A 56534-nucleotide genomic window follows, 5' to 3' on the forward strand; every position below is an offset into this window, starting at 1 on the left:
GAAATCCTGGTACGTCAGCTCCAGCCCGTCTTTTAGCGAAATCCGGTGTTGCCAGCCCATCGCGTGCAGCCGCGAGACATCCATGAGTTTGCGGGGTGTTCCGTCCGGTTTTTCGGTATTCCAGCGCACCTCGCCTTCGTAGCCCACCACCTTCTGCACCTGATCGACCAGCTCGCGGATCGTTTCGTCGACGCCCGTTCCGATGTTGACAAATAGCTCCTCGTCGTAGTTTTCCATCAGGAAGAAACAGGCGTCGGCCAGGTCGTCGGCGTGCAGGAATTCCCGGCGTGGCGAACCCGTGCCCCAGACTTCGACTTCCGGTTGGTTGTTCACTTTGGCTTCGTGGAATTTCCGGATCAACGCGGGCAAGACGTGCGAGTTCTGCAAATCGTAGTTGTCGTTCGGGCCGTACAGGTTCGTCGGCATGGCCGAAATGAAGTTGCAGCCGTATTGCCGCCGGTACGATTCGCACAGCTTGATGCCGGTAATTTTGGCGATGGCGTAAGGCTCGTTGGTCTGTTCCAGAAAACCGCTCAAGAGGTATTCTTCCTTTAGGGGCTGCGGAGCCAGTTTCGGGTAAATGCATGACGATCCCAGAAACAGCAGCTTTTTGACGCCCGTCCGGTACGACTGGTGAATGATGTTCGCTTCGATCAGCAGGTTGTCGTACAGAAAATCGGCGCGGTAGGTGTTATTGGCCACAATCCCGCCCACTTTGGCGGCTGCCAGGAACACGTAATCCGGTTTTTCGGTGGCAAAGAAGTCTTCGACGGCGGCCTGGTTGCGTAAGTCGAGTTCGGACGACGTACGGAGCAAGAGGTTCTCGAAGCCTTCGGCCTGTAGTTTTCGGACAATCGCCGAGCCAACCATGCCCCGGTGACCGGCTACGTATAGTTTAGCGTCTTTTTCCACAATTCGTTATTTTTGAACGAAGTTATGCACGGTTTTTGAGAAAACCTTTCACGCATAATGTCCATGACAGGACAAAATATAAACGATTTGATTATCAACTTTATAGATCAGTCGATGCTCGTCGGTAATTCGCCTTGACCAATAGCCTGAATAATTTCCTTTTAAGGCTTCGGGTTTACCCTTTCCTTCAAAAGGAGTACGGCAACATTCCTCGATCAGCTCAATGATTTTTCGGGCGACCCGGGGTTGCGTCGCCACCCAGGTTGCATATTGGGTAAGGGAAATGGTAGAAAAGGTTGCTTCACGCGGCATGATCAACCATGGCACGGAGTTGGTCAATGGTCAGGGTGACGCCACGGCCTTCGCGAAAGTCTTTCTCGCCCTGCTCAATGACTTGATCAAGCGTTAACTCTTGCGTTGGCACGGATTCTGAAGAGATTGTTGCACCCACTGCTTTGGCAACTTCCTGAAAAATACCCAGAAAGCGTCTTTCAGTCTGAATATGAATAGTCGTGGTTTCCATAGCGCAATTGGTAGCGATACGCCGGATAAACCGGTCAAATGTCGTAGTGGTAAATGTAGTAAATTTATAGGGTTAACGTAGGGGTCGGCGAAAAAGTTACAAGGCAGACGGTATCAGCCGGAGTCTGACGAACGGCTTTTTCAACCAGCCAATACATGGTCCGATTCAGAAAATAAAACTCCGGAAAGTGCGTTCAATACTAGTACTATTTCGCCTGAACCGCGCAGGCTGATTTTTTACGGTTGCATGAAACGAATTGCTTTAATAAGCTTATTGGTAATGGGCTGGCAGCTCGGGATGGCCCAAACGACTACGTCGCCCGTCCAGAACTCCTTCACGACATCGCAGGCTCCGGTGACGGAAAAATCGAAGAAGGGTGACAAAACTGGTCCCTCGTTTATGCCCTCGGGCGTGGAAACACTAATGAGTGAGACCTTGCCGGACCTGGGTCTGAAAGTCAAACAGTTCAAGGAGGACCAGAAAGACAAAGCTGAGCGCCGGAAGAAAGCCCGGCTGCTGAAGACGGAATACGAAGGCATCCCGATTGTCGAGCAGTACACCAAATTTGGCAGTGGCGACCGGACGATTATTGAAAAATTTACGGTTCTGAAACAATACCGCCAGCCCAATCCGTACGTCCGCGAAACCTACTGGTTCGACCCGAAAGCCGGGCGGGTTTCGTCGGCGCTGATCAAGGACAAGGATAAAGTAATGATCCTGCACGGGCCGTACAAACGCTACCAGAACGGCGTTCTGCTCGAAGAAGGCTTCTATTACATCGGCGCGAAAGACGGCCGCTGGGAAAAGTACGACGCCAACTACCTGCTGCTCGACAAACAGAAGTGGTTCCGGGGTTTCCCGGCCGAATCCGAAATTACCTACTACGACTCGGCTCACACCAAAATTAAGGAAGTGTTACCGAAGGAGTTCGGGCAGGTACATGGCCAGTACATGGCGTTCTACGAGGGTGGGCAACTGGCGGCTGAAGGAAAGTACGACCACGGCGTCAAAGTCGGCCGTTGGGTGGAATACTACCAATACCGTCGGCAACGCAAGAAAATTACTCAATATGGCCGCGACCGCTGGACCGAAGAATTTGAGCCTTACGTCATCAGCGAGTGGGACGACAAAGGCAAAATTACCTACGAGCGGCCCAAGGAAAAGGAAGTCGCTGAGGACGATCAGTAGCTTACTCCAACAACGTCTTCACCACCGGCAGGGCTTGTTCGGCCCACAACCGGTATTGTTTCCCCGAAAAATGCAGGTCATCGTCGGCAATTTGCGACCGATCGCCAGCCGCTGCGCGCGAGGTGGGCGTAATGTCGATGTAGGCAATGCTGGCTTTCCGGCATTCGTCCTGGGCCACGGCGTTAAAGGCGTCGATTTCCCGAGCAATCTGCTGGCGATCGCGCCCGGAACCGGCCGCAAACGGTGTGACGCCCCAATCCGGAATCGACAGCACAAACACCCGGTTTGGGCTGTTTCCGGCAAAACGCCGGGCGGTTTGCAACAACGCCCGGACCTCGGTGCGATATCGATCTGTATCCTGTCCCCGGTATTGGTTGTTGACGCCGATCAGCAGCGACACCAGGCCGTAGGTCTTTTGATTCCCGCTTTTTTGAATGGCCTCGCTGAGTTCGGCAGTCGTCCAGCCGGTGCGGGCGATGATGTCCGGATCGGCCACATCGACGCCGTCTTTCCGGAGTAAACCGGCGAGCTGGACGCTCCAGCGGTCGGCATCCGGTACGCTTTCACCGATGGTATAGGAATCGCCGAGGGCAAGGTAGGGGTAGGCGTGTGCCGAAGCCGTGGGGTTCGTTATCATACCGTCGTCGTCTGCGCCGGGTTTGGTGCAGGCTACAAAGAGAACGAAAAAAAGCAGGTTTACCAACGGTTGCAAGGGAATCGCCGGAGCGGAGTTTAGTGAACGATGAAACGACTCACGTTAAACCGAGAAATGGGGTATTTGGTTAAAAATCAACGGAGTTAAGCGGACTGAGCACGTAGTAGCGCGGCCAGAACTGCGTTTATCGGGATTCCTCCAGGGGTTGAGACTCAAAAAGCTGAATGTACCGTTTTTTGCGGCCCGGTCCGGCGGCTTCGTCCCGAACGTCCGTCACGATCACCGTATGAAGCTGCTTTGGATCCATTGCTGCCACCTCGCTGGGGTTCATTTCCCGGCCGTTGATGATCACCGTCACGTTTTCGGGATGATACAGTTGCAGCCGGTTTTCGGCGTTGATGAACACGCCCAGCCCTTCGTTCCGGCGGCCCGGGTTGTCGCGGAGCCAATCGCCTTTTACCGTGGTGGTGCCTCCGGAAAAGACCTTCCGCTGTTTGGCAATAAAATAAGCCATCCGGTTTTCTGCGAACAAAGCCTCAACGGCTTTTTCGTCGTCTTTCGCAAGCTGTTCCAAAACGGCGGGCAAGTCGCCAGTCATTTTGCCAATGCTCAGCGAGCCGCGCTCGGTGGTAGATAGATAGCCGCCAATCGACTGGATCGGTTTATCGTTTTCATCGCCGTCCGACGCCGACCCCGAACCACCTTTTTCCTGATGAATTGTTACCCCGATGGCGTCGATGTACAATTGAAACGGGTCGAACTTGATTGTATTGAAGTCAAAGGTGTACAGACTGGCTTTCTCAATGGTCTGTTTTAGCTCAATCAACTCATTAAACGACATTTTTGGCGTAAGTACCCAATAAAGTACCTCCCCTTTTTGCACCACATACCGACTCTTTCTTTCAACTGCATCCGATTTTTCTTCGGCAACGGTTTTCGCTGAATCCAGCGCAATCAGTCCAATTTCTGCTTCTTTCCCGGAGGATTCCGCCAAAACCGCAGCCGCCGGTTCGGCCCGGAAGCTGGCCGGTTTGACCCTGCTGGAAACCTTGGCAACGGCACGCTCCGGCGTTTCTTTTTTAAGCACCAGCGGCTGCGTCGTTCGGTTCCGTTTTTCAACAGCGGCCATCGTTGTGACGAGGCCCGTTATGGCGAAGAGAAAGACATACACCGGCCACGACCACCGGTATTTAGTCTTCTGGTTCATCATCCGAATGCGGTTTTTCAAAAACCGTGACCCAAAACGATTTACAAACGCGAACCGCTCCGGGCGTTGTGAAAAGAGAGGAGATATTTTCATGGTCGAGTAGGGAACCTGTTACTTGGCCAGCAACTGATTTTTGGTTGTCATGACAACTAAGCCTTTGGTTGTGAACGCCGGGCGCACCGTTCCGGCCGTCCGCTGATCGAAAACCGCCACCGAAATTTTGTCTTCAGCGGATACCGCCCGAAATTCTTCGTACGAGCACACTTTTCCATCCTTCAGGAACGTAAACGTCCGAAGCTGGTCCGGCGGCAGCGTTCCCCGGTACAAAAGCTGACGGCCCAGCGCCATGATGTCGGGATTGGCTGAGAAAACCGCATCCAGAATTTTGCCGTCGATGATTGTGGCCCCGTACCGACCGTGGGTGCCAAATCGGGTGACCGCTTCCCAGGCGGTCAGGACAGTTCGTCGGTAATCCGATTGAGAGCCGAAGCCGAAGGGTTGGCCCGGGCGCAGGTTCAGGATTCGGCCGTTGAGTACCACAATCGGTTTTTCGCGTTCCCAGATCGAAAACAGGGTGTCGGGCAGTTGCATCACCCGGCGAGTGGTCTGCACCACGAAAGGTTTGGCCGGATTGGGTTGCATGGCCGTAATGACAAAGGGCGGAATCTGGCGGAGCGACCGGGCAACGACCTTGCTGCCGGTTTTTACCTCCACCGAAATATAATCGATCTGACCCGCCGGATTCAGGTCAGCCTGGTATTGCATGGTCATGCCTTTTTCGGCAAAAGCCCCCCGCATCACTTCCAGATCGGGCAGCGTCGTGACGGCCGTAATGAGTCCGAAAACCCCGCTACGGTTTTCGACGACGTACTTTGACACCGATTTGGGCACCGTAAACGCCGTGCTGGCCAGCAGAGTCGTTCCGCCAAAGAGCAGGTAAAACCAGGCCGAGCCCCGGGCGCTTTTTCGGTTCATCATCGAAATCCGGTTTTTCAGCAGCGACTGATTGAACGAGTTGGTGGTGGGGCGGACCGGAACCGGAATTTCGCCCGACAAACTGGCTTTCAGCAGGTAATACTGGTAGGTTTTTTTCTCGACGCCTTCTTCGAGCACCTCCCGGTCGACGAGGTATTCGAGGTTTTCCTGCACCAGTTGCTGGTGCCACCAGGCAAACGGGTTGAACCAGAAAACAATCCGGAGGAGTTCGGCCAGCAGCATATCCAGGCTATGCCACTGGCGACTATGAACCCGCTCATGGACTAAAACCTGCTCGAATTCATCCGGCTCGTACAAAGCCGGATTCAGAACGACCCAGTGAAAAAAAGAAAAAGGTGCCCGCACTTCGGGACTGACCACCAGCCAGATATCTTCCTCCCACGACCGCTCCGACCGTCCGATCAGCCGGGCCAGCGACAGCAACTGCATCAGGAGCCGCCCGGTCAGAAAAATAACGCCCGCCAGATAGACCCACAGCAACAGTTGCGGCCACGGAAACGGTTCTTCGATGGGTTGGGTCGCAGCCCGCTCGGCGGGTTGCTGAACCGACGGTTTTGGGGCGGTTGGGAAGGCGTGAGCCGGTTTTAACCGCGACCAGTCGAGCACGTTCAGGTTCGGAACGGTTTGCCGGACCAGATTCCGGACTGGTGCGGGCCGGAAGTCGGGCACTTCTACCAACGGCAGCAGGACCGCCAGCGCCACGTTCAGCGCGAGCAGATACCGGTTCAGGCCAAACCAGGTGGCCCGGCGGAGCAGCAACCGGTAGCAAAGCGTCAGCACCGCCAGCACCAGGCCCGCTTGCAGGAGGTAGATCAACAGGCTCATGGCTATTGCCCTTTCTCAATCATCGTAATGATTTCCTTCAATTCATCCACCGAAATTTTTTCCTTCTTGGCAAAATAGCTCACCAGGTTTTTGTAGGAATCGTCGAAGTAGTCAGACACCACTTTTTTCAGCACAAAGCGGTTTTGGTAGTCTTCTTTACTGATAATTGGGTAATACTCATGGGTGTTACCATAGGCCTGATGGCCCACATAGCCTTTTTCTTCCAGATTCCGGATGATGGTCGAAACCGTATTGTAGTGGAGCGGGGGATCGGTAAAGTAAGGCAGCATGTCTTTAACGAACGACTGTTCGACCTTCCATAACACCTGCATGATTTCTTCTTCTTTTGCGGTTAGCTTTTCCATTGTGCTTGTTTTAGGTTAATGTTATCCGACTAGCGGGAGCAAGTCCCTGACTCAGAGGAACGAATATAAAACGCTTCGGAAAGTTTCCAAACTATTTTCGTAGTTTTTTATCCTAAAGTTTGCGGTCACGGCGTTATTTGAATCTTACGGAGAGGCTCGTAGCTTTGCACAAAGACCGCATGAAGCGCATGAAAAAATTACTGATAGGATTACTGGCCGGATTAGGGTGGTTGCTTGCGGGTTGCGACGAGAAGGCGGTTTACAAAGGCATTGAAGACATTAAAGATGGCACCTGGTACATCAATAACGCACCGGAATTTACGTTCGAGATTGAAGATACCACGCTTACCTATTCTGTTTATTACAACATCCGCAACAGCGTCGCGTACCCGTATTACAACCTGTTTATCCGGCGGTATCTGCTTGACGCCAGCGGAAAAGTGCTGGAATCGAAGCAGGACGAACTGACGCTGCTCGACCCGAAAACCGGCAAACCGTACGGCGATGGCCTGGGCGATCTGTTTGATCACCGGATCAGTATGCTCAAAAACTACCGTTTCCCGCAGAGCGGCAAGTACACCATCCGGCTGCGGCAATACATGCGTCAGAACCCGCTGCCGGAGATTTACAGCGTGGGCGTAACGGTCGAAAAAGATATCTATACTCAGGCAAAAGAAGAAAGAGAATAGACGAGCGACTACTCGGTTGAAAAAGAGAACGTTAATCTCACTTCTTTTCTCTTGTGTCTAATCAGTCTACTACAGTATGGAAATTTACCTGCCCCTTTTCCCACTGAATTTAGTAGTATACCCTCACGAAGATCTGAATTTGCACATTTTTGAGGAGCGCTACCGGCAACTGATCGGTGAATGCCTGGAAACCGGCCAGCCGTTTGGCATTCCGGTTTTTCTGAATAACAAACTCCCCGGCTACGGTACCGAGATGCAGGTAACAACCCTGCACAAGCGCTACGACGACGGTCGGATGGACATCAAAACCAAAGGCCTACGCATCTTCCAGATTGTCGATTTTGAAAACCCCGGGTCGGGCAAGCTCTACGCGGCTGGGCGTGTAAACGTGCTCGAAACACTTCCCGACATGGGCAACCATCTGTACGAACTGGCGGGTAAACTGAGCCGGTTGTATGAACTGCTACAGATTAAGGCGGACATCGACACCATCGAGCCACTGCTGTCGTTCCGGGTAGCCCACAAAATTGGTCTCTCGGTCGACGAAGAGTACGAACTGCTGACGATTGAAACGGAAAACGACCGTCAACGCTTCCTGATTCGCCACCTCGACCGCGTGTTGCCCGTTGTGGCCGAAATGGAACGCACCAAAGACCGCATCAAGATGAACGGTCACTTCAAAAACCTCGACCCACTCAAATTCTAGCAAACCGCCAAGCCCGCAGGGCTTGGCGGTTTGCTGCGAAATGGTGGCTGCTAGTGGCGTGGGGGTCAATCCACCAGATCTTTTACTTTTTTGGGGAGTTTGTCGGTCAGTTCTTTGACGTTCAGCGGCCGGGTTTTCTGGCGTTCGGCCTCGCCGAGCAGGAAACCGTAGGGTTTGAGCGGTCCGACGGCATCGAAAATCACTTTGAGGATGGCCGTCATGGGCAGCGCCAGAATCAGGCCCGTTACGCCCCACAACTGGCCCCATAACAACAGGACGATGATGGCTGCCAGCGGGTTGATACTGACTTTAGAGCCGACGATATACGGCGTGATGAAGTTACCTTCCAGAATTTGCACAAACGAAAAAACGCCGATTACCCCCAGCGCAATCAGCGGATTGTCGTTGGTCAGGAGAGTAAATAAGGCTGGTAACAACGACCCGATCAGAATACCGATGTACGGAATCAGAATCATGAACGCACCCAGAAAACCGAAGAAAACCGCGTAATCGATGCCCAAAATTAACAGACCAACGGTGTTTAGGACGCCAACAATAAAAATCACCAGCACCAGCCCAACCAGATAGTCTTTTACAACGGTATAAATCCGGCCAAAGACAATGTCCAGTTTGGCCCGCTTCGTATTGCTGAATACCTTATAAAAAAACGACCGGAAAAAGTCCCGGTACAGCATCAGAAAGAAAATATACAGCGGGACAATCGAGATGGTCGAGAGCGTGTTGGTGGTTGCCAGCAAGGTGGAAGTCAGAAAAGAACCGCTTTCCCGAATCAGGTCGTTGAAATACCGCTTGGCTTCGGCCGCGATTCGGGCCCGCTCGATGTGAAACCGGTCTTCACCGAACGTTTGCAGCCGGTCCAGAATCTGATTGCCTCGCTCCACCAATTTCGGAGCCTCGGCGGTGAAACTCGTAATCTGAAGCGAAATCAGGTAGAACAGCAGATACAGAAAACCGATGACAATGACCAGACAGACCAGAATGGCTGGCACGCGCGGCACCCGCCAGCGTTCGAGCCGGTGGTTGATCGGGTAGAGAATCATGGCGAACAGGACCGAAAAAACCAGCGGGACCAGCAACTCCTGCATGGCCGACAACCAGTAGACCAGAATCGTGAGGATAATCAGAATACAGGCCAGCCGGACGTACGACGGTAAATTGACTTCGGGAAACTTGTTTTCCATACTTTTGGCTACGGTTTTCGCCCTGAACGTACCCACGGACTTTAGTCCGTGTGAATTATTCCAAATCCAGAAGTTAATATTAACTCACACGGACTAAAGTCCGTGGGTACGGAGCCGAAAACTATTCAATTAGCGACACAAATGACTTCTTTTTTTCTTTTTTTATTCTCGCTCAAAGTGGCTCTTTGTTCCTGCCATGCGGAAAAAAAACACAGCGGTTTTCGGAGCGGACGCTCATTATATACGGTAACGCGATCAGGACGGTTTACAAAACCGATCAATGAAAGTTCCGGATTAGCTTACAACCCTAACCGGAAAACCTTCTGGACGCACAACGACAGCGGGGGCCGACCCACGCTCTACGAAGTGGCCAGCGATGGTTCGCTGGTCGATTCGTTGCCCTTGCCTGCTCTGAAAAACCAGGATTGGGAAGCGCTGGCCCTGCCGGATACGACATCGTTCTTCATCGGAGATATTGGCAACAACGCCAATACCCGGCGCGACCTTCGGATTTATCGCGTGAATGCTACTCAACCAAGCGATTTTGAGCAAATAGCGTTTCACTACGCCCGGCAACAAACCTTTCCGGCTGCGAAAGATACACGGAATTTTGACAGTGAAGCTTTATTTGCCGCCCACGACAGCCTGTTTCTGGTTTCAAAAAACCGCTCAAAGCCCCGACGGTTTGTCAACTTGTACGGTTTGCCCGCCAAAGCCGGCGACTACGCCCTGCTGCCCATTGACAGTGTTTTCCTGAAAAGTATGGTGACGGATGCCGCCATCAGCCCCGATGGCCGGACGCTGGCGGTGTTGACGTACGGCAAAATTTTTCTGTTCGACCTGCGGAATAACCGGGTGAGCTTCCGGCATCCGACGCGTTGCCTACGGGTTCCGAGGGGGCAGACCGAGGGAATTACGTTTTTGAACAAGACCGATTTGGCCATGACCAATGAGCGGGGAAGGCTATTTTTCATTCGAAAAAAATGAGCCAGCTTCTATAGATCAGTCAACCGACTGTGGCTCAGCCCAGCGATAACAAAGGGTTGAAGATGGGAAAACGTTTTATGGGCTTGATAGCCTGAATTCGGATTACGGTGACAAACAGCCATACTACTGAAGATCCATCTGCTTTACCCAATACCTGACGGTTGCGAGTAATTAAATTCATTATCGGAAGTGCCAAAACCGGCTAAAGACGAGCGGTTTCCAGATGAAAAAGGTGGAAAAGAAAGCAGCGACTGTTTTATAACGGAAAACAGCTTTGGGCATCCACGAATTTGGCGTATCTTATCGATCCCACCGTATGCCAACGATGGCGTTTAGGGCGTGTTAAGTTTTTGTTAACAATAAAGTTAACTTCGTAAAATTGCTGACACAGCGCGTAACTTCGGGTCTGAATTACACCAACAAACCTGTCGAATGAGTGCCGCAAAGAATTCGCAGCAGCTTCACCGTGTGCTGGTCGTCGACGACGATCCGGATATCGTTGAGATGTTGCAATACAATTTGGAGAAAGAAGGATACGATGTTCGGACGGCTTCCGACGGGCGGAAAGCCCTCGACACGGCCCGTGCATTTGTGCCAGAATTGGTGCTGCTCGACATCATGATGCCCCAACTCGACGGGATCGAAACCGGTCGCCAGCTCCGCACCCTGCCCGATCTGCGTCAAACCTATATCCTGTATTTAACCGCCCGTTCTGAAGAATACTCCGAAGTAGCCGCTTTCGAAATCGGCGCCGACGACTACATTACGAAGCCCATCAAGCCGCGCGCGCTGATGAGCCGGATCAACGCCCTGTTCCGGCGCGAAGCCCAGAAAGCCGATCCGGGCGAAAAAATCGAAATCGGTGGGCTGGTCATCAACCGGCAGAATTACACCGTCACGACGGCCGACAAAACCGTCGTTTTGCCCAAAAAAGAGTTCGAACTGCTGTTTTTTCTGGCCTTGTCGCCCAACAAGGTGTTCGGTCGCGAGGAGCTGTTGCAAAAAATCTGGGGCGTCGATATTTACGTGCTCGAACGCACCGTCGACGTACACATCCGGAAACTGCGGGAAAAAATTGGCGAAAACTACATCAAAACCCTCAAAGGCGTCGGGTACATGTTCAATAATGAAGGGTAAGCATTTACCTTTACAACATGTCGTTTAGTCCCCGCGTTATCGCTTTTCTGCTGGCCGGTCTGATTTCGGGCCTGACCGTAGCGTTTCTGGCGTTTGTCGAAGGCGTCACAAAAAGCATGCTGTTCGTGGTGGCGATGTCGTCGCTGATCGTCTCGTTTTTCCTGATTCTGTATGCCATCGAAATTCTGGTTTACCGGGAAGTCAACAAGCTTTACAAAACGATCCACAAACTCCGCATCCGGGATTTTTCGATTTCCCGCAGCAATATCATCAAAAGCAACAATCCGTTCAAAAAACTCAACGACGAGATTTTCGTCTACGTGGCCCGCAAGCAGAAGGAAATCGAAGAACTCCGGCGGCTGGAGCAGTTTCGGCGCGAGTTTCTGGCCGACGTTTCGCACGAGCTGAAAACGCCCATTTTTGCCGCGCAGGGCTTTCTGCACACGCTCATCGACGGGGCCATCGACGACGAAAAAGTGCGCGACAAATTCCTGTCGAAAGCCGCCAAAAGCCTCGACGGGCTGGACGCGCTGGTAAAAGACCTCGTGGCGCTCTCACAACTGGAAACCGGCGAAGTCAAGATGAACTTCGAAACGGTCGACCTGTACCTGATGACGCTGGAGGTATTCGAACAGCTCGAAAATACGGCCTCCAAACGCCAGACGACGCTGAAAATCAAGGCCGACCCGCCCGGTGCGGTACTCGTCAAAGCCGATCCGCAGCGCATCAGCCAGGTCATGACCAACCTCATCGAAAACGCCATCAAATACGGCAACGAGGGCGGAAAGGTGATGGTCAGTTTTGAAGAGGAAAAAAAGCAGTACATCATTCAGGTGCGCGACAACGGGCCGGGCATCCCGCCCGATCACCTCAACCGGATTTTTGAACGGTTTTACCGCGTCGACAAAAGCCGCTCGAAGGAACGGGGCGGCACCGGCCTGGGCCTGGCTATCGTGAAGCACATTTTGAACGCCCACAAGTCGAAAATTACGGTCATGAGCAAACTCGACAAGGGGACGACCTTCAGTTTCAAGCTCGACAAAGCCGACTGACCGGTTTCGTTAACCGGCCTGTGCCCACAAGGGCCGGGATTCCAGTACTTTCGCGTAAATCGCGCACGTATCGGCGTGCGCGCCGGGCAGGTAACCGATGCTCATCAGGAATTCATTCACAATTTCACCGCCGGTAAAACGAAACGTCTTTTTAAACAGTCTCACCCATTGGTCTTTCGTTTTCGGGTGGTGAAATTCCAGCCACTTCCCGAATGAACCGTACGTTTCCCGCAATGTCAGAATGGTTTTCGCGTTTTCGATGGCGGCATTGATTTTGAGCCGGTTGCGGATGATGCCCGGGTCCGCCAGTAGCCGCGCGCGGTCGGCATCGGTATAGGCGGCAACGGTTTCAATCACGAAATTGTCGTACGCTTGCCGAAAACCGGCTTCTTTTCGCAAAATGGTTTCCCAGCTCAAACCGGCCTGGTTGATTTCCAGCACCAGCCGCGCAAACAGTTCGTTGTCGTCGTGAATCGGAAAACCGTAATGATGGTCGTGGTAGGCCTGGTGGAGCGCCTTTCGGTCGGCGGTCATGGTTTCAATGGCGGAGCAATACGACATGTTTCTGTCTTTTAGGTTTGCAAAATAGGGGATAATTGCCTTCTCAGATCCATTTACGGGCAATGACCAGTCGGTTTTTTAGCCGGGAATCTTTTTGGCTTGGATAGCATTCTGTTCTTCAGGAACTTTGCAGCATGAGACTAAATTTTGAAGACCTGATTATTTTCGAGAACGACGACTACATTCTGATCAATAAGCCGCCCGGTATTGCCTCGCTCGATGAACGCAGCGCCGATAAAAGCCTGAGTATCCTGCGGATGGCCAAAGCCTACCACGCCGATGCGCAGCTCGGTCACCGGCTCGACAAAGAAACGTCCGGGATTCTGGCGATTGCCAAAAATCCGGAAGCATACCGGCACCTGGCCATGCAGTTTGAGCACCGCGAAGTGACCAAACGCTATCATGCCGTGGCCGATGGCGTCCACGATTTTGAGGGCATTTCGGTGTATTTGCCCATTGCCGCTCTCAAAGACCGCACCGCCGTAAAAATCGACCGGCAGAAGGGCAAGGAGGCCGAGACGATTTTCAACACGCTGAAAGTGTTTCGGCTGCATACACTGGTTGAATGCATTCCGATTACGGGCCGGATGCACCAGATTCGCGTTCACCTGATGTGCCTGAAAGCGCCGATTGCCAACGACCCGACCTACGGCGGAAAACCGGTTTTTCTGTCGGAACTGAAGCGGAAATTTAATCTCAAGAAAGATACTGAGGAGCAATCGCTGATTCAACGCGTGGCCCTGCACGCCCGCTCCCTCACATTCGAATTGCTGAACGGTGAACGGACGGAGTTCGAAGCGCCCTATCCGAAAGATTTCGATGTATTGGTGAAGCAGTTGGAGAAAAATAGTTAGTTTTCCGGCTCAAAACCCGTTACCACGAAACCGTACCGGCGAACCGGTCGAGAAGACATCCATGTTTGTTCATACCGTTTATTTTTGGCTCAACAATCCCGAGAGCGACGCCGACCGTCAGGCCCTGCGCGACGGCCTGGAAACTCTCCGGGGCATCAAACACTTTGATGCTTTGTACATTGGCAAACCCGCCGAAACCCGCCGTCCGGTGATCGATCATTCCTACGACTGGTCGCTAACGTACGTGTTCCGCGACAAAGCCGCCCACGACGCTTATCAGGAAGATCCGATTCACCTAAAGTTCGTCGAAACCTGCGCGCGCTACTGGCAGCGGGTGGTGGTGTATGACGCGGTGGAATAAATCTATTAAAATGCCCCTAAATCCCCTAAAGGGGACTTGACGCATCTGGATAGACTGTGCCAAGTCCCCTTTAGGGGATTTAGGGGTGAAATTACGAAGCTTTTCCGTTGTCGGAACGTCCGTTCGACGCGGCTGGGCCAGCGGCTGGCCCCCCGCCCGAGGCCGGTTTTTTCTTCTTGCGTTTCTTTTTCCGGTCGCTGCGATCGCTGAATTTCTTGTCCAGTTTTTCCAGGTCGCTGTTCAGCGAGGTCAGGCCTTTGGCCCCTTCCTTCTTCTCGGCCACCGGTTCCAGCAAATCGAATGATTCGGGAATGATGCCTTTTTTGTTCAACTCCTGAATTTGCAGGACGCGCTCGACCGGCAGCGGGTACCACGTACTCTCGGTGCTATACCCAAACCACATGATTTTCCGGAAAATGTCGGTTTTCTGGAGCGAGGCCCGGCCTTTCTGGGTTTCGAGCGGTTTTTCAATCTGGGGAATGTCCTTCAAGGCATCCACATACGTTTCCAGTTCATAGTTCAGGCAGCATTTGAGCCGTCCGCATTGCCCCGACAGTTTGCTCGGATTTAGTGACAGGTTCTGATACCGGGCCGCCGAGGTGGTGATGTTTTTGAAATCCGTCAGCCAGGTCGAGCAGCAGAGTTCGCGGCCGCAGGAGCCAATCCCACCGAGCCGCCCGGCTTCCTGCCGCAGGCTGATCTGCCGCATTTCGACCCGGATTTTAAACTCGGCCGCCAGAATCTTGATCAACTCCCGGAAATCGACCCGCTCGTCGGACGAGTAATAAAACGTCGCCTTCGTGTTATCCGACTGATACTCAACGTCCGACAGCTTCATGTTGAGCTTCAGTTCTTTAACCACTTCGCGGGTGCGGTACATCGTGGTCAGGTCGCGGGCAATGGCCTGTTCGTGTTTCTCCAGGTCTTTTTGCGAAGCAACCCGGTGAATCACCTTCAGGTCGTCGGAGAACGGAATGTTTTTCTTCAACATCTGCAACCGGACCAGTTCGCCCTGTAATGACACGCAGCCGATGTGGTAGCCGGTTTGCATTTCGCAGACCACATAATCGCCGGTGGTCAGGTCGAGTTGGTGCGGATTCCGGTAATATTCCTTGCGCCCTCCCTTGAACTTTACTTCCACGGCTGCGTCGTACCGGCGAGTGGAGGGGGTCTCCATGTTGCTTAGCCAGTCGAACACGTTCATTTTATTGCAGCCTCCGGTGCCACAGGCTCCGTTGTTTTTACACCCTTTCACGGCTCCGGCTGCGTTTTTGGTGCCGCATCCGCCGGTCGTACATGATTTGCATCCCATAACCCTCTATATAGTTAAGAGTGAAGAGTGATGAGTTAAGAGTTTATAGACAGTGCCCGGCCCAGTTTGTTCAAAAGGCTTTTCTCGGGCTACTACTGTCTTTTTCTCTTCATTCCTCTCCGCTCTGGTTGAACCCAAAATCCGGCCACATTTCGTATAGGCCAGCCTTCGGGAATGAACGAAATAACTAGTCAGCGCGCCCTTTTTTTACAAGGCACACTTGAAATTGTACCCTAAATTAATAAAAAAAGGCATAGTTCGCGGAATGAATAAAAGGACATACGATGAATCAGCAGCAAAAAGCAATCAAAACTCTAAAACCGGGTGCCCGACAGCTCGTGCGTTGCCAACAAAAAATGCCAGACTAGCGATCTGGCATGTTGGGACAAACCTGTTGTCGATTGTTTACAGGGCTTTGCCTTTTAAGAGTATTTGCAATGTTTTCGCTTCGGGTTCCTTCGTAAAATCAATCGTGCCGCCATTGTCTTTATCAAGAGTCCCGAGCAACATGCCAGCTACAAAAGCAATACTCAGTTCTTCCTCTGTGGGATTGGTCTTTGTCATACTTACGCTGCTGGTCGCCAGTTCAATCGACGTAGCAGTCAGGGTGTTCACGGTCATCGTCGTGGTGATTTTATCAACATCGGTCAACATGAGCGTCTTATTCGACAATTGCCAGGTACCGACCTTTACGGACTTTCCATTTTCAACAGTAGAATAGGTATTATCCGCATTGAAAGTGACTGTATTGTCGTCGCTCTCGAAGAAAGTGGCATCGTCACCGGGTGGGATTACATACGTTTTAGCGTCGGTTTTGACACTGATTTCGTTGAAAGACCATTTACGGGCCAGCAACTCAGCCGTAGTTTCAGCGGGAACTTCATCGTCGGATTTGGAACAGCCAACCAGAGACAAGGCAAATAAAGTGATAACAAAGAGGTAAGATTTAACTTTCATAAAAATGGGATTGATACGATTAGGTGGACAAACAAACGCACGAATGTACAAACAAAAAACGATTTAAACCAATGAGGCTAGGTGATAGTCATTTTTTGCTGGCCTTACAGGCCGATAAGTCTACCCGGATCCGGAAGGATATTGCTTATAGGCTGCTAAAGGAACAAGAGCGGTTTTGGGTCTGATTTGTCGGTTAATAGCCAGACTGTCAGTGCCGTTGGGGGTTGGCAGATAGATGAAAAGCCCGGAACGACGCGTTGTGGTTCCGGGACGAAATAAGGCAGTGGCAAACGATTAATCGACTCTCCGAATCCGAAACGTTCCTGTAATGGGTTTACTGCGAAGTGGTGTGGGGCAATAACCGCCCAGGTTATAGAATGTGCCCGTCAACCGACCCCGGATGTATTCCACACCGTTAACCTCTTCGACCTGAAGAATTGTGACATCGCCGTTTGAAACCTTGGGTACCTTATCTCCGCATCCGACATTCGCCGATAACCAGCCGCCAAACCCCCCGTAACTTTCGGCAAACTCGGCCCAGGCACCGGTGGTGGCCAATTTACCATAGGCATATTTGCCATGCGGTTTGCTGGGGTTTACATCGTTTAGCAGGATATTCAGCGATTGGGAGGGCACGTCGTTCCAGCCACCGATGTGAATGATATTGTTTATCCGGGTGAAGGAGAGATTGCTCCAGGTAAACGGCACTCCTCCGAAAGTGCCGGTAAAATAATCTTTACCGATCAGGATGCGTTTTAGTAGATACAATTTGCCCTTTTTGTTTTTGAAGGTGACTTCCGCAACAATCGTCACCGGGTCGTTGGGCGGATACGTGCCTGGTGCTGTATAGGTTGCTTTATAAAAATCGATTTCCTGACCAAGCTCAGTCCCATTGGCACGAACCGTCCCGTTGGCATCTCCCCCCAGGACCGACCATTTAACCTCGTCTATTTTAAGCGATTCATTGTTGTCGTTATGCTGGTCAGCGGTTTCGGGTATGGGTACGATCGAAAAAGGGTTCGACACGGCTAGATCCGTCGAGGCATTTAGTTCGACATAGCCGTCTTTAGACGGACCGCCTTCCAGATCAATCCAGTCCAGCCGGGCGACTTCAAAAGGAGTCCAGTCGCTGAAGTGGGGCATGGGGACGGTAATTTGTCGCTTCACGGTGTCGACGCTGGAACCACCTGCCCGCCACCAGCGTCTGTCACTTCCCTGAAAAGCCACGGCCAGCCCATTAGGGTCGTTGGCCGATAGCACTATATTCTGATAGGTGATGGTCAGAATGGCCGGTTTGGCAAACTGTAAACCATCGGGCAAAAACCGGTAAGCCAGTCCCAGGCCGTTGGGGGCCTGGTTGCTAACAGGCTGAATTGTGATGATCGTAGCCTGACTGAGTGCTCCGGCGGGGAATGTTACCTGTACTTTTCCGTCGGCAGAAGCAAGACTACCGCCTTCCGGTCCGATGGCTTTACTACTGGCCTGACCCTGGGGCTGGCCAACGTCTGTGACGGGACCACCCTGAATCGGGTCAACGGTAGCGTCGGGATTGTGTTTACAGCCAGTCAGGGCCAATATAAGAGCCCAACCGGTCAGCAGAATCAAACGGGATTTCATGGCTTGACAGTTTTATTAGTTGCTGTTTACGCCCCAAAGGTGCGCTAAGCGCCTTGACCTGCCGTCGGTGACCTCATCCAACCGGCGAAACGCCACGGTCGAGCGTCAATTACCCGCAATCAAGTGCGTCGCCGAGAAATCCGCAAAGAATGGTTAGGTGATCAGCTCACCTTGATAAGAGTCCGAAATTTGACCTACTGAAATTACCTTACTTCAGCTACTCGTCGTTGCATTTATCGTATGAGCATAAAAAAACCGCCCTGAAAAGGCGGTTTTTAAAGTTTTTTTACGGTTTTCGCTGCTAATCCTGATAGCGGATCAAATCCAGCCCAATATCTTTCCGGTAATACTTGCCCTCAAACTGCACCGCCCTGGCGGCTTTCTGCGACTTCATGACGGCGTTTTCGAGTGAATTGGCCACCGCCGTCAGCGCCAGCACCCGGCCGCCGTCGGTCAGCACGGGGCCGTTCGAGCCGGATTTTGTTCCGGCGTGGAAAGCCGTTACGTCTTCGAGACCTTCCAGTTCGGTGATGGTTTTGCCTTTCTCATACGCGTCCGGATAACCGCCCGACACGACAACGGTTGTCACAGCCGTCTGGGGTGAGACTTGCAACTGAATTTTGTCCAGTTCACCCGTGGCCGTCGCCAGCATCAGTTCCGCAAAGTCGGTCTGAATCCGGGGTAACACCACCTCGGTTTCGGGGTCACCCATGCGGGCGTTGTATTCGATTACGTACGGTTCGTCTTTGACGTTGATCAGCCCCAGGAAAATAAAGCCCTGGTAGCGAATGCCTTCGCTTTGCAAACCGGCCAGCGTCGGTTTTACAATCTTTTCTTCAACCTTCTGCAAAAACCGGGCATTGGCAAACTTTACGGGCGAAACCGCCCCCATGCCACCGGTGTTTGGCCCAGTATCGCCTTCGCCGATCCGCTTGTAATCTTTCGCTTCGGGCAGAATTTTATAGTTCACGCCGTCGGTCAGCACAAAAACCGATAGCTCGATGCCGCGCAGAAACTGCTCCACTACCACCTTATGGCCCGCTTCGCCAAACCGCCCACCCGCCAGCATGTCGGTCAAAACCGCCTTGGCTTCCGCCAGGTTTTCGGAGATGATGACGCCCTTCCCGGCCGCCAGACCGTCCGCTTTCAACACAATCGGCAGCGAATGACTTTCCAGGTACGTAAGGCCTTCCTCCAGCGTTTCGGTCGTGAACGTCCGCGATGAAGCCGTCGGAATGCCGTACTGCTGCATGAATTGCTTCGAAAAATCCTTGCTGCCCTCCAACTGTGCCCCGCGCCGGTCGGGGCCGACAATCCGCAGATTCGCCAGTTCCTTTTTGGCACGAAGCGTATCGACCAGTCCTTTCACTAGCGGTTCTTCCGGCCCAATGACCAGCAAATCAATGGCGTGTTCCTGAATGGCCTGCGCAATCGCTTCCTGGTCGTTGACCGAAATCGGCAGGTTGGTGGCTACGAGCGAAGTCCCGGCATTTCCGGGGGCAACAAATAAAGAATGACAGAGGGGACTCTGGGCAATTTTCCAGGCAAATGCGTGTTCCCGACCGCCCGAACCAAGGATAAGTATATTCATTCTTTGAGTTAAGAGTTAAGAATTAAGAGTTAAGAATTAAAAAGTTATCCGCGTCCGTTAACTCTTAACTCTTAACTTTTAACTCTTAACTTAATTAGCTACTTCAGATAAAAACTTGATGCGCATCAACCGCAATTCTTCTTCGGAGAAATCGTCACCGGCAAACTCCCGCATGGCTACGCCGATGTTGTCGGTTTCGGCCTGCATGAAATAATCGTAGATGTCGGCTTGCCGGTCGCTGTCCATGATCTGGTTGATGTAATAATCGAGGTTCAGGCGGGTGCCCGAATAACAGATATGTTCGATTTCTTCGATCAAATCTTCCATCGACAGCCCTTTCGCTTCCGCGATTTCTTCCAGATCTACCTTCCGGTCGATTTGCTGAATGATGAAAATTTTGACCTTCGATTTATTGACCATCGACTTCACCACCACATCCTTGGCCGTTTCGATGTCGTTTTCTTCGACATACTTGGCAATCAGGTCGATGAACGGTTTGCCGAATTTAGCCACTTTACCCATCCCGACCCCGTTGATCTGCGCCATTTCTTCCCGGGTTGTTGGGTAGGTCGTGGCCATTTCTTCGATCGACGGGTCCTGGAAAATAACGTAGGGGGGCAGGTTTTTCTCCTTGGCGACTTTTTTCCGCAGGGCTTTCAGCAGACCCAACAGCGCTTCGTCGTAGGCATTGCCCGACGAGATGTTGGTCTCCTTGTCCTCATCCTCGGCTTTCTCCTCGTCAATTTCGTAGTTGTGATCTTTCGAGAGCGTAACGGGATAAGGATCTTCGATGTAATTCAGGCCTTTCTGCGACACTTTCAGGACGCCGTAGTTATCCACATCCTTGTCCAGGTAGCCATAAATGGTGACCTGCCGGATCAGCGAACACCAGAACTCAATGCTTTCGTTGAATTCTTTTCCTTTACCATAAACCGGCAAATTGTGGTGTTCGTAACTGGTGATGTACTGGTTTTCGGTCGCCGTCAGCACGTCGGCCAGGTGGGCGGTATCAAAACGCTGGTCGGTTTGCAACACAGTTTGCAGCGCCAGCACAATCTCATCCTGTGCCTTGAATCGATCGGTCGGCTTCATGCAGTTGTCGCAGAAACCGCAATCTTTCTCCTGGTATTCACCAAAATAACTCAACAATTGCCGACGGCGGCAAACGCCCAGGTTCGCGTACGAGACCATTTCCATGAGCAGGTGCTTGGCGTTGTCGCGTTCCGTGACGGATTTGTCCTTGTTGAATTTTTCCAGTTTAACGATGTCGTCGATGCTGTAAAACATCAGGCAGTTGCCTTCCAGACCGTCGCGGCCTGCTCGTCCGGTTTCCTGGTAGTAGCCTTCCAGTGACTTCGGCGCGTCGTAGTGAATCACAAACCGCACATCCGGTTTGTCGATGCCCATCCCGAACGCAATCGTGGCCACCACCACGTCCACATCTTCATTCAGAAACGCATCCTGGTTGCCCATCCTCGTCTGCGGGTCCAGCCCGGCGTGATAGGGCAGCGCCTTGATGTCATTCACATTCAGCAACTCCGAAATTTCCTCGACCGTCTTACGGCTTAGGCAGTACACAATCCCGGACTTGCCTTTGTTGTTCTTGATGTACCGAATCAGTTGCTTCTTGGCATCGGCTTTCGGCCGGATTTCGTAGTAAAGGTTTTTTCGATTGAACGAGGTTTTAAAAATGTGAGCATCTTCCATTTGCAGGTTTTTTTGAATATCCTGCTGCACTTTGGGGGTGGCGGTGGCCGTCAGCGCAATCACGGGCAGATTGCCGATGTTGTCGATAATGCCCCGAATTTTGCGGTATTCCGGCCGGAAATCGTGTCCCCATTCCGAAATACAGTGCGCTTCGTCGATGGCGACGAACGAAATGTTGGCTTTTTTCAGAAAATCCAGGTTCTCTTCCTTCGTGAGCGACTCGGGCGCAATGTACAGGAGCTTGAGCGTACCGTTCAGCGTGTCTTTCTTGACCTTGTTCATCTCGGCTTTGCTCAGTGTCGAGTTCAGAAACTGGGCGTTGATGCCGAACGCATTCATCTGATCGACCTGGTTTTTCATCAGGGCAATCAGGGGCGAAATCACAATGGCCGTTCCATTCGAAACAATCGCCGGAAGTTGGTAGCACAACGATTTCCCGGCACCGGTGGGCATAATCACGAAGGTATTGGTTCCCGCCAGAATATTATGGACAATAGCCTCCTGGTCGCCCCGGAACTGGCTATACCCAAATATTTCTTTCAGTCTCTCTTTCAGAGAAAGCTGCACCGATGGGTCTATCTGCGTCGTCGTCATCACAAATTGCGGAAGGTTACTACACTTTTTTTGGTTGTATCTTTGCCTTTATAAAATTAGTCAAAAACCGATTGACAAAAGCAACATTGAAATTAGTAAAAAAAAATATTCAGTCGACGGCCCGGAATGTGCTGCTGGCCGAGTCGGAAGCCATCCGTCAGGCCATTGACTGTATCGATGATCAATTTGAACAAATCGTTGAAACGATCCTACAAACTTCGGGCCGGGTTGTCGTTACAGGCATTGGAAAAAGCGCCATAATCGGACAAAAAATGGTGGCAACCCTCAACTCGACTGGCACACCTGCCCTGTTTATGCATGCCGCCGATGCCATTCACGGCGACCTGGGCATGATTCAATCCAACGATGTGGTGATCTGCATCTCCAAAAGCGGCAACACACCCGAAATCAAAGTGCTCGTTCCGCTGCTGAAGCGAACCGGCGTCAAATTGATTGCCATGGCTTCGCAAACCAGCTCGTACCTCTGCCTTCAGGCCGACTTTGTTCTGAAAGCCTACGCCGAAACCGAAGCCGACCCGCTCAACCTCGTCCCGACTACCAGTACCACCGTGGCCCTCGCGTTGGGCGATGCGCTGGCAGTCAGCCTACTTACCGCCCGGGGATTTACCAGTCAGGACTTCGCCCGGTTTCATCCCGGTGGCTCGCTGGGCAAGAAATTGTATTTAAAAGTTAGCGATATTTATCCACAACACGAAATTCCGACGGTTTCACTCGACGCCAGCGTCCATGAAGTGATTCTGGAAATGACGTCCAAACGGCTCGGAGCCACGGCAGTCGCCGACGAAAACGGTCGACTGGCTGGGATCATCACCGACGGCGACCTGCGCCGGATGCTCAACCGGTTCAACACCCTGCAACTCGAAGGGCTTTGTGCCGCCGACATCATGACGCCATCGCCCCTCTGCATTCACCCCGACGAATACGCCACCCAGGCCCTCAAAACCATGCAGGATCGCAGCATCACGCAATTGATCGTCGCCGTCGACAACCAGATCAAAGGCTTCATCCACCTGCACGATCTGCTGAAAGAAGGACTGGTTTGAAGAATTAAAAATTAAAAGTTAAAAGTTAAAAATAGTGTTGATGGGTCCGGAGTCACGCGGCAGCTACTTTTAATTTTTAACTTTTAATTTTTAACTCGCTTTAGCGCAGCCGGTTGGATTCCTGGACGAGTTTTTCGTCCCGGCGGATGAAGCGATTGGCTAACATGTTGAAGATCAGCGCTGCAACGATGGCGTAAAAACCGATGCCGAAGTTCCCCTGATCGTCCGGGTTGAAGTAATCCTTGCCTTTGTAAAGGGTCTGGTACAACACGACTCCCATCATCACCGTGAGCAGGATGGCGTTGATGGCGCATAGGCCCATTTGTAACAGACGGTTCCGGTATTTAAATATCGTAAACAGCGACACGCCAGCGATGGCAATCGCCAGAATGGCCAGGTAATACACCGGGGTGATGGTAGAGCTAATTCCTTTTGTGTAGACCAGTTGCAGGGCGGTCAGGCGGACTGTTTCGGTGGCACCGGCACCGGTTTTTTCCCAAATTGGAAAACCTAGCACTAGGCCCATCGAAACGGCAATCAGGAACAGAAATACGGTTTGAATGCGTTGAAGCATACTAGTAAATTTTTGAGCTTGCGAAGATACATGAGGAATACGGAAAAGAAAACAGAATCACGCATCGTTCTGACCGCCGACGGTTCTAGTTCGGTTTATAATTCGGAATTCGGCCAGCATTACCACTCTATTTTCGGCGCTTTACAGGAGTCGCAGCGGGTATTTATCGAACTGGGACTGGAAGCCGCTTTTGAACGATTCGGAGAAATCAGCGTTTTTGAAATGGGTTTTGGGACCGGTCTGAATGCGCTCCTGACGCTTCGGGAAGCCGAAAAAACACATCACGCCGTTCGCTATACGGCGGTCGAAGCCTACCCGTTACCGTTGGAAGAAGCGCGGCAACTCAACTTTGATTCGTTGCTGGAAACCGAACACCTGAACGCGTTGCACGAAGCGCCCTGGAATCAGACCGTTCCGATCACCCGGTTTTTCCAGCTTTTCAAATACGAAGGCCGTTTGCAGGATTTTCAAACCGATGAGCGGTTTCATCTGGTGTATTTCGATGCCTTCGCGCCGGAAGCCCAGCCCGAACTCTGGACACAGGCGGTTTTTGAACAAGTAGCCGACAAGATGCAACCCGGTGGGTTGTTGACGACCTATTGTTCGAAAGGCTACGTCCGGCGTAACCTGCAAGCGGCTGGTTTTACGGTTGAAAAACATCCCGGCCCGGCCCGAAAACGGGAAGTGTTGCGAGCCATCAAACCGCTTTGAGAAGATTATTCAGGTAAAAGCGTCGTGATCAGCGCGGCCAACTTCTCCAGTTCCTGCTGATCAACGTCGCTGAAATCGTTCAACTGATCGCTGTCCACATCCAGCACCATCGCCACCTCACCGTTCCGGTCAAAAACCGGCACCACAATTTCTGACTTAGAGAGCGAACTACAGGCAATATGGCCCGGAAACTCTTCCACATCTGGCACCAGAATAGTTTCTTTCCGGCTGTAACTACTGCCGCAAACGCCTTTGCCAAACTGAATCCGGGTACAGGCAATTGGCCCCTGAAACGGCCCCAGAACGAGTTGATTGTCTTTTTTGAGGTAAAAACCGACCCAGAAAAAACCGAAGGCTTCTTTCAGAGCCGCCGAGATATTGGCCAGATTGGCCGTCAAATCCGGCTCGCCTTCGGTCAGCGCCTGAATCTGGGGGAGCAGACTGGCATAAATCTCCCGGCGTTCGGCGGTTTTGGGAAGAATCAGCGTCTCAGCCATGCCTTACACCGTCGTCGTTTTAAAGTACCGCTTCAGCCACGAGTCGCCCGCCTTGATTTGCCAGTTGTTCTGCAATTCGGCTTTCGTCGCCACCAGGTTATTGAAAACCGTCGTTTCGGGCGTGATGCGCCCTTCGGCTACGGCGGTTTTGATGTGGGGCAAGGCCACGGTTTCGATGGTGCCGTCGGCCGTTACAAAAGCCGCCGAGCGGTCGAAGAAATCCGCATTCAGTGCCTGGCTAATCTGCTTGACCCAGCGCACCGACGAATCAATCGAACAACCACTCGGCAGGTGATGGCCTTCATCGACGGCCACCACCAGAAACCGGTTGTTGCGTAGCTGGGCCGAACCGAGCAAAGGCGTGCCGTGCGCAGCCCATTCATCGACCGCGGGTTGCAAATCGGTTTCAATCGCCGACACCTCAGCGTCGGTCAGTGGGCGGGCGGCCTGGTAAATCCAGACGCGCGCCGTATCGGGAAGTTTATCGAAAGGAATCCACATAACAATCGTACCCACGGACTTTAGTCCGTGTTTTGGGAGTTTATCCCATCTGTTTGGTAGAATCAACTCGCACGGACTAAAGTCCGTGGGTACTTTACAAACTCTGCGCTCGGGCAACGAGTTCCGCCAGGTCGTAGACTTTGACAGAATCTTCCCGGTTCTTGTTTTTGATGCCGTCGGTCATCATGGTCATGCAGAACGGGCAGGCCACGGCGATGGTATCGGCCCCGGTCGACAACGCTTCTTCTGTTCGTTCGACGTTCACGTCTTTCCGGCCCGGTTCGGGTTCTTTGAAATACTGAGCGCCCCCGGCTCCGCAGCACAGCCCCTTGCTCCGCGAACGCTTCATCTCGACCAGATCCGTGTCCAGCGCCTGTAAAACCTCGCGCGGGGCTTCGTAAATCTTGTTGGCGCGGCCCAGGTAGCAGGAGTCGTGGTAGGTAATCCGGCGCCCTTTAAACTCACCGCCCCCCTGTAATTTTACCTTGCCTTCGTTGATGAGCTGCTGCAAGAACTGCGAATGGTGGATCACTTCGTAATTTCCGCCCAGTTCGGGGTATTCGTTTTTCAGCGTGTTGAAGCAATGCGGACAAGCCGTCACAATCTTCTTGATTCTGTAGCCGTCCAGTGCCTGAATGTTGGCCATCGCCTGCATCTGGAACAGGAATTCGTTCCCGGCGCGTCGGGCGGGGTCACCGGTGCAGCTTTCTTCGGTTCCCAAAACCGCAAATTTGATCCCAACGTGGTTCAGGATTTTGACAAACGCAATCGTTACTTTTTTGTACCGGTCGTCGAATGAACCGGCGCAACCCACCCAGAAAAGCACCTCCGGAGTTTCGCCTTTGGCGGCCAGTTCGGCCATAGTCGGTACAGGGTATTTCGGTTCTGTGGTCATGGTTTCGTTCGTGGTCAAAGGTAACCGACGGGGACATCGGCTTGCCGGTACTGTCCGTGACTGATGATGCGGTAAATTATCACCAGGAAATACAGCAAACAACCCATCGTGGCCAGCTCCATCGTGTATTCAATCCAGTAAGCAGGGGCGTTTAGTGATTTCCAGTGGGTATAAACCGGCGTACCGAGTCGCCACCAAAAGGTCGGATGCACGACGACCAGCGCATTAAACAGAATCAACACCGCCACCTGCCGGACATTCTTCAGATCAATGACATTTATCAGCATGGGCAGCAAATAAATAAACGCATAATTGCCGAAAGAGCTTTTATGAATAAACATCATAAAACAAAACGTAAGGCTCCACAATACTGGCAGGGCTTTCGCATAGCTCATGCGCTGTTTCAGAATTATGGCTCCGAGCGACGAAATTATGATTGTGAGTCCCACGCCCACCCAACTCAGGATTCGCGCGTAAGGCCTCAGATCACCGAGGAGCGGGCTGAGGATCGTCCAGAGATTGGGTGCAAAGGGCAGATCGGCAAAGGCCAGCGGAGTCAGAAATTTATACCCGACCAGCGCCACCAGAATGCCCAAGGCTGGTAGGCCCGTCAGGGCCAGACCCAGGATATACCGAAGCGGTTTATCGATTAGAAACAGCATCGGAACCACAATCAGAACCGCCAGGGCTTTGGTGGTAATTAGGGCCAGCGCCATCACCACGCCAATCCAGAAACTGTCGCGGGTTCGTTGCCAGACCAGCACGGAGATAACGCCGAATAACCACATCCAGATATCTTCCTGACCACCCAGTACGCAGAGTACCATCGGACCGGGTAAGGTGAGGTAAGTGAGGAGCCGTAGAAAGCTATCGCGGGTTTCGGAGCGATAGGCCGTCCAGGTCAGCCAGAGCGTCAATCCTTCCATCAGCACCATCAGGAGCACGATGGCCTTCGCGCTATTCCAGAACCAGACTAGCAGCGTCGTCATATATGGAAACAGCGGGCTGTAAGGTGTCCAGAAGTCGCGATAAACCACCTTTCCCTGCATGGCATTGACGGCGGCTTCGTAAAAAACCGGTACATCCGACGCCGGTTCCTGCTTCAAGACCACATAGACCAACAGAAACGGCAGAATCCGGAAAGCCACGAAAAACGAGATAAGCACCGGTTTTTGCTGACCGACTACCACCCGGTCGGGTAAGCTCCGGAAACGCAGCAGAACCGCCGTGACGAGCGATCCCGCCAACGCAATAATGATCTTTAACAAAAGTACTGGCATACAACGAGCGGAACTCCCGGAAGGCGTTCATATCTCCCGAAAAACAAGTTTCAACTAAACCTAAACGGTAAATGTAGCCAGTTTTTCCGGATAGCGGCACCGGTTTTGGAAAAACCGACCGAGATAACCCGCACTGGCTTTTACGAGTTGACTTGCTCGGCCCAGTTGAACCGGTCGGTGGGCGAAAATTTCCAGGGTGCCATATTATTCTCGACATTGCTGAACATCGCGTTCCAGGAAGCCGGGGCCTGGGCGTCTTCCATGATCCGGTGTCGGCGAAGTTCCAGTATGATTTCCAGCGGGTTGATGTTCACCGGGCATTCCTGTACACAGGCCTGGCAGGTCGTGCAGGCGTTGATTTCTTCGTCGGTAATGTAGTCGCCGAGCAGTGTTTTACCATCGTCGAAATCCGGGCCGTGCTGCTGCCAGCCGCGCTGAATATCTTCCATCCGGTCGCGGGTATCCATCATTATTTTGCGCGGAGACAGCTTTTTACCGGTGATGTTGGCCGGGCAAGCCGCCGTACAGCGACCACATTCGGTGCAACTGTAGGCATCCATCAGGTTTTTCCAGCTCAGGTCGCGAATGTCTTTCGCGCCAAACCGCCCCGGTTCGGTCGGTGCTTCGTTCGGGTCAGCCTGGGCAATGCCTAGCGCGAGTTGAACTTCTTTCGTAATCACCGGCATGTTCTTGATCTCACCCTTCGGTTTCAGGTTCGAGAAATAGGTGTTCGGGAAAGCCAGAATGATGTGCAGGTGTTTGGAATACGTCAGGTAAACCGCAAAGAACAGAATGCCCAGAATGTGGAACCACCAGGTGGCCCGTTCGATCCCCACCAAAACCGTATCGCTCAGGCCCGTCAGCAAGGGCATCAAAAACTGGCTGCTCAGAAACGGCTCGATCTGGCCTTTCAATTCGGCGTAGTGACCAACGCCACGCTCGCGCAGCACGCTATCCGAGGCATTCCAGAACAGAAAAGCGGTCATCAGCAGAATTTCAAAAATCAGGATCAGAGCTGCATCCGTGCGGGGCCAGTGACCCATTTCGCGGTGCCGTTCGGGCTGAAACCGGGGCACTTTTGTCATAAATCGGCGCGCCAGAAAACCGACACAGACCAGCCAGACGCCCAGGGCCAGGACTTCGAAGGTGTCGATCAAAAATGAATACACTCCGCCGAGATAGGGCGCAAACAGCCGGTGTGTCCCGAAAATACCGTCGAGAATGATTTCCAGCACCTCAATATTGACGATGATGAAGCCCACGTAGATGACGAAGTGCATGAGCCCGACGGTGAGGTTGGTCATCATTTTTTTTTGCCCAAACGCCACGCGTAACATGATATTGAGCCGCTCGTTGGGGTGGTCGGTGCGGTTTTCGGGCCGCCCGAGTGCGATGGCGCGCCGGATCATTCCGACCCGCCGGGTCAGGAACCAGGCCGCAGCCGCCAGGGCTGCGACAAATAAAATCTGCTGAAGAATTGACATACTATTTTGTGTAATCGAAAAAATTACTACCTTTGCACCCACAAATTGCTACCCGAGCACTGTTGGTGATGTAGCTCAGTTGGTAGAGCAAAGGACTGAAAATCCTTGTGTCGGCGGTTCGATTCCGTCCATCACCACTTGAAAATCAGGCGATTACAACAAAAGGTTGTAATCGCCTTTTTCATTTTCCTATTTTTCTGATGCATCCGGATGATCATAGCCCCCCTTTCCTGATCCGGCGGCAAGTAAGGTGATGGGCGTTTGTCCTCCAAGATTCCGGCCTAAAAAGATTGCCGTCCGGCCCCAGGAGGCTGTTGTGAAGGTTAACCATAAAAATAACCTAAGACATTCGTTGCCGAACTTCTTAGGTTATTGAGGGTATTCCTATAGAAAAGTTCCTACTTACAAAACCGGATATCAGAACCGGAAGCCGAGGTTGAAGGCCCAAATCCGGCGCTTGGTGTCGGCATCGTCAAACACGTTCTGCAAACCGTGGTTATACACCGCATCCAGCGTCAGCGGACCCAGGTTGATCCCGGCTCCGATCAATCCGTTCAGAATGGCGCGGTTCAGATCGTCCTCGCCCAACTGGAAGTTGTTGTTACCCACCGCTACGAGCGACGCAAATTCGGCCCCTGCCTGAACCCGCAGGCCCAGAGCGTTCCCAATCCGAACCCCAACGTAGGCCGGAATGGCCAGAAAGTGCTGGTCAATGCGGCCACGTACCTGGTCGGAAACCGATCCGGGCGTCGTTCCCTGACCCGTCCGAATCAGGTTGGTCGTCGAGTTGCGATACTCCAGCCCAAGCTGACCAAAAACCGTCCCGCCCGTACGACCGTAGAGACCGGCCTGCCAGCCAGCCCGGAAAGCGTCGTCAGGGATCGGCTCATTCACAAACTTTGACAAGTTCACCCCGGCATAGATGCCAAACTTCCCGCTTTTTCCCCAGGGTTTGTCCATGTTGCTCCGGTTTTCCCGGTTCATCTGAGCGTCCGTCGAGCTGGTTGTGGTGGTGGTTGTCGTGGTGGTGTAGCCGTTGGTAGCTGCGGGAGTCGAATACGTCGTTTCGGTCGTCCGAGTAGCGTTTACCGCGTTGTCGGTCGATGGAGTGCCCGGACTCGTGGTGTACGTGGTGCCGGTTGTCTGCGTTGTATCGGTGACCGGGGTGCTGTAGGTCGATGTACTCGTCGTCGACGTGGTACTGGTGGTGTTCTGGCCATTGGCAAGCTGAACACCCAGCAGGCAGGTTGCCAGCAGTGTGAGTTGTGTTTTCATGGATGGTTTGGATAACGTTGAACAAAAAAATGCACAAGGGCATTTTCGCTGTAGTAAACGGGACAAGGGCAAATAATGTTTTTTTACTTAGTTATCCGGTACGCCAATAAGGTATAATTTTTGTATTATTTATTGATAGTCAGCTTGTTGTGATTCTTCTTTAAGGCGGTGGCAGAAAAACATAGCAATACAGTCTTAGTAATTTCAGCGTCTATAAAATGCCTGGCAGTTGGGCAGGTACTTGTTGACATTGGTAAAGAAGAACAGCTAATCTTTGCTACCAGTCGATACAACCGGTTGCACGAAACAAATGTGGCCTGGCAGCTCAATCAGGTATGTATCTGAAATTCGATTAGTAACAAAAAAAGCACCCAGCTTTTCAGCTAAGTGCTTCTATTACAGAGGGTACGAAAAGAGCGGGAGACGAGTCTCGAACTCGCGACCTGCAGCTTGGGAAGCTGCCGCTCTACCAACTGAGCTACTCCCGCTGATCGACTGCAAATGTTTAAAGAAAGAACGGAAAAGTCAAGGGCCGCGCGGACGAATGGTGTTCCAAAATGCGCAATCAGCCGGTTTTTGCGGGAAAAATAAAATATCGGCGTAAATTGGTCCGGACGGTGGCCGCTGCGTCGCCGGGCCAGGACTAACGCCTAAACCCCTTGATCGTTCGCATGGAAACGAAAGCGCCTGCCGAGTTCAAACCGTATATTGCCGACAACCAACCGACGGCCGAATTTACCCTCAAAGCCGTCGTCACCGGTGCCTTGTTCGGCGTCCTGTTCGGAGCCGCCACGGTCTACCTCTCCCTGAAAGCCGGGTTGTCGGTTTCGGCCTCCATCCCCATTGCCGTGCTGGCGATTTCGCTCGGTCGGCGGTTTCTGAAAACCACCATCCTCGAAAATAACATCATCCAAACCACCGGCTCGGCGGGAGAGTCCATTGCCTCGGGTGTGGTGTTTACGCTGCCCGGTTTTCTGTTCCTGACCGACGACATCGGGGCCGACTTCTTCTCGTACTGGACCATCCTGACGCTGGCAATTCTGGGCGGACTGCTCGGTACCTTGCTCATGATTCCGTTGCGCCGGGCGCTGATTGTGGAAGAACACGGGAATTTGCCTTATCCCGAAGGAACGGCCTGCGGTTCGGTGCTGATTGCGGGCGAGCGGGGGGGCGATTTCGCCAAAACCGCCTACCAGGGCCTGGGCGTGGCGCTGCTCTACGCCATTCTGCAAAAAGTGCTGCACGTCATCGCCGAAGCGCCCGTCTGGGCCACCAAACAGGCCAACCGGTATTTTCCGTCGGCGCAGGTGTCGGGCGAAATCACGCCGGAGTACCTCGGCGTCGGGTACATCATCGGCTTCCGGATTTCGGCCATCTTGGTTGGGGGCGGTATTCTGGCCTGGCTGGCACTGATCCCACTGCTGGCGTCGCTGGTACCGGGCGAAGTCATTGCGGCTCAACTGGTCAAGTTTGCCTACATCCCGAACCTGCAAACGGCGGGCGGACCGGGCGGCTGGAATCCCGATACGCGCACGTTCAACGATACGGCAGCCGCCATTTACCGGGCGTATATTCGCCAGATCGGGGCCGGGGCCGTCACAGCGGGCGGTTTTATGACGCTGATCAAAACCATCCCGACCATTGTAGCCTCGTTCAAACAGAGCTTTGGCTCGATTGGTGCGGGGACCGAAAAATCGGCGGTTCGGCGGACCGAGCAGGATTTGTCCATCAAAGTGGTCATTTTCGGGAGTCTGGCGCTGATTGCGCTCATGATCATTCTGCCGCAGATTCCGGGCGACACGCTGCTGACTAAACTGCTGATCGGCGTGCTGGTGATCATCTTCGGCTTTTTCTTCGTGACTGTCGCCAGCCGGATTGTCGGGCTGATTGGTACCAGTTCGTCGCCGGTTTCGGGCATGACCATCGCTACGATCATGGGCACCTCGCTAGTCTTCATCGGTTTTGGACTGACCGGAAAAGTCTACGAACCGACGGTTTTGGTGGTTGGTAGCATGATCTGCATCGCTGCCGCGACAGCCGGAGCTACCTCGCAGGATTTGAAAACCGGCTATCTGGTGGGCGCAACGCCCAAATACCAGCAAATGGCCTTGTTCGTGGGCGTCATTGTTTCCTCGCTCGCCATTGGAGCAACAGTCAAGGTGCTCGATACGCCCACCCCGGACCTCGTGGCTCAGGGGATCACGCACGCCATCGGCAGCGATCGCTTTCCGGCTCCGCAGGGCACGCTGATGGCGACGCTCATCAAAGGCCTGCTTTCCTTCAACCTCGACTGGCAGTTTGTGCTCGTCGGTGCTTTCATGTCGTTCGTGGTTGAAATCTGCGGGGTCAGTGCGCTGGCGTTTGCCGTCGGTTTGTACCTGCCGCTCTCGACCACGTTGCCGATTTTTGCCGGGGGCTGTGTCAAAGCGCTGGTCGACTGGAATTCGAAGCGGAAAGGCATTGTGGAAGAAGACGCCGACCTGGGCCGGGGCAGTCTGTTCTCGACGGGCCTGGTTGCCGGGGGGGCGCTGGCGGGCGTGGTCGTTGCGCTGTTGTCGGTCAACGAGTCGGTTTTTAATTTTCTGGGAAAACTGACGCTTGAACCGGCCCTGGAAGGCGCCTTGGGCGACGAAGGCTTCCAACTGCTCGGCGCGTTGGCGTTTTTGGGCCTGGCCGCTATTCTGTTCCGGGTCGCGACGAAGCGGGCGGGAGGAAACTAAAAATATCAAATGTAAAATGCTAAATGTAAAAGTGGTTTCCGACCCCGCACTTTTACATTTAGCATTTTACATTCGATATTTATCATTCAACTTTTCTGCCTGACCATGAAACGCTTTCTTGCCGGGTTTGGCCTGATCATACTGCTGTCTCTCGCGGGTTTTGCCCAAACCGAAACCGTGCCCTACGGCCCCGATTCGGAGCGGCACGAGGGCATTCCAAAAGGGCAGGTGACGAAACACGTCTGGAAAAGCCGGGTGTTTCCGAATACGATCCGGGAATACTACGTCTATGTTCCGGCCCAGTATAACCCAGCCAGTCCGGCGGCTCTCATGGTGTTTCAGGATGGCCATACGTATGTGAAGGAAGACGGTGATTTCCGGGTGCCGATTGTGTTCGACAACCTGATTCACCAGAAAGCCATGCCAGTGACGATCGGCCTGTTCATCAATCCCGGGCAGCACGGCGATGAACTGCCCAAAGACCCCTGGCGGGCCGACAACCGGAGTTTTGAGTACGACACGCTGACCAACCAATACGCCCGGCTGCTGATCGAAGAACTGATTCCCGAACTTAGTAAAAAATACAAGCTGGCCGACTCGCCGAAAATGCGGGCCATTGGCGGGATTTCGTCGGGCGGTATCTGCGCGTTTACGGTGGCCTGGCAGCGGCCCGATTATTTCCACAAAGTCCTGAGCCACGTGGGCAGTTTTACGAACATCAAAGGCGGCCACGTGTATCCGTCGCTGATCCGGAAAGCGCCCAAACGCGACATCAGGGTGTTTTTGCAGGACGGCAGCAACGACCTCGACAACGCCCACGGCAACTGGTGGCTGGGCAATCTGCAAATGGACGCAGCACTCAAGTTTAGCCAATACAACTACAAATTTGTCGGTGGCACCGGCGGACACAATGGCAAACACGGTGGGTCCATTCTGCCCGAATCGCTGCGATGGCTCTGGCAGGACTAAGCGCCCGGATATTAGGCCGGTAACTTAAATTTTTAGATGTAAAAGTTACCGAAAATACTTTCAATGTAAACAAGTATATTCACGTCGCACAAGGAAAAGAGAGCCGCTGCTTCCCACGTAGAACCGTACAAGGCGGGAAACGCCGGAAACGTGGCGGCATAGACGAATGTATACATACTCGGACAAGAAAGTCGGGATTATTGGCGCGGGGCCAGCCGGTCTAACGGCGGCTTATGAACTGGCCAAGGCCGGGGTCACCGTGGAAGTTTTCGAAGCTGGCCCAAAGGTTGGCGGTTTATCGCAGTCGTTTCTGTTATGGAACCAGACAGTCGATCTGGGGCCTCACCGGTTTTTCAGCCACGATTCCCGCATCAACCAGGTGTGGTTCGAAGTGGCCGGGTCGGATTACCGCCTGGTGAATCGGCTCACCCGAATTTACTACAATTCCCGGTTGTTTTACTACCCGCTCAAGCCTTTTGACGTATTCCGGAAGTTCGGTATGCGCCAGTCGATCCACAGCGTCGGGAGTTATGTGGTGGAAAAACTGAATCCGACACCCGATACGCAAACGTTTGAGTCCTGGGTGACCCGGCGGTTTGGCAAAAAACTTTACAATACCTTCTTCAAAACATACTCCGAAAAGCTCTGGGGCATTCCGTGTCGCGAACTCGACGAGGATTTTGCCGCACAACGCATCAAAAAACTGTCGCTGGGCGAAGCTATTCGGAACGCCGTTAAGGGAGGAAAGGGCAATACGCACAAAACCCTGATCGATCAGTTTGCGTATCCGACCGGCGGCAACGGCATGATTTACGACCGGATGGCCGACTATGTGAGTCGTTACGGTGGAAGTATTCACCTGAAAAGCCCGGTTTATTCCGTCGACACGGACAAAAAACCGTATGGGTTGACGCTGGAAGACGGAACGACCTACCAGTTTGACCACATCATCTCGACCATGCCGCTGACGTTGCTCGTCAATCGGTTGCCGAATGTTCCGGATTCGATCAAAGCGAACGCCAACAGCCTGACCTTTCGGAATACTATTCTGGTTTATCTGAAAGTGGAAGCCAGCGATTTGTTTCCGGACAACTGGCTCTACGTCCACTCGAAGGAGTTGCTGACGGGCCGGATTACAAACTTCAGAAACTGGGTGCCCGACATCACCAACGGCGAAACCGCCAGCATTCTGACGCTGGAATACTGGTGCTACGACCGGGACGAAATCTGGCGGAAAACCGACGACGAACTCATCCAACTGGCGTCGGGCGAATTGCGGAAAACCGGGCTGATTAGCCATGCACCCATTTCGGCCGGTTTTGTGAAACGGTTGTCGCGGAGTTACCCGGTTTATTCAAAAGGGTACAAAGACGTTCTGAAACCGGTTCAGGATTATCTTTCCGGTTTACCCGGCTTGAGCGTTATCGGCCGGTACGGTTCCTTCAAATACAACAACCAGGACCATTCCATTCTGATGGGGATTCTGGCCGCCGAAAACATTGTCTCGGGAGCCAACCACAACTTGTGGGAGATCAACACCGACTACGAAACCTACCAGGAAGCGGCCTCCATCGAAACGCTGCAATCGGAAGTGACGGCATAGTCGGCTCGTTCGCCAACTTCCTTCCGGCGGTTTTTGGATTTAAGCCAGAACTTAGTTTTGGTACAACTGCGTTACGGTTTTTGTGTAGTCGCGTGGATGAAGCATCCGCATGGCTGCTCGTCTATTTGATTTTGACAATCATCAAGTCCATGAAAATAGCCTCGTTTGAAGAACTCTCTGTCCGTCTGCTGACGGGCTCGCCAACGGATTTAAGCGCCCTGCTGCCGAGCAGCATTCAGCAGGAGGTAGGGCACTTTAATGTTTTTAACCTGACGGATTACCAACAGACGACGCGAGATAAGCCCACGGTGCCGTATCCTTGCCGGGCGTTTTACAAGATTAGCCTGCTGAAGGGGCCAAGCCGGGTTGAGTACATCGATGGCACCGTCGAAATTGAACAGCCTGCCCTGATTTTCTCAACGCCCAAAGTTCCGTTCTATTGGTTGCCAAAAGGACGGCAAACCGGGCAGTGCAGCGTATTTACGGCGGAGTTTCTTCAGCCCACCAACAGTGGCGTGATGTTGGACGAATTGCCGATTTTCAAGGCGCCGGGGCACCCGGTTTTTTTCCTGTCCGAAACGGATTTGAATCGGGCACAGGCCATTTTTGAACAGATGCAGGTCGAAATGGCTTCCGATTATGTCTATAAATACGATTTGCTCCGCACGTATACGCTTGAACTGATTCACCTGGGGCAGAAGTTGCAGTCGAACACCGCCCTGCACCCCACCCACACGGCATCCGCCCGGATGACTTCGTTGTTTGTTGAGCTGCTGGAGCGGCAGTTTCCGATCGAAACCCCGCGGCAACAGCTGCGCCTGCGCACGGCCAAAGACTACGCCGACCAACTGGCGGTGCATGTCAACCATCTCAATAAAGTCCTGAAGGAAACAACGGGCCTGACCACCACCGACCTCATCGCGGGGCGCATCGTCCGGGAGGCTAAAATCTTATTGCGTCAAACGGACTGGACCATTGCCGAAATTGCCGACAGCCTCGGTTTTGCGGATGTCGCGCACTTTGCCAAATTTTTTAAGCGCGAGACCTCGTTGGCTCCGGGAGCTTTCCGAATGCAAGCGTCTGGTTTGAATTATACATAAAATTGATTGCTCCGGACAAACAACCGCCACATCATCTGGCAGACTTTTGTGCTGTTTACTTGAAGACAAAAAAGTCAGATGAAAACTTCCAAAATTGCACTCGTGACCGGTGGAAGCCGGGGGATCGGTAAAAACATCGCGCTGAGTCTAGCCCAAAAAGGGATACAGGTCGTACTAACCTACCACAGCAACCAGGCCGAAGCGCAAGCCACCGTCGCCGAGATCGAAGCCCTGGGGCAGAAAGCGGTAGCCTTGCCCCTGAATGTGGCCGATAGCAGCAGCTTCGGCGCTTTTTCGCAACAAGTCATTGCAGCCCTGCAAACCGGGTTTGACATCGATCGTTTCGATTTTCTGATCAACAATGCTGGCACGAGCCTTTCTGCCCCAATCGCCGAGACGACCGAAGCCCAAACGGATACCCCGGCCATGCGGGAGTTTGTCGCGAGCATAACCGCTTTGGGACGCGTTGGCTTGCCGGATGATGTAGGGGGCGTGGTGGCGTTTCTGTGCAGCGAAGAAGCCAAATGGGTCAACGGCCAGCGCATTGAAGTTACGGGGGGCATGAACCTGTAATTTCGGGCCCGTTCCTTGCAAGGAGCGAAATACAGTTGGTCAGGTTGCGGAAAGCTCCGGCTTGCTGACGGCCCGCAAAACCGAATAGCCCAGCAAACCGGCGGTTATGGAACCGATCAGGATGGCAAACTTGGCCCCGGAGGATAGAATCGGCTCATCGGCAAAGGAAAGGAGCGCAATGAAAATCGACATCGTAAATCCGATTCCGCCCAGCATGCCAGCGCCGATAATCTGAAGCCAGCCTGTTCCTTCGGGCAGGTCACACAAGCCCAGTTTGACGGATAGCCAGGAAAGCAGGGAAATGCCGAGCGGTTTTCCGATGAGCAACCCGGCGATGATGCCCAGGCCCATCGTCGTCGTCAGGCTCTCCAGCATCGTCGATTCAAAGGTAATGTTGGTGTTAGCCAGCGCAAAAACCGGCATGATCAGAAAATTGACCGGTTTGATGAGCAGGTGTTCCAGTTTTTCCAGCGGAGATTCGACCTCATCTTCGGTCGTGGGCAGGGTGAAGGCGGTCAGCACCCCGGCAATGGTGGCATGAATGCCGGAATGGTGAATGAAATACCACATCACCAGGCCCGGAAGCAGGTAAAATACTAGCGACTTCACGCCGAACCGGTTGATCAGGATGAGGCCCAGAAAGACCGCTCCGGCATAAGCCAGGTAGATGAAGTGCAGATCGTGGGAATAAAAAACCGCAATGACGATGATGGCGGCCAGGTCGTCGACAATGGCCAGCGCCGTCAGAAAGATGCGCAGCGAAACCGGGATGCGGTCGCCCAAAAGACTCAGAATGGCCAGGGCAAACGCAATGTCGGTAGCCATCGGAATGGCCCAGCCGCCGGCCGTTGCGGTTCCGGCATTGAACAGCGCATAAATCAGGGCCGGGACCGCCAGCCCACCCAGGGCGGCAAAAATGGGTAGCGTGGCTTTTTGAATCGAGGATAACTCGCCTTCGACCAGCTCCCGTTTGATTTCCAGGCCAACCAGCAGGAAAAAGATGGCCATCAAGCCGTCGTTGATCCAGATCAAAACGGGATACCGCAAATCAAGCCCGGTTCCGTCAATGCCAATCGGTAGGGCCAGCAGGTTGTCAAACGCAGGGCCCAGAGGGGAGTTGGCAATGACCAGGGAAATCAGGACGCCGAAGAAAAGAAGAATCCCTCCAATGGAGCCGGAAGAAAAGAATTCCTGAAAGAGCTTGATGATTGCTTTCACCGGGTGGTTCGTTAAACAAGATGATTCCGTAAACCAAACGGTTCACGGTTTACCTACTTACCTTAACGAGCGTACCCGGTCCAGGGTTCTAACTTACGTACCGATTCCTGGCGTCTGGTCAGGCATTGACCGCTAGGTTGACCTCACTCCACGCATGGATTGGTTCCAGCCGGTGTTTCATTAACGCAATGATTTCCTGATCGTTGCGAAACGTTCCGTTTACGTTGACAACGTGCCGGGCCAGCCGGTCGTAGCGTTTCCGCATCAACAGGAAAAAGACCTGCCCGAAATCCAGCCCGTCGAAGATAATGGCTTTGTTGGCTGCGTATTTGTCGAGGGTTTTCAGAAAAAACTGCGGATGTTCGCTCCAGTGCATGGCCGGGCGGCAGTGGTGGCTGATGTGGTAGCCGTCGTTCCAGCACAGGCGGTTATACTTCACGTTGATGCAGGTAATGCTGTTTTTGTAGGCGTTGGCCGGGTCGTTGGCGTCCACAAAGGCGTGCTGCGTCCAGTTGCCGATCATGCTGATGATGCGCGTCAGCCAGAACGGAATGACAAACACCACAATCGTGGCCGGGGCATTCAGCCAGAGCAGCACCAGGCACGCACTGATGAAAATGATTTCGCCCGCCATCGCTTTGAAGGCCATTTTCTGACGGTTTTTTCGAAAAAGATACGAAATCATGGTCACAACGCCCGTAATCAGGAACGTCGTCAGGTAGTGCAGAAAGCCTTTTACGGAGTCGCGCCGGTAGGGCATCGTGGTGCTGAGGTCTTCGGGCAGGTTGTTTTCGGGGTGGTGCATGCCGATGTGATGCCCCACGTAGGTTTCGGGCGACATGCCGAAGAACAGCCCGATGGTCATGGGCATGTAATAATTGAGCCAGCGGTATTCGCGTTTGAACAGCGGGCGGTGGGCCGCACAATGGCCCATCAACCCAAACGGGCCTTTATGGATAAAATACGTCACCAGGTAGGCTCCGGCAATCGTCCACCACACCCAGCCGGAAACCGCCGGAATGAACAACAGAATGCCCAGCGGCAGGAGGGTAAGCGAAAGACGAAGCGTCAGGTACAGGAAGGGTAAATCGCGCGGATCGCGGATGAATCGAAGCAAAAAATGGTCGAACGGACTGGAAGGGGGTGCAACAGAACTAGGGTCCTGAAGGGCCGGAAGAATGCGCATTAGGAAACGGTTAAGGTGATTCGTGGAGTAAGATAGGAATTTTATGAACAGAACCCAATCGTACTCCACAAATCCGAGCGCCAATTAACCCCGTTTGCCGTCGTCGTTCGAAATCTTTTTCTTCTCCCGATCCTGGCCCGCGTTCATTTTGCCAAACCGCCAGTTGACCGACAGCCGGATGTTCCGGATCACGTTGAAGTTCGAGCCGTCGGAGATGAACGTCGCTGTCCGTAACTGGTTTACGATGGTGTTGTACCGCCGGAAGGGGTTCTCAAAGTTGGCCGTAACGGTCACTTTCTGCTTCTTGAACTCTTTGCGGCCCGAAAAACCGTAGTAGTAAAAACCCGACGACTGGCCCTGCAACTGAATCCGGCGCGAATTGTACGAACCGTTGGCCTGCACGCTGAAGTCGTTGGGTAATTTAAGCCAGGTATTCAGGTTGAAGCGGTAACTCCAGTTTTCGTTGCGAATTTGCAGGGCCTCGCTGTTCAGGAAATTCCGGTTTAGCCCGAACGAACCGCTGATGTTCCAGGCCTTGACGGGCCGGGCCGATCCGAACAGTTCCAGCCCATACGTCGCATTCCGGGCAATGTTGCGGAAGGTGCTGCTCGATACGCCACTGGTGTCGACCGTGGTGATCCGTTCGATGGCGTTGTTGGTTTGCCGCCCGAACACCATTGCGTTGATCGAGGTGCCGTTTTTGGAAAACGTACTGAACGACAGCTCGACCGAGTGCGCCAGTTCGGGGTCGAGGTACGGGTTGCCCGACTGAATGTTCTTCGGATCGGAATAATTTACGTAGGGGTTGAGGTAGAAAATGGAAGGCCGCTGAATCCGCTGGCTGTAGTTGAGCTTCAGCCGCCGGTCTTCGCCGGTGCCAAACCGCTTCGAAACCGTGATGTTCGGCAGGAAGTTCTGATACCGGTCGTTGAATTTCGTGCTGGTCGAAATGAAGTTGGCGTCGATGTTGGTCAATTCCAGCCGCCCGCCCAGGTTGAAGCCCCAGCGGTTGCTGGTTCGCATCCGGAACGACCCGTACGACGACCAGACCAGTTGCTGATAGTTGAACATGTTGGCCCGGTTGGGGTCTTCCTGAAAATCCAGCGAACCGTCGCGGGCATTTTCCAGGCGGTATTCGCTGCCGACATCCCGCAGAATGGCTTTCGTTCCGATTTCCAGAATGCGCCGTTTAACGGTTGAGAGCGGGTAGGTAAAGTCCGTCTGAATCGTAAATTCGTTCTGCTGATTGTCGTTGTTGTTGCGCTCCCGGTAGTCGATCACCTCGCTCTCGGGCAGCGGAAACTGGTTCAGCGCGTAGTTGCTATGGTTGAAATTGCGGTTATACTGCGCCAGAAACGTGTATTCCTGCTCCTTACTCCGTTTGAACGTCTTCGTGTAGTTGAAGTTCACGTCCATGTTCCGGTTGCGGTTTTGGGTCGTGTTGTACCGGCGGAAATGCTGCGGATCGTCGGAGGTGACGCGCGTATCCCGCGTGGAGTTGGTTTTCCGGCCCTCCCCGCCAAAACTGGCGTCGATCCCGATGCGGTTTAAGGTATCCAGGTCGTAATCGATGTTGAACGACCCAAAACCGGAGCGGCCTTTATTTTTGTACGCGCTGTTCTGCTCAATGGTACTGATGACCTGCCCATCGAGTAAATTCTGCCGAAACGACTCCGACCCGCCGAAGTAATCGCTGGTGTTGCCACCGCCGTAAGCCGTGATGCTCAGTTTGTTGCGCTTGTAATTAAAATTGCCGCCCAGGTTATCCCGCCGACTGCCCACCGAGGCATTCAAACCGCCCGTCAGGCCCTGCAACTGGTTTTTGGTGATGATGTTGATCACGCCCGCCGTGCCTTCCGCATCGTACTTGGCGGAGGGCGCCGTAATGACTTCCACCGATTTGATCAGTTCGGCCGGAATCATCTGCAGCGCTTCGCTGATGCTCCGGGCCATGATGCTCGACGGTTTGTTGTTGATCAACACCCGGATGCTCGTGCTGCCTTTCAGGGTCACGGTTCCGTCGGGATCGACGGTCAGCAGCGGCACTTTTTTCAACACGTCGACGGCTGTTCCGCCACTGTTCGTCAGGTCTTTGTCGGCATTGTAGACCAGCCGGTCGTCTTTGTCCTCCACCAGCGGTTTTTCGGCCGTCACGACCACCTCGTTCAGCGTCCGGGAGTCGGTCTGCATCTGCACGACGCCCAGCGCCAGTTCGCCCCCGTCCGGGCTCACGTTGATGTTGTTGATGGTTTTGTTTTCGTACCCGATAAAACTGACCATGAGTCGGTAACTGCCCGCGTCGACGCCCGCGATGGTAAACTTCCCGACTTCGTTGGTCGTGGTTCCACCGACAATCTTCTCGGTTTTCGGATTCAACAGCGCGACCGTCGCAAACTCGACCGGTTTGTTCTGGGCTGCATCCATCACCGTCCCGCTGATTTTAGCTTTCAAACTGGCTTTGATGTTGGCCTGAATGGCCGGTGTGGCAGGCATCGTGGCCGGGTTCTGCGCCCGGACGTAACCAGCCAGACAGACCAACAGCGGGAGTAGGATTTTTTTCATGTTTGGGGTAAAGCGTCGGGCGATAGGAATAAAGTCTTGATAAGGAGTTAAGCCAAATAAACGACTAAATTACTGCCTGTTCTAGAAATTTAGTCCTAAAGTTAGTTACTGGGACTGGTAGAAAACAGGCTATTGCCCCTCTTTTCTTTAAAAAGGACATTTCTTTGATTCTGTAAAGATTAAATTGTCAAAAAGAAAGATGGCCAATTTAGTCGGGTAGCATCCCGTTGGTAGCCAGCCATTGACGGACGCGGCCAAACCACTCCTCAAAAGCGGGCGTTTTCGCAAAGCCGTGTTCGCCTTTGGGGTACAGGTGCATAGCCGCCGGAACGCCGTGTTGCAGCAGGGCTTCGTAAAACACCAGGCTGTTCTTCACCGGCACGACGGTATCATCTCCGGCATGGGTCAGGAAAGTAGGTGGCGTGTTTTTCTCCACCTGAAATTCATTGGAGTAGAGCCTGACCTGCTCCGGTTTAGGCGAACTGCCCAGCAGGTTTTTCCGGGTTCCGGCGTGGCCAATTTCGGGCGTCAGGCTGATGACCGGGTAGACCAGAATCATAAAATCCGGCCGGACGTTTGTCTTTCCGGGATTTTGAAGCACGGCCTGGTTGAAATGCGTTCCGGCCGTAGCCGCCAGGTGACCACCCGCCGAAAAGCCCATGATCCCGACTTTCTGCGGATCGACGCCCCATTCCTTCGCCCGCTCCCGGACGGTTTTCAGCGCCTGCTGCGCGTCCTGCAACGGCCCGATGGACGGGTCGATCATGGTTTCGTCGCTCGGTAGCCGGTATTTCAGCACAAAAGCCGCCACGCCCAGTTTAGCGAACGCTTCGGCCACGTCGTAGCCTTCCCGCTTGATCACCAGCACGCCGTAGCCCCCGCCCGGACAGATGATGACGGCCGTGCCGGTGGCCTTTTCCTTCGCCGGCAGAAAAACCGTGAGCGTCGGCTGGACAACGTTGGCTACGAGCTGCTCATTCCGTTTGACTTCCTTCACGTCAGACGCTTTGGCGTTGGGCACGGGACCCGGGTACAGCGGGATTTCCTGCTGGGCGTGGCTGAGAAAAGCGATGAAGGCAAAAAAGAGGGTCAGGAGCGGGTTGCGGGGCATGGGGCGGTTTGCGTAAGGGTTAGGAGCCACAAAAGTAGAGACTATTACCTGGCGTTTTTCATCCGTTCGTGTTATTGTGTTTTTTTAAAGTTCTATTGTATGCGGTTTTACTTCCGGGTCGTGGTTAGCAATAACTTCAATGCAATTCGATTTTTCGCTCATTTCTTTGATCCACCGCAATGATGTCAGCGCTTTTTTCTTGTCGGTTGTCATTCCGGGTATAATCAATTTGTCCACCGCTTTTTTGGTATAACCGGTGTCCGCACACAACAACACAAATTTTCCATTGTTCTGAATAAGTGTTGAAGCCATTCCATTCGTGTGCCCTGGTGTATTTACCAAAATAACGGACTTGTCGTCAAACAAATCGTATTCCGAATTTTCAAAGTGGAACGTCTGCACGTTTACACCTTGCCACATAAATGGTTTGTAGAGCAACGGGTGTCTTTCGACATCTTTCAGTTCCAGGTCGCTTGTCAGAATCCGTTTGGCTTTACTAACTAATTTCAGTCCGCTAACGTGGTCGGGGTGCAAATGACTTAAAAACAAATAATCAAGGTCTTCTGGTTTATACCCTAACGTTTCAAGTTGCTCGTGTATGGCTTTTCCTTGCTGTAAATGAGCCGTAGAAGATATGGAATACAGCCACCCTAAATACTTTTTAGGATTGCTTCTTATCTCTGTGTGCCAACCTGTGTCAATCAAAATCAACCCTTTTGGGTGTTCAATCAGATACGCCGAAACAGGAACGATCATTTGATGTTTTTTGCTCCGAAAAATTCCTGTGTAGGGTGCAGGGTGTAATGTTTTTGTGTAATATGGCACAGCCTCATCGAGGTCAATGCTTCCGCAATGCAAAACGTGTATTTTAATCGAGTCCATTTTTGGTGTTTAAAAGATATGATGCATAATTAGTAGAAAGGAACTTTATCTTTGCTATTCGTTACCTTTTGGATAGTAACTATATATATGGCAGAAAAAGATTGTAAACAAGACGAGAAACGCTACAAAGAGCGTGTGATGGCAATAAAAGATGCGATTGAATTATTAGGCGGGAAATGGAAATTTTGTATTCTGTTCAATTTGTACGACTCTGGTACAATGCGGTTTAAGGATTTGCAGAAAAATTCCGTAGGAATAACGCCAAAAGTACTATCAAATGAATTGCAGGAATTGGAGGAAAATCTAATGATTACCCGAACCGTCAATAACACCAAACCTGTTACAGTTTCTTATAAACTCACCGAACACGCCAAAGAAGTTGAACCCGTAATAAATGCTTTAATTAACTTTGGTTTGAAGCATAGAGATAAGATACAAGGGAAGTGAGAAACGTTAATTGAATGATTGTCTAAATTCCAATGGTGATTGTTTTGTCTTTGACTTAAATAACTTGCTAAACGATTGTAGATGTTCAAATCCTAACTCATAAGCAATTTCGCTCACAGTTAAATCCGTAGTTGAAAGCTTTTCTTTGGCTTTTTCAATTAGTTTGTCGTGTATGTGCTGTTGGGTGGTTTGTCCTGTCAGTGTTTTGAGCAAGCTACGCAAATAGGTTGGTGAAACGTTTAGGTTGTCTGAAATGTATTGAACTTTCGGTAGGCCGTTTGCTATTACATTATCGTTACTAAAGTAGTCTGAGAGCAGTTTTTCTAATCGGTCAAGAATTTGATGATTGCTTACTTTTCGGGTGATAAATTGTCGTTGATAAAAGCGATCAGCATAGTTCAGTAATGTTTCTAAGTGAGATATAATAATATCCTGACTGAATTTGTCAATGTTTGATTGATATTCATTCTGAATGTTTTTTACGATGTCGTTTATAATAGTTTCTTCTTTGTCAGAAAGAAACAAGGCTTCATTGATGGAATAGTCAAAGTATTCGTATTTATTTATTTTACTGGCTAGTGATGTCCCCCACAGGAAATCAGGATGTATGAACAACATCCAACCTTCCAAATTTGCAGGCACACCATTTTCCTCACCCCGTAAAATTTGCCCAGGCGACAGAAACGCCATTAGCCCTTCATCAAAATCATATTTCTGTTGTCCGTAAAAGAGTTTGTCGCAACCCCTTTTTAGTGATATTACATATAGGTCGAATAGCACGGCATTTGTATCGGAATAATTTTTCAGCCCGGATAAATCAATCAAGCCAATAAGTGGGTGTTGAGGCTTTGGAAGCCCCATCACACGGTATATTTCCGTTACTGATTTTAGTCTATATGGTTTTGAAGTCGGCATATTGCAAATTATTTGATATTTACCCAAAGTTCTTCAACATCGAAACGGATATGCGACACCTTCGTTTTGTTAGGCATGTCAATAATTGTGAAGCTTCCTTCTTTAAGTACTTTCGTGTGTTTTATTAAGTTCTCAAGACTTGTCTTATCTTCTGTTGTCCATTTGCCATTGCCAAAATTGAACACCTTCTTTTTTTCTATTTTTACTCCATTCAAAGAGTCTTTAAAAGCCAGATTAGAGGTGTTGTAAGAGCTGTCAACCAATAAGGTGATGGGGCTGCCCGTTTTGTTACTGATGTAAATGGTTTTGGGCGCACCGCAGGACGAAAGTATACCGACAAGGAGTGAGATGGAACCTATAAGTTTCATTTCATTTTTAGTTTTTCAATACGATAGGAAGATCAACGATGACATTAAATTTCAGCCAGGTGCTAAAACCTAAGAAGCTGTTTGAGTTAGCTGGTTTTTAAACGAGAAAACCGTCAATCGGGGTTAAGTTGTGTGCAACAACCTTATACCTCCGACCTGACGGCCTCTCAATGGCAAGGTATTGAAAAACTTATCACCGTCAAACGAAAAAGTATCTGGCCCCTCCAACAGATCGTTGAAGCCATCTTTTACCTGACTAAAAACGGTATTATCTGGCGCGATTTGCCGGAGCGGTTTCCACCTTGGCAAACCGTTTACTGGTATTTTCGGAAGTGGGCTAAAGACGACACCTGGCTGTTGATCGCCAATGAGTTGACAATGCTTCATCGTCTTAAAGTCGATCGAAAACCCGGGCCCAAGGTGGCGATTATTGACTCCCAAAGTGTCAAAAATAGCGCAACGGCTACTGAACAGATTGGCTTTGATGGGGGTAAGCTCATCAAAGGACGTAAACGCTTTCTGATCGTTGATACGATGGGGCATGTACTTTGGACTGACGTGCGACCCGCAAATAGCGCCGACGGAAAAGCGGGAGTAGTGCTTTGGGAGCAAGCCCGGCTTCTTAATCCGTTGCTGGACGATTTGGTGTTGATCTATGCCGACAGTACGTTTGGTGGTCATTTTAAAAAGCAGTTAGAAACCTTTTACGACATGAATGTCACTATTTCTCGTTCACCCATCACGGAACAATCTACTGATAAAGAGTTAGTTATCCACAAATGGCGCTGGATAGTCGAGCGGACTCTTTCCTGGCTGGGGAATAATCGACGCCTGGCTAAAGATTACGAACGAACCATTTTATCAGCTCAAACCTTCATTTGGATTGCCCACATTAGGCGAACCATAAAAAAGGTTTGGCCTTAACTCAAACAGCTTCTTAAGCTTTAAAATTGTACGTTAGCAAGCTCTTGTGATATGTCCCATAGTTTTAACGAGACATTTACATCCTCTGCCTGTGCAGGTATTTTTGCGATAGTGGGATATCCTCGGGTTTCACTCATTCTGTTTGGCCCATAATACAAACCTCCCTTAGCCTCTGGAGAAGTGGCTGCATACAAGGTTGGCAATGCCCCCTGTGCAGGCGGTTGGAACAAAAACGGAAGAAACGTTCTCGCTATACCCGGACCACTCCAACGCCCTGCACCGGTAAGGAGTAAATTTGTTCGGGAAACACCCGGATGGGCAGCCATACTCGTTATGCCCCAACCCTGCTTCTCACTTTGTCGTTGAAGCTCCAAGGCAAACATCAAATTAGCGAGTTTTGATTGACCATAAGCTTGCATCGGACTGTAGGTAGATGTAGACTGAAGGTCACCGAAATTAATTTTTCCTTCACGGTTAGCCACACTTGATACCGTAACAACACGAGCATCTTTTGCTTTGCGTAATAATGGCATCAGTTGAGCCGTCAAGGCAAAATGACCAAGATGGTTTGTGCCAAACTGTAACTCAAAGCCATCAATGGTTTCAAGGCGTTTAGGTGGCGTCATTACTCCTGCATTATTGATTAAAAGATTGATGGCCTGTCCTTTAGAAAGCATTCTCGAGGCAAAGGATTTGATGGAAGATAGATCCGCAAGGTCTATTTTTTCAAAACTTACCTTTGCCTTGGGGTTAATCCGATGAATCTTAGCAATTGCCTCCGCTCCTTTTTGAGCGTTGCGACCCATCATCACCACATTCCATCCGGCGGATGACAAGGCCAGTGCATCTTCATAGCCCACACCCTCTGTACTTCCGGTAATTATAGCTAAACCATCTCTTCTGGAAGGAATACTAGCTACTGTCCAATTTTTCATTTTGTTATCTGTTTTTTGTTGATACAAAGTTGCAGCAATGTCAAAAAACAGATTTAGCCTAAAAGCCTTTTGTTGTAGTCAAAAGTGCTTGCCAGGAAAAATAGCCAGCTTGTTTCGGGAGTGGCCAGGCTTTGGATGATCAGGTCGTTGTGTCCGAGCGATTCCTGAATAACCTTGATGTCAGTACCCGCTTCGTGTAAATGGGTTGCATCGCTATGCCGCAGTTCGTCGTGAATACCACTATCGGTTGCAAGGCTGATAAAAATACAAGCTGTACGCTTCTGCATTTTATCACCAGCACGCCGTAGCACCGCCCGGGCAGATGATGATGGTGTTCCGGTAGATTTTTCTTCAGCGGCACGAAAACCGAAAATCTGCATCCTGCTCTCAACGGTATTTTACCGGCTTTATCAGGACCGCCAACGAAGTGTTGCATTTTTTGCAACACTTCACCAATCACCCTCCAATCTACCAAACTCCGCACCAACTCCGTGAATTATTTCGTAATTTCGGTGTTTATCAGATACATCATTTTACAGACTCATGATTGAAAGGCCCCTAACCGACTGGTTGCCGCTGACGAAACAGGAAGTTGAGAAACGCGGCTGGGATGAAGTGGATATTGTGCTGGTATCAGGCGACGCGTACGTGGATCACCCGGCGTTTGGCACCGCCGTGATCGGTCGGATCATGGAAAGTGAAGGGTTTCGGGTGGCCATTATCGCCCAGCCCAACTGGAAAGATGATCTGCGGGATTTCAAGAAATTTGGCAAACCGAAATACTTTTTTGGCGTCACAGCGGGCTGCATGGATTCGATGGTGAACCACTACACGGCCAACAAACGCCTGCGTTCCAACGACTCGTACACGCCCGGCGGAGAAGCCGGTTTCCGGCCCGATTACGCCACCATCGTCTACACCAACATCCTCAAAAAGCTCTATCCCGACGTGCCGGTTTTGCTCGGCGGCATTGAAGCGTCGCTGCGCCGGGTGACGCACTACGACTACTGGCAGGACAAGCTGATGCCGTCGATTCTGGTCGACGCCGGAGCCGATATGCTCGTGTACGGCATGGGCGAACAACCCCTGCGCGAAATCCTGCGACTGACGCGGATGGGTGTGCCGCTGGCGTCGATGCGGAACATCAACCAGGTGGCGTTTCTGCACGACGCAAACACCGAACTACGCGAGTATAACAACTGGAATACCGTCGCGCTGGCGAGCCACGAGGAATGCCTGGAAGACAAGATCAAATACGCGGCCAACTTCAAGATTGTGGAAGTCGAGTCGAATAAATGGCAGGCCAACCGGATTACGCAGCAAGTCGGCGATCAGGTGCTGGTGATCAACCCGCCGTTCAAGACGATGGACGAAGCCGAGGTTGACAAATCGTTCGATCTGCCGTATACCCGAATGCCGCATCCGAAATACAAAAAGCGCGGGCCGATTCCGGCCTACGAAATGATCAAGTTTTCGGTGAACATGCACCGGGGCTGTTTCGGCGGTTGTAGTTTCTGCACCATTTCGGCCCACCAGGGCAAGTTTATTGCCTCGCGGAGCGAAACGTCGGTGCTGAAGGAAGTCGAGGAAATCACGAAACACCCCGAATTCAAGGGTTATATTTCGGATTTGGGCGGGCCGTCGGCCAATATGTACAAGATGAAAGGCAAAGACGAGTCGATCTGCGCCCGCTGCCAGAGCCCAAGCTGCATTCACCCGGTGATCTGCTCGAACCTCGACACCTCGCACAAACCGCTGACGGAACTGTACCGCAAGGTCGACGCCAACCCGAAGATCAAGAAAGCGTTCGTGGGGTCGGGCGTTCGATACGATTTGCTGGTCGACGATTTCAACAAGAACAACGAAGACGGCAACCACGACGAGTACATGGAGCAATTGGTGACACGCCACGTGTCGGGCCGGTTGAAAGTGGCCCCGGAGCACACCGCCGACGACACACTGCGGGTGATGCGAAAACCGTCATTCAAGTACTTCAAGCTGTTCAAGAAAAAGTACGACCTCATTCAGCAGAAGCACAACCTGAATCAGCCGCTGATTCCGTACTTCATCTCCTCGCACCCCGGCTGCGAAGAAGCCGATATGGCAAACCTGGCCGCCGAAACCAAGGACATGGGCTTCCAACTGGAACAGGTGCAGGACTTTACGCCCACGCCGATGACGGTGGCCGAAGTGATTTACTACACGGGCGTCCATCCGTACACGCTGAAACCGGTCAAAACCGCCAAAACCCGCGACGAAAAACAGGCGCAAAACCGCTATTTCTTCTGGTACAAACCCGAATACAAAGACTGGATTCGGCAGCGACTCACAAAGCTCAACCGCCCGGATTTGCTCGAACGGTTGTTGGGTAGCCCGAAAAGCGAAAAAACCGGCAAACCCGGTTTTTCGAGAAATTTTTCGAAGAAGAAAAAGCGGTAACCGATCATCCCGACGGTAGGAGGGATCTTCGAGCGCCCGAAGAATGTCAGTCTCACCCGTAGATCCCTCCTGCCGTCGGGATGACAAAACGCGCTTATGATAGCGCCAAAAATAGTCACTCCCAAACTTCCGTCGGGAACGGTTTTTCCAGCAAATACCGGTAGATAAACCGGGCGGTTTCGGCCTGGGCGTGTTTGCCTTTGGTGCCAAAACCGTGTCGCGCCCCCGGATAGACCATGAACTCGAAGTGCTTGCCGAGGGTTTCGAGCTTATCGACCAACTGAATGGAATTCTGCATATGCACGTTGTCGTCCATCGTGCCGTGCACAATCCGGAGTGTGCCTTTCAACCGGTCGGCGTAGGTCAGCACGGAGCTTTCCTGGTAGCCTTTGGGGTTTTCGGCGGGCGTATCCATGAAGCGTTCGGTGTATTCGGTGTCGTAAAGTTGCCAGTCCATGACACCGAAGTTGGCAATGCCGTGCGTAAACACGTCGGCGCCCCGCGTCAGGGCCAGGGCCGTCACGTAACCGCCGTAACTGCCGCCCGTAATGGCTACTTTGCTGGGGTCGACCAAGCCTTTGTCGATCAGCCACTTGACCACGGTGCCGTAATCTTCCAGTTCCCATTTGCCTAGATTCCGGTGCATAAAATTCTGACCGGTTTTCCCAAAATGCCCCGACGCCCGGTGGTCGATGGCGACTTGCAGCAAACCTTCCTGTGCGTACCATTGCGAAGCCGGTAGGTACGCCCAGCGGTCGTAGACCGAACCGGCGTTGGGTCCACCGTAGATGCTGATCAACACCGGGTAGCGTTTGCCAGGATCGAAATTTGTGGGGTATTTGATTGTCACCGGCAATTGAAAACCGTCCGCCGTCGGCACGCGCACCAGTTCGGTCCGGGCCACGGCAAGCTTGTCGAAATCAGCACCTTTCGCATCGCCCAGCTCGCGAATCAGCTTGCCGGTTTTATCGAGCAACGCCATCTTCGGCGGAGTTTGCAGGTTGGAGTAGGTGGTGATGAAATAACTGCCGCCGGGTGACACCTGTACCTGGTGGCTGAAGTCGCCGAATGTGAGCCGTTGCAGCCCCTTGCCGTCGAGTTTTACTTTGTAGAGATCGATCCGGGCCGAATTTTCTTTGCGGGCCGTGAAGTACACCAGCCCGTTTTTTGCGTCGATTTCCGAAATACCCGTGACGGTGTAGTTTCCGCTCGTCACCGGGTTTTTTAGCTTGCCGTCCATCGTGTGCAGGTACAGGTGCATCCAGCCCGATTCGTCGCTCATCCGGATAAAGTGCTTGCCGTCGCTCAGGAAATGCACGTTCGTCAGCCAGTCGACCCAGGTTTTCTGGCTCTCGCTGACGAGTTCGGTTTTACGGCCCGAAGCCGGGTCGATGGCAAACAGCTTCAGGTTGTCCTGCCCCCGGTTTTTCCACTGCATCCAGAGCGATTTCGAATCCGGCGTCCAGAACGGCGTTCCGAAGTAGTGATCGTCGTTCGGGGCAAAATCGGCCCAAACCGTCTGGCCGGTCGCGACTTCCACGATGCCCATTTTGACCAGCGGGTTCGGGTCGCCCGATTTCGGATACCGCTGACTTTCCAGATAACCGTGCTGCCCGACGGCCCCGGCAATCGGAAAAACCGGCACCTTCGCTTCGTCGAACCGCATGAAAGCCAGGTACTTGCTATCCGGCGACCACCAGAACGCTTTGTGCTGCGTACTCCGGCCTAACACTTCCTCCCAATACAACCAGGCCGCGTAGCCGTTGTAAACCGTCTCGGAGCCGTCGCTGGTCAGGCGTTTTTCCTGGTTATCCGTCAGATTTTTGAGGTAGAGATCTTTGCTTTCGCGGGTGAACGCCAGCCATTTACCGTCGGGCGAAAACGTAGGATTTTGCCCTCCTTCTCCCGTGAGGGCCGATGTAGGCGGGTAGATCTTCCAGTCGCCTTTGGGTTGATAGTCACTTTCCTGGCCGGTTTTTACATCGACCGCGTACTCTTTCTGGTTTTTAACCAACAAATAATGCGAATCGTCGGCCCAGCCCCGGACGGTCGGTAACAGTTTCAACAAGCCGGTTTTTTCCGATCCGAATACCTGGGCTGCGGAAAAAGGCTGTTTTTGAGCGATTAAAGGGGAGGCAAGCAGGAAAAACGACAAAAAAATCGAAAAGCGCATGAAAAGCCGAATCGTTTAGGTTGATGAAAAGCCCGGTTTTGTTCGGGCCGACAAAAATTAATGATTTTTGCCATAAAACCAATACCGATTCGACACACCAACTCGGCCCGGCGCAGGATAGCCCGGACAAAGACGGGGTGTGTTCAGTCGTCGGGAATAAAGAGCGCCCTTATTGTTTGACCGCGATCTGCGAACTGGTCAGGGCTTTGATTTCGTCGTCCAGCACGGTTTTCAGAATCGTCAGCACATCAGCCGCCAGCAGTTTTTCGCCATCGTCGACGAAGCGGGTGTACGATTCATACAAAATCTGGCAACGGCGCTCGAAGCGCGTCGAAGGCGTTAGGGAAATGGTCGTAGCCTGGCCTTTGAATTGTCCAGCAATAATTGTTTCTCGGGTTTTGGTAAAGAGGTTCATCATCTAGGTAGAATTAGGAAAGCATCTCGCTTCGGGGGCGTTTAGGGGATCAATCAAACTATTGCTTGTGCAAGTTATATTTTTTTAGCAAAAACTATTCATGCGACGTCCTAATTATCGTTCAGAGCAAGTCTTATGCCAGTTTCGGAGCAATTTTGCCGGGATTGCACAGTGGCTGATCGAAACTTTTCTGTGAAATTGGCCGGGAATCATGTTGTTTATCAGCAGACTGTGTATCTTCAGTCTGTTGTCCCTGTCGATACGAGGGACGTGTTGATTCCTTTTTACCAAAACCTTACATCCATGAAAAAGCTCACCTGCCTGGCGGTTTCGCTGCTTCTTTCGGCCGCTTCTTTCGCCCAAACCTGGACGGTCGACAAAGCCCACGCCAAAGTCGGTTTTACGGTCACGCACCTGCTGGTGTCGGATGTCGACGGAAATTTCAAGACGTTCGACGCTAAAATAACATCCTCAAAACCCGATTTCACCGACGCCGTGGTGGAATTGACCGCCGATGTCAACAGCATCGATACCGACAACGACCGGCGCGATGCGGATTTAAAGAGCGAAAAGTATTTCGATGCCGCCAAGTTTCCGACGCTGACCTTCAAAAGTACCTCATTTCAGAAAGTGGAAGGCAAAAAGTACAAAGTGACCGGCAACCTGACGATGCACGGCGTGACGAAACCGGTGACGCTGGACGTTACGCTCAACGGCCCGATTACGCACCCAATGAACAAGAAGGAAATCGCCGGTTTCAAAATCGCCGGGGAACTCAAACGCTCCGATTTCGGCATCGGAACCGGCACGCCCGTGGCCGTCGTCAGCGAAGAAGTGACCATTCGGGCCAATGCCGAGTTTATCAAGAATTGAGTAAATACCAGCCCAAACGCTAAAGAACCCGGACAAGCCCATCACAGGCTTGTCCTTTTTATTAGTTTTGCGATCATATTCCTCCTTAACGCATGAAAAAACTAGTCACGTTAACCACCCTGCTCCTGAGCTCTATGGTCCATGCCCAATCCCCCAAAGAAATTATGTATGTCGGTACGTACTCGACACGCGGCAGCGAAGGTATTTATGTACTGGAATTCGATCGCGCGAAGGGGACATTGACGCAGATTCAGACGATTTCCAACGCCAAAAGTCCGTCGTTTCTGGCGATTCACCCCACCGGGCAGTACCTGTATTCGGTCAACGAAGCAGCCGCCAATTCGGGCGGTGTCAGTTCCTACGCCATTGAACCCAAAACCGGCAAGCTGACGATGCTGAACAAGGAATCCTCGCACGGACGCGGTCCCTGCCACATCGCCGTCGACCAGACCGGCAAGCTGGCGTTCGTTTCCAATTACGGCGGAGGGACGTTTACCGTGCTGCCGATTAAAGCCGATGGCTCGTTCGGCCCCGCCACCGACACGCTTAAGTATGAAGGCAAAGGCCCGAATGCCCAGCGGCAGGAAAAACCGCACATTCACTCGGCTACGGTTTCGCCCAACAACCGCTTCGTGTACGTCTGTGACCTCGGCACCGACAAGATTTACATTTACGAATTCGATCTGGCGACCGGTAAAGTAAAACCGGCCGCGACGCCCTTCGCCAGCGTGTCGCCCGGTTCGGGGCCGCGCCATCTTGCCATCCATCCGAACGGAAAATACCTGTACGCAGTCGAAGAACTGACCTCCACTGTGGCCGTGTTCGCGCTCAACAGCAAAACCGGCGCGCTGACGCTGCTGCAGGACAATGTCAAAACGCTCCCGGACGATTTTACGGATAAAAACACCAGCGCCGACATTCATACCGACCCGAACGGTAAATTCCTGTACCAGTCGAACCGGGGGTACAACGCGCTGGCCATGCTGTCGATTGCCAACGACGGCAAGGTGACGCTGCTCGGCCAGCAGCCGACCGAGGGCAAAACGCCCCGCAACTTCCTGATCGACCCGAAAGGCGAATACGTTTTTGCGGCCAACCAGGACACTGACAATATCGTCGTGTACAAACTCGACAACAAAACCGGCAAACTGACGCCGACCGGTACGCAGGTGAACGTTCCGTCGCCGGTTTGTCTCAAACTGTTTACGGTGAAATGACGTCGTTTGAAAAACCGCACTGGCAAAAGCGTTGAAGGAATAGGAGTCAAACCGGCGAATTCCTGGGTATCAAAAATTCGCTGACGGCGGCTCCAATGACATAACTATTGACCGAGTTCAGCACCTGGTCGTGGTTGGCGTCGAGCACGTGCTCCTCAAACTGGGCGTTCGTGTACGGTTTCCAGCCAAAATCGGGGCGGATCTCGTACTGAAACGCCGACGAATCGCTCGCCCGGAACAACAGAATCGGGCAGGAAACCGGTGTCTCGACCCGAATGGCCCGGACATACTGCCCGACCGCCGAAAAACAAGCCTCCTGCCAGTTCGCGGAGGACGTGGTTCCAACGGGGATGTCGGGTTTTGCGACGAACCGCTTCTGATACCGGTTCACGGCCCGCTGCCAGCTTGCCCGCCAGTGGACGGACGGATCAGCTTGCAGCCCCGCCAGGACCTTTCGCCCGATGCGCCCGGCATCCTTCCGCAGCGATTCCCCGAATGTGACGCGCCGGTACAGGGGCGTGTCGAGCAACACCAGCCGACGCAAAGCCGGTTTTCCTGCTTGCTCCAGCGCCAGCGCAACCCGGTAAGCCACCAGCCCGCCAAACGAAAAACCGATCAGCACACGGTCGGCAGATTCGGCAACGACCTGTGCGATTTCCTGAATCAACGTCAGAAACGGAATCAGCTCGCCCTCGGCCGTATACGGCTCGTAATGAACGAAATACAGATTACTCAGCCGGTTCAGTGAGCTTTCGATCCAGCGATACATGCGCCGGTCGCCGGGCAGGGGCGGAATGAAATACACCGATGGGCGATGCGGCTCGGGCTCGTTCAACGGGATGCACTGAACCGGCTGCTGCCCGTGGCCCGCTACGTACTGCGCCAGCGCTTTGGGGCTGGTGTACGAGAAAGCGACCTGCACAGGGAACGTTTTGCAAAGCCGGTTTTCCAGGTGTGCCAGGCAACTTTCGGCGGTCAGCGAATCGCCACCCAGGTCCTGGAAAAAGTCGTCGTAGGCCGACACCTCCTGCTTTAGGCCCAGTTCCTGCCGCCAGATGGATTGAATGAGGAATACCAAATCCGGTCTTTCGTTTTCCACAATCCGGACCGGCTGCCGGGCCTCAATTTCGGGCCAGGTTGCCAGCCGCGTCCGGTCTACTTTCCCGGTTTTGGTCAGCGGCAGGGCGTCGAGCAGCACATAGCGGTCGGGGCACATGAGGGCGGGCAACCGTTGCGCCAGCGAGCGCCGGAGCCGCGATTCGTCAAAACCGGGTTCGACACACAAAAAGGCTTTCAGCAAAGGACGGTCGGCGGAACGGGTGTCGTACACGACGGCGGCATTCAGCACGCCCGGTTCGCCTTTGAGTTCCTGTTCCACCTGAATCAGACTTACTTTCTGTCCGTTAATCTTAACCACAAAATCGGTCCGGCCGCACCAGAACAGATAACCATTATCATCCAGAAAACCCAGGTCGCCGGTGGCGTACTGCACCCAGCCGTCGGCATCAACCCAGTAAGCACGTTGGGTCGCATCCGGCCGGTTCGGATAGGCCGACGGAATGTGCCGGGCCGTTACCACGATCTCGCCCATGTGCTTCGGTGGTAGCTGTTCCCCGGTTTCGGAA

At 52.5% G+C, this 56534-nt stretch carries 53 protein-coding genes and 2 tRNA genes (2 of these 55 only partly in view); 21 read left to right on the forward strand and 34 right to left on the reverse strand.

Going from position 1 to position 56534, the window contains the following annotated elements; translation table 11 throughout:
- The 3 genes in view from fcl to ACO2Q8_RS10935 are tightly spaced (at most 48 nt apart) and all read right to left on the reverse strand, a layout consistent with a single transcriptional unit that may run on beyond the window.
- On the reverse strand, positions 1–912 hold the 5' portion of the coding sequence (fcl, locus tag ACO2Q8_RS10925) for a GDP-L-fucose synthase (RefSeq protein WP_423344840.1). It extends 30 nt beyond the left edge of the window; only the first 912 of its 942 coding nucleotides appear in the window; the start codon lies at positions 910–912; its stop codon lies off the left edge, out of view.
- Between the two features lie 48 nt (positions 913–960).
- The gene (locus ACO2Q8_RS10930) at positions 961–1239 is read right to left on the reverse strand and encodes a Txe/YoeB family addiction module toxin (RefSeq protein WP_423344841.1); all 279 of its coding nucleotides are present in this window, start codon (positions 1237–1239) and stop codon (positions 961–963) included.
- Positions 1214–1435 carry a hypothetical protein gene (locus ACO2Q8_RS10935; protein ID WP_423344842.1) on the reverse strand — a complete coding sequence of 74 codons (222 nt, stop codon included), beginning with the start codon at positions 1433–1435 and terminating at the stop codon, positions 1214–1216. Before ACO2Q8_RS10935 ends, ACO2Q8_RS10930 begins: the two co-directional genes overlap by 26 nt.
- 246 nt (positions 1436–1681) lie before the next feature.
- On the opposite strand from ACO2Q8_RS10935, the gene ACO2Q8_RS10940 reads away from it, so the two are divergent.
- Entirely contained in the window at positions 1682–2623 is a 942-nt protein-coding gene (locus tag ACO2Q8_RS10940; protein ID WP_423344843.1) for a toxin-antitoxin system YwqK family antitoxin, read from the forward strand.
- Between the two features lies 1 nt (position 2624).
- On the opposite strand, the gene ACO2Q8_RS10945 is transcribed toward ACO2Q8_RS10940, so the two are convergent.
- From ACO2Q8_RS10945 to ACO2Q8_RS10960, 4 genes are all read right to left on the reverse strand, one after another.
- Complete coding sequence (locus ACO2Q8_RS10945) at positions 2625–3260, reverse strand: SGNH/GDSL hydrolase family protein (protein WP_423344844.1); 636 nt, start codon at positions 3258–3260, stop codon at positions 2625–2627.
- Between the two features lie 202 nt (positions 3261–3462).
- Entirely contained in the window at positions 3463–4578 is a 1116-nt protein-coding gene (locus ACO2Q8_RS10950; protein WP_423344845.1) for a hypothetical protein, read from the reverse strand.
- An 18-nt stretch (positions 4579–4596) separates the two neighbouring features.
- A complete protein-coding gene (locus ACO2Q8_RS10955; protein WP_423344846.1) occupies positions 4597–6306 on the reverse strand; it encodes a M56 family metallopeptidase in 1710 nt (569 codons plus the stop codon).
- Between the two features lie 2 nt (positions 6307–6308).
- Positions 6309–6671 (reverse strand): BlaI/MecI/CopY family transcriptional regulator, encoded by a 363-nt coding sequence (locus ACO2Q8_RS10960; RefSeq protein WP_423344847.1) that lies wholly within the window; start codon positions 6669–6671, stop codon positions 6309–6311.
- A gap of 188 nt (positions 6672–6859) precedes the next feature.
- Between ACO2Q8_RS10960 and ACO2Q8_RS10965 the strand changes: the two genes are divergently transcribed.
- A complete protein-coding gene (locus ACO2Q8_RS10965) occupies positions 6860–7360 on the forward strand; it encodes a gliding motility lipoprotein GldH (protein ID WP_423344848.1) in 501 nt (166 codons plus the stop codon).
- Positions 7361–7436: 76 nt separating this feature from the next.
- On the forward strand, positions 7437–8066 hold the full coding sequence (locus tag ACO2Q8_RS10970) for an LON peptidase substrate-binding domain-containing protein (RefSeq protein ID WP_423344849.1): 630 nt from the start codon (positions 7437–7439) through the stop codon (positions 8064–8066).
- Between the two features lie 65 nt (positions 8067–8131).
- Here ACO2Q8_RS10970 and ACO2Q8_RS10975 read toward each other — a convergent pair whose 3' ends face one another.
- Entirely contained in the window at positions 8132–9268 is a 1137-nt protein-coding gene (locus ACO2Q8_RS10975) for an AI-2E family transporter (protein WP_423344850.1), read from the reverse strand.
- 141 nt (positions 9269–9409) lie between these two features.
- Here ACO2Q8_RS10975 and ACO2Q8_RS10980 point away from each other — a divergent pair, with 141 nt between their 5' ends.
- The 3 genes from ACO2Q8_RS10980 to ACO2Q8_RS10990 all read left to right on the forward strand — a co-directional run bounded on the left by ACO2Q8_RS10980 (position 9410) and on the right by ACO2Q8_RS10990 (position 12444).
- Positions 9410–10255, forward strand: coding sequence for an SdiA-regulated domain-containing protein (locus ACO2Q8_RS10980; RefSeq protein WP_423344851.1), 846 nt, complete (start codon positions 9410–9412; stop codon positions 10253–10255).
- A 432-nt stretch (positions 10256–10687) separates the two neighbouring features.
- Complete coding sequence (locus ACO2Q8_RS10985) at positions 10688–11392, forward strand: response regulator transcription factor (RefSeq protein ID WP_423344852.1); 705 nt, start codon at positions 10688–10690, stop codon at positions 11390–11392.
- A gap of 17 nt (positions 11393–11409) precedes the next feature.
- Positions 11410–12444, forward strand: a complete 1035-nt coding sequence (locus ACO2Q8_RS10990; protein ID WP_423344853.1) for a sensor histidine kinase — start codon at positions 11410–11412, stop codon at positions 12442–12444.
- A 9-nt stretch (positions 12445–12453) separates the two neighbouring features.
- On the opposite strand, the gene ACO2Q8_RS10995 is transcribed toward ACO2Q8_RS10990, so the two are convergent.
- On the reverse strand, positions 12454–13005 hold the full coding sequence (locus ACO2Q8_RS10995; protein ID WP_423344854.1) for a DNA-3-methyladenine glycosylase I: 552 nt from the start codon (positions 13003–13005) through the stop codon (positions 12454–12456).
- Between the two features lie 134 nt (positions 13006–13139).
- Here ACO2Q8_RS10995 and ACO2Q8_RS11000 point away from each other — a divergent pair, with 134 nt between their 5' ends.
- Both ACO2Q8_RS11000 and ACO2Q8_RS11005 read left to right on the forward strand, forming a co-directional pair.
- Positions 13140–13859, forward strand: coding sequence for an RluA family pseudouridine synthase (locus tag ACO2Q8_RS11000; protein ID WP_423344855.1), 720 nt, complete (start codon positions 13140–13142; stop codon positions 13857–13859).
- 61 nt (positions 13860–13920) lie between these two features.
- On the forward strand, positions 13921–14220 hold the full coding sequence (locus ACO2Q8_RS11005) for a Dabb family protein (RefSeq protein WP_423344856.1): 300 nt from the start codon (positions 13921–13923) through the stop codon (positions 14218–14220).
- A 91-nt stretch (positions 14221–14311) separates the two neighbouring features.
- On the opposite strand, the gene ACO2Q8_RS11010 is transcribed toward ACO2Q8_RS11005, so the two are convergent.
- From ACO2Q8_RS11010 to recQ, 5 genes are all read right to left on the reverse strand, one after another.
- The gene (locus ACO2Q8_RS11010) at positions 14312–15532 is read right to left on the reverse strand and encodes a PSP1 domain-containing protein (RefSeq protein ID WP_423344857.1); all 1221 of its coding nucleotides are present in this window, start codon (positions 15530–15532) and stop codon (positions 14312–14314) included.
- A 405-nt stretch (positions 15533–15937) separates the two neighbouring features.
- Positions 15938–16489: a lipocalin family protein gene (locus ACO2Q8_RS11015; protein ID WP_423344858.1), complete on the reverse strand. Its 552-nt coding sequence runs from the start codon at positions 16487–16489 to the stop codon at positions 15938–15940.
- Positions 16490–16783: 294 nt separating this feature from the next.
- Positions 16784–18106, reverse strand: a complete 1323-nt coding sequence (locus ACO2Q8_RS11020) for a hypothetical protein (protein WP_423344859.1) — start codon at positions 18104–18106, stop codon at positions 16784–16786.
- A gap of 301 nt (positions 18107–18407) precedes the next feature.
- The gene (purD, locus tag ACO2Q8_RS11025; RefSeq protein ID WP_423344860.1) at positions 18408–19697 is read right to left on the reverse strand and encodes a phosphoribosylamine--glycine ligase; all 1290 of its coding nucleotides are present in this window, start codon (positions 19695–19697) and stop codon (positions 18408–18410) included.
- A 90-nt stretch (positions 19698–19787) separates the two neighbouring features.
- Positions 19788–21998 (reverse strand): DNA helicase RecQ, encoded by a 2211-nt coding sequence (gene recQ / locus ACO2Q8_RS11030; RefSeq protein ID WP_423344861.1) that lies wholly within the window; start codon positions 21996–21998, stop codon positions 19788–19790.
- An 86-nt stretch (positions 21999–22084) separates the two neighbouring features.
- Here recQ and ACO2Q8_RS11035 point away from each other — a divergent pair, with 86 nt between their 5' ends.
- A complete protein-coding gene (locus tag ACO2Q8_RS11035; RefSeq protein WP_423344862.1) occupies positions 22085–23062 on the forward strand; it encodes a KpsF/GutQ family sugar-phosphate isomerase in 978 nt (325 codons plus the stop codon).
- A 100-nt stretch (positions 23063–23162) separates the two neighbouring features.
- On the opposite strand, the gene ACO2Q8_RS11040 is transcribed toward ACO2Q8_RS11035, so the two are convergent.
- Positions 23163–23636, reverse strand: coding sequence for a DUF4293 domain-containing protein (locus tag ACO2Q8_RS11040; protein WP_423344863.1), 474 nt, complete (start codon positions 23634–23636; stop codon positions 23163–23165).
- Between the two features lie 30 nt (positions 23637–23666).
- Here ACO2Q8_RS11040 and mnmD point away from each other — a divergent pair, with 30 nt between their 5' ends.
- Complete coding sequence (gene mnmD / locus ACO2Q8_RS11045) at positions 23667–24347, forward strand: tRNA (5-methylaminomethyl-2-thiouridine)(34)-methyltransferase MnmD (RefSeq protein WP_423344864.1); 681 nt, start codon at positions 23667–23669, stop codon at positions 24345–24347.
- Between the two features lie 5 nt (positions 24348–24352).
- On the opposite strand, the gene ACO2Q8_RS11050 is transcribed toward mnmD, so the two are convergent.
- The 5 genes from ACO2Q8_RS11050 to ACO2Q8_RS11070 form a co-directional block, all read right to left on the reverse strand.
- Complete coding sequence (locus tag ACO2Q8_RS11050) at positions 24353–24844, reverse strand: GAF domain-containing protein (RefSeq protein WP_423344865.1); 492 nt, start codon at positions 24842–24844, stop codon at positions 24353–24355.
- A gap of 3 nt (positions 24845–24847) precedes the next feature.
- On the reverse strand, positions 24848–25360 hold the full coding sequence (locus ACO2Q8_RS11055; protein ID WP_423344866.1) for a hypothetical protein: 513 nt from the start codon (positions 25358–25360) through the stop codon (positions 24848–24850).
- Between the two features lie 79 nt (positions 25361–25439).
- Positions 25440–26240 (reverse strand): (Fe-S)-binding protein, encoded by an 801-nt coding sequence (locus ACO2Q8_RS11060; RefSeq protein WP_423344867.1) that lies wholly within the window; start codon positions 26238–26240, stop codon positions 25440–25442.
- A gap of 14 nt (positions 26241–26254) precedes the next feature.
- Positions 26255–27520 (reverse strand): hypothetical protein, encoded by a 1266-nt coding sequence (locus ACO2Q8_RS11065; RefSeq protein WP_423344868.1) that lies wholly within the window; start codon positions 27518–27520, stop codon positions 26255–26257.
- Between the two features lie 140 nt (positions 27521–27660).
- Positions 27661–29004: a 4Fe-4S dicluster domain-containing protein gene (locus tag ACO2Q8_RS11070; protein WP_423344869.1), complete on the reverse strand. Its 1344-nt coding sequence runs from the start codon at positions 29002–29004 to the stop codon at positions 27661–27663.
- Positions 29005–29068: 64 nt separating this feature from the next.
- Here ACO2Q8_RS11070 and ACO2Q8_RS11075 point away from each other — a divergent pair.
- Positions 29069–29141, forward strand: a tRNA-Phe gene (locus tag ACO2Q8_RS11075).
- A gap of 280 nt (positions 29142–29421) precedes the next feature.
- On the opposite strand, the gene ACO2Q8_RS11080 is transcribed toward ACO2Q8_RS11075, so the two are convergent.
- Positions 29422–30279 carry an outer membrane beta-barrel protein gene (locus tag ACO2Q8_RS11080; protein ID WP_423344870.1) on the reverse strand — a complete coding sequence of 286 codons (858 nt, stop codon included), beginning with the start codon at positions 30277–30279 and terminating at the stop codon, positions 29422–29424.
- A 415-nt stretch (positions 30280–30694) separates the two neighbouring features.
- A tRNA-Gly gene (locus ACO2Q8_RS11085) sits at positions 30695–30767 on the reverse strand.
- A gap of 183 nt (positions 30768–30950) precedes the next feature.
- On the opposite strand from ACO2Q8_RS11085, the gene ACO2Q8_RS11090 reads away from it, so the two are divergent.
- The 5 genes from ACO2Q8_RS11090 (at position 30951) to ACO2Q8_RS11110 (ending at position 37244) form a co-directional block, all read left to right on the forward strand.
- Complete coding sequence (locus tag ACO2Q8_RS11090; RefSeq protein ID WP_423344871.1) at positions 30951–32999, forward strand: OPT family oligopeptide transporter; 2049 nt, start codon at positions 30951–30953, stop codon at positions 32997–32999.
- 105 nt (positions 33000–33104) lie between these two features.
- Positions 33105–33968, forward strand: coding sequence for an alpha/beta hydrolase (locus ACO2Q8_RS11095; protein ID WP_423344872.1), 864 nt, complete (start codon positions 33105–33107; stop codon positions 33966–33968).
- A 166-nt stretch (positions 33969–34134) separates the two neighbouring features.
- Positions 34135–35571 carry an FAD-dependent oxidoreductase gene (locus ACO2Q8_RS11100; RefSeq protein WP_423344873.1) on the forward strand — a complete coding sequence of 479 codons (1437 nt, stop codon included), beginning with the start codon at positions 34135–34137 and terminating at the stop codon, positions 35569–35571.
- A gap of 149 nt (positions 35572–35720) precedes the next feature.
- Positions 35721–36671 carry a helix-turn-helix domain-containing protein gene (locus ACO2Q8_RS11105; protein WP_423344874.1) on the forward strand — a complete coding sequence of 317 codons (951 nt, stop codon included), beginning with the start codon at positions 35721–35723 and terminating at the stop codon, positions 36669–36671.
- A gap of 78 nt (positions 36672–36749) precedes the next feature.
- Positions 36750–37244, forward strand: a complete 495-nt coding sequence (locus ACO2Q8_RS11110) for an SDR family NAD(P)-dependent oxidoreductase (protein ID WP_423344875.1) — start codon at positions 36750–36752, stop codon at positions 37242–37244.
- A 39-nt stretch (positions 37245–37283) separates the two neighbouring features.
- Here ACO2Q8_RS11110 and nhaA read toward each other — a convergent pair whose 3' ends face one another.
- From nhaA to ACO2Q8_RS11135, 5 genes are all read right to left on the reverse strand, one after another.
- Entirely contained in the window at positions 37284–38462 is a 1179-nt protein-coding gene (gene nhaA / locus ACO2Q8_RS11115) for a Na+/H+ antiporter NhaA (RefSeq protein WP_423344876.1), read from the reverse strand.
- A gap of 118 nt (positions 38463–38580) precedes the next feature.
- Positions 38581–39648 (reverse strand): fatty acid desaturase family protein, encoded by a 1068-nt coding sequence (locus ACO2Q8_RS11120; RefSeq protein WP_423344877.1) that lies wholly within the window; start codon positions 39646–39648, stop codon positions 38581–38583.
- A gap of 84 nt (positions 39649–39732) precedes the next feature.
- Entirely contained in the window at positions 39733–42210 is a 2478-nt protein-coding gene (locus ACO2Q8_RS11125) for a TonB-dependent receptor domain-containing protein (protein WP_423344878.1), read from the reverse strand.
- A gap of 208 nt (positions 42211–42418) precedes the next feature.
- On the reverse strand, positions 42419–43321 hold the full coding sequence (locus ACO2Q8_RS11130) for an alpha/beta hydrolase (RefSeq protein ID WP_423344879.1): 903 nt from the start codon (positions 43319–43321) through the stop codon (positions 42419–42421).
- An 84-nt stretch (positions 43322–43405) separates the two neighbouring features.
- Positions 43406–44203: an N-acyl homoserine lactonase family protein gene (locus ACO2Q8_RS11135; RefSeq protein WP_423344880.1), complete on the reverse strand. Its 798-nt coding sequence runs from the start codon at positions 44201–44203 to the stop codon at positions 43406–43408.
- 87 nt (positions 44204–44290) lie between these two features.
- On the opposite strand from ACO2Q8_RS11135, the gene ACO2Q8_RS11140 reads away from it, so the two are divergent.
- Positions 44291–44650 carry a winged helix-turn-helix transcriptional regulator gene (locus ACO2Q8_RS11140; protein WP_423344881.1) on the forward strand — a complete coding sequence of 120 codons (360 nt, stop codon included), beginning with the start codon at positions 44291–44293 and terminating at the stop codon, positions 44648–44650.
- Between the two features lie 6 nt (positions 44651–44656).
- On the opposite strand, the gene ACO2Q8_RS11145 is transcribed toward ACO2Q8_RS11140, so the two are convergent.
- Both ACO2Q8_RS11145 and ACO2Q8_RS11150 read right to left on the reverse strand, forming a co-directional pair.
- Positions 44657–45565: a helix-turn-helix domain-containing protein gene (locus ACO2Q8_RS11145; RefSeq protein WP_423344882.1), complete on the reverse strand. Its 909-nt coding sequence runs from the start codon at positions 45563–45565 to the stop codon at positions 44657–44659.
- 8 nt (positions 45566–45573) lie between these two features.
- Positions 45574–45933, reverse strand: a complete 360-nt coding sequence (locus tag ACO2Q8_RS11150; protein ID WP_423344883.1) for a hypothetical protein — start codon at positions 45931–45933, stop codon at positions 45574–45576.
- A gap of 132 nt (positions 45934–46065) precedes the next feature.
- On the opposite strand from ACO2Q8_RS11150, the gene ACO2Q8_RS11155 reads away from it, so the two are divergent.
- A complete protein-coding gene (locus tag ACO2Q8_RS11155; RefSeq protein WP_423344884.1) occupies positions 46066–46857 on the forward strand; it encodes an IS5 family transposase in 792 nt (263 codons plus the stop codon).
- Positions 46858–46877: 20 nt separating this feature from the next.
- On the opposite strand, the gene ACO2Q8_RS11160 is transcribed toward ACO2Q8_RS11155, so the two are convergent.
- The gene (locus ACO2Q8_RS11160) at positions 46878–47792 is read right to left on the reverse strand and encodes an SDR family oxidoreductase (protein WP_423344885.1); all 915 of its coding nucleotides are present in this window, start codon (positions 47790–47792) and stop codon (positions 46878–46880) included.
- Positions 47793–47845: 53 nt separating this feature from the next.
- Positions 47846–48172, reverse strand: a complete 327-nt coding sequence (locus ACO2Q8_RS11165; protein WP_423344886.1) for a tyrosine-type recombinase/integrase — start codon at positions 48170–48172, stop codon at positions 47846–47848.
- 163 nt (positions 48173–48335) lie between these two features.
- On the opposite strand from ACO2Q8_RS11165, the gene ACO2Q8_RS11170 reads away from it, so the two are divergent.
- Positions 48336–50231, forward strand: coding sequence for a YgiQ family radical SAM protein (locus ACO2Q8_RS11170; RefSeq protein ID WP_423344887.1), 1896 nt, complete (start codon positions 48336–48338; stop codon positions 50229–50231).
- A 115-nt stretch (positions 50232–50346) separates the two neighbouring features.
- Here ACO2Q8_RS11170 and ACO2Q8_RS11175 read toward each other — a convergent pair whose 3' ends face one another.
- Together ACO2Q8_RS11175 and ACO2Q8_RS11180 are read right to left on the reverse strand one after the other, a co-directional pair.
- The gene (locus ACO2Q8_RS11175) at positions 50347–52404 is read right to left on the reverse strand and encodes a S9 family peptidase (protein WP_423344888.1); all 2058 of its coding nucleotides are present in this window, start codon (positions 52402–52404) and stop codon (positions 50347–50349) included.
- A gap of 169 nt (positions 52405–52573) precedes the next feature.
- Entirely contained in the window at positions 52574–52822 is a 249-nt protein-coding gene (locus ACO2Q8_RS11180) for a hypothetical protein (RefSeq protein WP_423344889.1), read from the reverse strand.
- A 300-nt stretch (positions 52823–53122) separates the two neighbouring features.
- Between ACO2Q8_RS11180 and ACO2Q8_RS11185 the strand changes: the two genes are divergently transcribed.
- Complete coding sequence (locus ACO2Q8_RS11185; RefSeq protein WP_423344890.1) at positions 53123–53692, forward strand: YceI family protein; 570 nt, start codon at positions 53123–53125, stop codon at positions 53690–53692.
- Between the two features lie 92 nt (positions 53693–53784).
- Positions 53785–54909: a lactonase family protein gene (locus tag ACO2Q8_RS11190; protein ID WP_423344891.1), complete on the forward strand. Its 1125-nt coding sequence runs from the start codon at positions 53785–53787 to the stop codon at positions 54907–54909.
- Positions 54910–54955: 46 nt separating this feature from the next.
- Here the strand turns inward: ACO2Q8_RS11190 and ACO2Q8_RS11195 are convergent, their stop codons facing one another.
- Positions 54956–56534: the 3' portion of an AMP-binding protein gene (locus ACO2Q8_RS11195; protein WP_423344892.1), read on the reverse strand. Its footprint extends 971 nt past the window's final position; only the last 1579 of its 2550 coding nucleotides appear in the window; its start codon lies off the right edge, out of view; the stop codon is at positions 54956–54958.

It is taken from the genome of Larkinella sp. VNQ87, assembly GCF_049445795.1.
Classification (GTDB): domain Bacteria; phylum Bacteroidota; class Bacteroidia; order Cytophagales; family Spirosomataceae; genus Larkinella.

What these genes read in the sequence shown, in the direction of transcription:
- ACO2Q8_RS10935 (WP_423344842.1), bottom strand. Translation starts at nt 1,435, where the DNA reads ATGGAAACCACGACTATTCATATTCAGACTGAAAGACGCTTTCTGGGT.
- ACO2Q8_RS10940 (WP_423344843.1), top strand. Translation starts at nt 1,682, where the DNA reads ATGAAACGAATTGCTTTAATAAGCTTATTGGTAATGGGCTGGCAGCTC.
- ACO2Q8_RS10945 (WP_423344844.1), bottom strand. Translation starts at nt 3,260, where the DNA reads ATGATAACGAACCCCACGGCTTCGGCACACGCCTACCCCTACCTTGCC.
- ACO2Q8_RS10950 (WP_423344845.1), bottom strand. Translation starts at nt 4,578, where the DNA reads ATGAAAATATCTCCTCTCTTTTCACAACGCCCGGAGCGGTTCGCGTTT.
- ACO2Q8_RS10955 (WP_423344846.1), bottom strand. Translation starts at nt 6,306, where the DNA reads ATGAGCCTGTTGATCTACCTCCTGCAAGCGGGCCTGGTGCTGGCGGTG.
- ACO2Q8_RS10960 (WP_423344847.1), bottom strand. Translation starts at nt 6,671, where the DNA reads ATGGAAAAGCTAACCGCAAAAGAAGAAGAAATCATGCAGGTGTTATGG.
- ACO2Q8_RS10965 (WP_423344848.1), top strand. Translation starts at nt 6,860, where the DNA reads ATGAAAAAATTACTGATAGGATTACTGGCCGGATTAGGGTGGTTGCTT.
- ACO2Q8_RS10970 (WP_423344849.1), top strand. Translation starts at nt 7,437, where the DNA reads ATGGAAATTTACCTGCCCCTTTTCCCACTGAATTTAGTAGTATACCCT.
- ACO2Q8_RS10975 (WP_423344850.1), bottom strand. Translation starts at nt 9,268, where the DNA reads ATGGAAAACAAGTTTCCCGAAGTCAATTTACCGTCGTACGTCCGGCTG.
- ACO2Q8_RS10980 (WP_423344851.1), top strand. Translation starts at nt 9,410, where the DNA reads ATGACTTCTTTTTTTCTTTTTTTATTCTCGCTCAAAGTGGCTCTTTGT.
- ACO2Q8_RS10985 (WP_423344852.1), top strand. Translation starts at nt 10,688, where the DNA reads ATGAGTGCCGCAAAGAATTCGCAGCAGCTTCACCGTGTGCTGGTCGTC.
- ACO2Q8_RS10990 (WP_423344853.1), top strand. Translation starts at nt 11,410, where the DNA reads ATGTCGTTTAGTCCCCGCGTTATCGCTTTTCTGCTGGCCGGTCTGATT.
- ACO2Q8_RS10995 (WP_423344854.1), bottom strand. Translation starts at nt 13,005, where the DNA reads ATGTCGTATTGCTCCGCCATTGAAACCATGACCGCCGACCGAAAGGCG.
- ACO2Q8_RS11000 (WP_423344855.1), top strand. Translation starts at nt 13,140, where the DNA reads ATGAGACTAAATTTTGAAGACCTGATTATTTTCGAGAACGACGACTAC.
- ACO2Q8_RS11005 (WP_423344856.1), top strand. Translation starts at nt 13,921, where the DNA reads ATGTTTGTTCATACCGTTTATTTTTGGCTCAACAATCCCGAGAGCGAC.
- ACO2Q8_RS11010 (WP_423344857.1), bottom strand. Translation starts at nt 15,532, where the DNA reads ATGGGATGCAAATCATGTACGACCGGCGGATGCGGCACCAAAAACGCA.
- ACO2Q8_RS11015 (WP_423344858.1), bottom strand. Translation starts at nt 16,489, where the DNA reads ATGAAAGTTAAATCTTACCTCTTTGTTATCACTTTATTTGCCTTGTCT.
- ACO2Q8_RS11020 (WP_423344859.1), bottom strand. Translation starts at nt 18,106, where the DNA reads ATGAAATCCCGTTTGATTCTGCTGACCGGTTGGGCTCTTATATTGGCC.
- purD (WP_423344860.1), bottom strand. Translation starts at nt 19,697, where the DNA reads ATGAATATACTTATCCTTGGTTCGGGCGGTCGGGAACACGCATTTGCC.
- recQ (WP_423344861.1), bottom strand. Translation starts at nt 21,998, where the DNA reads ATGACGACGACGCAGATAGACCCATCGGTGCAGCTTTCTCTGAAAGAG.
- ACO2Q8_RS11040 (WP_423344863.1), bottom strand. Translation starts at nt 23,636, where the DNA reads ATGCTTCAACGCATTCAAACCGTATTTCTGTTCCTGATTGCCGTTTCG.
- mnmD (WP_423344864.1), top strand. Translation starts at nt 23,667, where the DNA reads ATGAGGAATACGGAAAAGAAAACAGAATCACGCATCGTTCTGACCGCC.
- ACO2Q8_RS11050 (WP_423344865.1), bottom strand. Translation starts at nt 24,844, where the DNA reads ATGGCTGAGACGCTGATTCTTCCCAAAACCGCCGAACGCCGGGAGATT.
- ACO2Q8_RS11060 (WP_423344867.1), bottom strand. Translation starts at nt 26,240, where the DNA reads ATGACCACAGAACCGAAATACCCTGTACCGACTATGGCCGAACTGGCC.
- ACO2Q8_RS11065 (WP_423344868.1), bottom strand. Translation starts at nt 27,520, where the DNA reads ATGCCAGTACTTTTGTTAAAGATCATTATTGCGTTGGCGGGATCGCTC.
- ACO2Q8_RS11070 (WP_423344869.1), bottom strand. Translation starts at nt 29,004, where the DNA reads ATGTCAATTCTTCAGCAGATTTTATTTGTCGCAGCCCTGGCGGCTGCG.
- ACO2Q8_RS11080 (WP_423344870.1), bottom strand. Translation starts at nt 30,279, where the DNA reads ATGAAAACACAACTCACACTGCTGGCAACCTGCCTGCTGGGTGTTCAG.
- ACO2Q8_RS11090 (WP_423344871.1), top strand. Translation starts at nt 30,951, where the DNA reads ATGGAAACGAAAGCGCCTGCCGAGTTCAAACCGTATATTGCCGACAAC.
- ACO2Q8_RS11095 (WP_423344872.1), top strand. Translation starts at nt 33,105, where the DNA reads ATGAAACGCTTTCTTGCCGGGTTTGGCCTGATCATACTGCTGTCTCTC.
- ACO2Q8_RS11100 (WP_423344873.1), top strand. Translation starts at nt 34,135, where the DNA reads ATGTATACATACTCGGACAAGAAAGTCGGGATTATTGGCGCGGGGCCA.
- ACO2Q8_RS11105 (WP_423344874.1), top strand. Translation starts at nt 35,721, where the DNA reads ATGAAAATAGCCTCGTTTGAAGAACTCTCTGTCCGTCTGCTGACGGGC.
- ACO2Q8_RS11110 (WP_423344875.1), top strand. Translation starts at nt 36,750, where the DNA reads ATGAAAACTTCCAAAATTGCACTCGTGACCGGTGGAAGCCGGGGGATC.
- ACO2Q8_RS11120 (WP_423344877.1), bottom strand. Translation starts at nt 39,648, where the DNA reads ATGCGCATTCTTCCGGCCCTTCAGGACCCTAGTTCTGTTGCACCCCCT.
- ACO2Q8_RS11125 (WP_423344878.1), bottom strand. Translation starts at nt 42,210, where the DNA reads ATGAAAAAAATCCTACTCCCGCTGTTGGTCTGTCTGGCTGGTTACGTC.
- ACO2Q8_RS11130 (WP_423344879.1), bottom strand. Translation starts at nt 43,321, where the DNA reads ATGCCCCGCAACCCGCTCCTGACCCTCTTTTTTGCCTTCATCGCTTTT.
- ACO2Q8_RS11135 (WP_423344880.1), bottom strand. Translation starts at nt 44,203, where the DNA reads ATGGACTCGATTAAAATACACGTTTTGCATTGCGGAAGCATTGACCTC.
- ACO2Q8_RS11140 (WP_423344881.1), top strand. Translation starts at nt 44,291, where the DNA reads ATGGCAGAAAAAGATTGTAAACAAGACGAGAAACGCTACAAAGAGCGT.
- ACO2Q8_RS11145 (WP_423344882.1), bottom strand. Translation starts at nt 45,565, where the DNA reads ATGCCGACTTCAAAACCATATAGACTAAAATCAGTAACGGAAATATAC.
- ACO2Q8_RS11150 (WP_423344883.1), bottom strand. Translation starts at nt 45,933, where the DNA reads ATGAAACTTATAGGTTCCATCTCACTCCTTGTCGGTATACTTTCGTCC.
- ACO2Q8_RS11160 (WP_423344885.1), bottom strand. Translation starts at nt 47,792, where the DNA reads ATGAAAAATTGGACAGTAGCTAGTATTCCTTCCAGAAGAGATGGTTTA.
- ACO2Q8_RS11165 (WP_423344886.1), bottom strand. Translation starts at nt 48,172, where the DNA reads ATGCAGATTTTCGGTTTTCGTGCCGCTGAAGAAAAATCTACCGGAACA.
- ACO2Q8_RS11170 (WP_423344887.1), top strand. Translation starts at nt 48,336, where the DNA reads ATGATTGAAAGGCCCCTAACCGACTGGTTGCCGCTGACGAAACAGGAA.
- ACO2Q8_RS11175 (WP_423344888.1), bottom strand. Translation starts at nt 52,404, where the DNA reads ATGCGCTTTTCGATTTTTTTGTCGTTTTTCCTGCTTGCCTCCCCTTTA.
- ACO2Q8_RS11180 (WP_423344889.1), bottom strand. Translation starts at nt 52,822, where the DNA reads ATGATGAACCTCTTTACCAAAACCCGAGAAACAATTATTGCTGGACAA.
- ACO2Q8_RS11185 (WP_423344890.1), top strand. Translation starts at nt 53,123, where the DNA reads ATGAAAAAGCTCACCTGCCTGGCGGTTTCGCTGCTTCTTTCGGCCGCT.
- ACO2Q8_RS11190 (WP_423344891.1), top strand. Translation starts at nt 53,785, where the DNA reads ATGAAAAAACTAGTCACGTTAACCACCCTGCTCCTGAGCTCTATGGTC.